At 53.8% G+C, this 57,671-nt stretch carries 49 protein-coding genes (2 of these 49 cut by a window edge); 13 read left to right on the forward strand and 36 right to left on the reverse strand.

The genetic code is table 11. The features are described 5' to 3' along the window. The 11 genes from murG to dinB form a co-directional block, all read right to left on the reverse strand. On the reverse strand, positions 1-762 hold the 5' portion of the coding sequence (gene murG, locus BM477_RS04475; protein ID WP_075361481.1) for an undecaprenyldiphospho-muramoylpentapeptide beta-N-acetylglucosaminyltransferase. Its footprint begins 345 nt before the window's first position; the window shows 762 of its 1,107 coding nt (coding positions 1-762); the start codon lies at positions 760-762; the stop codon falls past the left edge of the window. Further along, positions 759-2,027: an FtsW/RodA/SpoVE family cell cycle protein gene (locus BM477_RS04480; protein WP_075361482.1), complete on the reverse strand. Its 1,269-nt coding sequence runs from the start codon at positions 2,025-2,027 to the stop codon at positions 759-761. Before BM477_RS04480 ends, murG begins: the two co-directional genes overlap by 4 nt. Beyond that, positions 2,024-3,457 (reverse strand): UDP-N-acetylmuramoyl-L-alanine--D-glutamate ligase, encoded by a 1,434-nt coding sequence (murD, locus tag BM477_RS04485; protein ID WP_075361483.1) that lies wholly within the window; start codon positions 3,455-3,457, stop codon positions 2,024-2,026. Before murD ends, BM477_RS04480 begins: the two co-directional genes overlap by 4 nt. Continuing rightward, positions 3,454-4,542 carry a phospho-N-acetylmuramoyl-pentapeptide-transferase gene (gene mraY, locus BM477_RS04490; protein WP_075361484.1) on the reverse strand — a complete coding sequence of 363 codons (1,089 nt, stop codon included), beginning with the start codon at positions 4,540-4,542 and terminating at the stop codon, positions 3,454-3,456. The genes murD and mraY overlap by 4 nt, the downstream gene beginning before the upstream one ends. Then, the gene (locus tag BM477_RS04495) at positions 4,539-5,939 is read right to left on the reverse strand and encodes a UDP-N-acetylmuramoyl-tripeptide--D-alanyl-D-alanine ligase (protein ID WP_075361485.1); all 1,401 of its coding nucleotides are present in this window, start codon (positions 5,937-5,939) and stop codon (positions 4,539-4,541) included. Before BM477_RS04495 ends, mraY begins: the two co-directional genes overlap by 4 nt. 125 nt (positions 5,940-6,064) lie before the next feature. Next, positions 6,065-8,011, reverse strand: coding sequence for a peptidoglycan D,D-transpeptidase FtsI family protein (locus BM477_RS04500; protein ID WP_084543713.1), 1,947 nt, complete (start codon positions 8,009-8,011; stop codon positions 6,065-6,067). Continuing rightward, positions 8,008-8,412 carry a cell division protein FtsL gene (gene ftsL / locus BM477_RS04505; protein WP_075361486.1) on the reverse strand — a complete coding sequence of 135 codons (405 nt, stop codon included), beginning with the start codon at positions 8,410-8,412 and terminating at the stop codon, positions 8,008-8,010. Before ftsL ends, BM477_RS04500 begins: the two co-directional genes overlap by 4 nt. Beyond that, complete coding sequence (gene rsmH, locus BM477_RS04510; protein ID WP_245792869.1) at positions 8,409-9,401, reverse strand: 16S rRNA (cytosine(1402)-N(4))-methyltransferase RsmH; 993 nt, start codon at positions 9,399-9,401, stop codon at positions 8,409-8,411. Before rsmH ends, ftsL begins: the two co-directional genes overlap by 4 nt. Positions 9,402-9,531: 130 nt before the next feature. After that, entirely contained in the window at positions 9,532-9,972 is a 441-nt protein-coding gene (gene mraZ, locus BM477_RS04515) for a division/cell wall cluster transcriptional repressor MraZ (protein WP_075361487.1), read from the reverse strand. A gap of 284 nt (positions 9,973-10,256) precedes the next feature. After that, positions 10,257-10,691, reverse strand: a complete 435-nt coding sequence (locus BM477_RS04520) for a DUF3040 domain-containing protein (RefSeq protein WP_075361488.1) — start codon at positions 10,689-10,691, stop codon at positions 10,257-10,259. Positions 10,692-10,753: 62 nt separating this feature from the next. Further along, positions 10,754-12,019: a DNA polymerase IV gene (dinB, locus tag BM477_RS04525; protein WP_075361489.1), complete on the reverse strand. Its 1,266-nt coding sequence runs from the start codon at positions 12,017-12,019 to the stop codon at positions 10,754-10,756. Positions 12,020-12,089: 70 nt separating this feature from the next. Here dinB and BM477_RS04530 point away from each other — a divergent pair, with 70 nt between their 5' ends. Further along, positions 12,090-12,926, forward strand: coding sequence for a spermidine synthase (locus tag BM477_RS04530; RefSeq protein WP_075361490.1), 837 nt, complete (start codon positions 12,090-12,092; stop codon positions 12,924-12,926). Here BM477_RS04530 and BM477_RS04535 read toward each other — a convergent pair. Continuing rightward, positions 12,923-13,933 carry a PAC2 family protein gene (locus BM477_RS04535; protein ID WP_075361491.1) on the reverse strand — a complete coding sequence of 337 codons (1,011 nt, stop codon included), beginning with the start codon at positions 13,931-13,933 and terminating at the stop codon, positions 12,923-12,925. The two genes, BM477_RS04530 and BM477_RS04535, sit on opposite strands and share 4 nt — an antisense overlap. A 215-nt stretch (positions 13,934-14,148) precedes the next feature. Here BM477_RS04535 and BM477_RS04540 point away from each other — a divergent pair, with 215 nt between their 5' ends. Beyond that, positions 14,149-16,353, forward strand: coding sequence for a HelD family protein (locus BM477_RS04540; RefSeq protein WP_075361492.1), 2,205 nt, complete (start codon positions 14,149-14,151; stop codon positions 16,351-16,353). A gap of 77 nt (positions 16,354-16,430) precedes the next feature. Next, positions 16,431-18,263, forward strand: a complete 1,833-nt coding sequence (locus BM477_RS04545; RefSeq protein WP_075361493.1) for an AMP-binding protein — start codon at positions 16,431-16,433, stop codon at positions 18,261-18,263. Here the strand turns inward: BM477_RS04545 and nrdR are convergent. Further along, positions 18,200-18,709: a transcriptional regulator NrdR gene (nrdR, locus tag BM477_RS04550; RefSeq protein WP_075361494.1), complete on the reverse strand. Its 510-nt coding sequence runs from the start codon at positions 18,707-18,709 to the stop codon at positions 18,200-18,202. The genes BM477_RS04545 and nrdR overlap by 64 nt on opposite strands. Before the next feature lie 76 nt (positions 18,710-18,785). After that, a complete protein-coding gene (locus tag BM477_RS04555; RefSeq protein WP_075361495.1) occupies positions 18,786-19,235 on the reverse strand; it encodes a LysM peptidoglycan-binding domain-containing protein in 450 nt (149 codons plus the stop codon). Positions 19,236-19,424: 189 nt separating this feature from the next. Here BM477_RS04555 and lexA point away from each other — a divergent pair, with 189 nt between their 5' ends. After that, entirely contained in the window at positions 19,425-20,162 is a 738-nt protein-coding gene (gene lexA / locus BM477_RS04560; RefSeq protein WP_075361496.1) for a transcriptional repressor LexA, read from the forward strand. 64 nt (positions 20,163-20,226) lie between these two features. Here lexA and BM477_RS04565 read toward each other — a convergent pair whose 3' ends face one another. From BM477_RS04565 to hflX, 3 genes are read right to left on the reverse strand one after another with little or no spacing between them, the layout of a single operon-like run. Continuing rightward, complete coding sequence (locus BM477_RS04565) at positions 20,227-21,213, reverse strand: L-lactate dehydrogenase (protein ID WP_075361497.1); 987 nt, start codon at positions 21,211-21,213, stop codon at positions 20,227-20,229. Positions 21,214-21,265: 52 nt separating this feature from the next. After that, positions 21,266-23,206: an ATP-dependent DNA helicase gene (locus BM477_RS04570; RefSeq protein WP_075361498.1), complete on the reverse strand. Its 1,941-nt coding sequence runs from the start codon at positions 23,204-23,206 to the stop codon at positions 21,266-21,268. Beyond that, the gene (gene hflX, locus BM477_RS04575; RefSeq protein ID WP_075361499.1) at positions 23,199-24,683 is read right to left on the reverse strand and encodes a GTPase HflX; all 1,485 of its coding nucleotides are present in this window, start codon (positions 24,681-24,683) and stop codon (positions 23,199-23,201) included. The genes BM477_RS04570 and hflX overlap by 8 nt, the downstream gene beginning before the upstream one ends. Before the next feature lie 98 nt (positions 24,684-24,781). On the opposite strand from hflX, the gene BM477_RS04580 reads away from it, so the two are divergent. Next, complete coding sequence (locus tag BM477_RS04580; RefSeq protein ID WP_075361500.1) at positions 24,782-25,429, forward strand: class I SAM-dependent methyltransferase; 648 nt, start codon at positions 24,782-24,784, stop codon at positions 25,427-25,429. On the opposite strand, the gene miaA is transcribed toward BM477_RS04580, so the two are convergent. After that, on the reverse strand, positions 25,426-26,352 hold the full coding sequence (gene miaA, locus BM477_RS04585) for a tRNA (adenosine(37)-N6)-dimethylallyltransferase MiaA (RefSeq protein ID WP_245792870.1): 927 nt from the start codon (positions 26,350-26,352) through the stop codon (positions 25,426-25,428). The two genes, BM477_RS04580 and miaA, sit on opposite strands and share 4 nt — an antisense overlap. Positions 26,353-26,440: 88 nt before the next feature. Here miaA and BM477_RS04590 point away from each other — a divergent pair, with 88 nt between their 5' ends. After that, positions 26,441-26,878: a hypothetical protein gene (locus BM477_RS04590; RefSeq protein WP_143230206.1), complete on the forward strand. Its 438-nt coding sequence runs from the start codon at positions 26,441-26,443 to the stop codon at positions 26,876-26,878. Position 26,879: 1 nt separating this feature from the next. Beyond that, a complete protein-coding gene (locus BM477_RS04595) occupies positions 26,880-27,317 on the forward strand; it encodes a hypothetical protein (protein ID WP_075361502.1) in 438 nt (145 codons plus the stop codon). Here BM477_RS04595 and miaB read toward each other — a convergent pair. The 8 genes from miaB to BM477_RS04635 form a co-directional block, all read right to left on the reverse strand. After that, the gene (gene miaB / locus BM477_RS04600) at positions 27,309-28,817 is read right to left on the reverse strand and encodes a tRNA (N6-isopentenyl adenosine(37)-C2)-methylthiotransferase MiaB (protein ID WP_075361503.1); all 1,509 of its coding nucleotides are present in this window, start codon (positions 28,815-28,817) and stop codon (positions 27,309-27,311) included. The two genes, BM477_RS04595 and miaB, sit on opposite strands and share 9 nt — an antisense overlap. A gap of 28 nt (positions 28,818-28,845) precedes the next feature. Continuing rightward, positions 28,846-29,346: a CinA family protein gene (locus BM477_RS04605; protein ID WP_075361504.1), complete on the reverse strand. Its 501-nt coding sequence runs from the start codon at positions 29,344-29,346 to the stop codon at positions 28,846-28,848. Positions 29,347-29,375: 29 nt separating this feature from the next. Then, entirely contained in the window at positions 29,376-29,945 is a 570-nt protein-coding gene (locus BM477_RS04610; RefSeq protein ID WP_075361505.1) for a regulatory protein RecX, read from the reverse strand. Beyond that, on the reverse strand, positions 29,932-31,032 hold the full coding sequence (gene recA / locus BM477_RS04615; RefSeq protein WP_075361506.1) for a recombinase RecA: 1,101 nt from the start codon (positions 31,030-31,032) through the stop codon (positions 29,932-29,934). The genes BM477_RS04610 and recA overlap by 14 nt, the downstream gene beginning before the upstream one ends. A gap of 325 nt (positions 31,033-31,357) precedes the next feature. Then, entirely contained in the window at positions 31,358-31,567 is a 210-nt protein-coding gene (locus BM477_RS04620) for a DUF3046 domain-containing protein (protein WP_075361507.1), read from the reverse strand. After that, positions 31,564-31,860 (reverse strand): helix-turn-helix domain-containing protein, encoded by a 297-nt coding sequence (locus tag BM477_RS04625; protein ID WP_245792879.1) that lies wholly within the window; start codon positions 31,858-31,860, stop codon positions 31,564-31,566. The genes BM477_RS04620 and BM477_RS04625 overlap by 4 nt, the downstream gene beginning before the upstream one ends. A gap of 258 nt (positions 31,861-32,118) precedes the next feature. Then, a complete protein-coding gene (pgsA, locus tag BM477_RS04630) occupies positions 32,119-32,721 on the reverse strand; it encodes a CDP-diacylglycerol--glycerol-3-phosphate 3-phosphatidyltransferase (protein WP_075361508.1) in 603 nt (200 codons plus the stop codon). Positions 32,722-32,797: 76 nt separating this feature from the next. Continuing rightward, positions 32,798-35,245, reverse strand: a complete 2,448-nt coding sequence (locus BM477_RS04635) for an FtsK/SpoIIIE family DNA translocase (protein WP_245792871.1) — start codon at positions 35,243-35,245, stop codon at positions 32,798-32,800. On the opposite strand from BM477_RS04635, the gene BM477_RS08540 reads away from it, so the two are divergent. After that, complete coding sequence (locus BM477_RS08540) at positions 35,244-35,441, forward strand: hypothetical protein (RefSeq protein ID WP_245792872.1); 198 nt, start codon at positions 35,244-35,246, stop codon at positions 35,439-35,441. The genes BM477_RS04635 and BM477_RS08540 overlap by 2 nt on opposite strands. A 54-nt stretch (positions 35,442-35,495) precedes the next feature. Here BM477_RS08540 and BM477_RS04640 read toward each other — a convergent pair whose 3' ends face one another. The 10 genes from BM477_RS04640 to rbfA all read right to left on the reverse strand — a co-directional run bounded on the left by BM477_RS04640 (position 35,496) and on the right by rbfA (position 49,353). Further along, positions 35,496-36,521, reverse strand: coding sequence for a PfkB family carbohydrate kinase (locus tag BM477_RS04640; RefSeq protein WP_084543717.1), 1,026 nt, complete (start codon positions 36,519-36,521; stop codon positions 35,496-35,498). Positions 36,522-36,566: 45 nt separating this feature from the next. Then, positions 36,567-39,893 carry a bifunctional lysylphosphatidylglycerol synthetase/lysine--tRNA ligase LysX gene (lysX, locus tag BM477_RS04645; protein WP_084543718.1) on the reverse strand — a complete coding sequence of 1,109 codons (3,327 nt, stop codon included), beginning with the start codon at positions 39,891-39,893 and terminating at the stop codon, positions 36,567-36,569. Positions 39,894-39,895: 2 nt separating this feature from the next. Continuing rightward, positions 39,896-41,587, reverse strand: coding sequence for a ribonuclease J (locus tag BM477_RS04650; protein ID WP_075361510.1), 1,692 nt, complete (start codon positions 41,585-41,587; stop codon positions 39,896-39,898). Positions 41,588-41,736: 149 nt separating this feature from the next. Further along, positions 41,737-42,288 carry a GNAT family N-acetyltransferase gene (locus BM477_RS04655; RefSeq protein ID WP_075361511.1) on the reverse strand — a complete coding sequence of 184 codons (552 nt, stop codon included), beginning with the start codon at positions 42,286-42,288 and terminating at the stop codon, positions 41,737-41,739. Between the two features lie 46 nt (positions 42,289-42,334). After that, a complete protein-coding gene (locus BM477_RS04660) occupies positions 42,335-43,666 on the reverse strand; it encodes a M16 family metallopeptidase (protein ID WP_075361512.1) in 1,332 nt (443 codons plus the stop codon). A 140-nt stretch (positions 43,667-43,806) separates the two neighbouring features. Beyond that, positions 43,807-46,188, reverse strand: coding sequence for a polyribonucleotide nucleotidyltransferase (locus tag BM477_RS04665; protein WP_075361513.1), 2,382 nt, complete (start codon positions 46,186-46,188; stop codon positions 43,807-43,809). Between the two features lie 217 nt (positions 46,189-46,405). Continuing rightward, positions 46,406-46,675: a 30S ribosomal protein S15 gene (rpsO, locus tag BM477_RS04670; RefSeq protein ID WP_075361514.1), complete on the reverse strand. Its 270-nt coding sequence runs from the start codon at positions 46,673-46,675 to the stop codon at positions 46,406-46,408. Between the two features lie 186 nt (positions 46,676-46,861). Further along, complete coding sequence (locus BM477_RS04675; protein WP_075361515.1) at positions 46,862-47,854, reverse strand: bifunctional riboflavin kinase/FAD synthetase; 993 nt, start codon at positions 47,852-47,854, stop codon at positions 46,862-46,864. 25 nt (positions 47,855-47,879) lie between these two features. Then, positions 47,880-48,905, reverse strand: coding sequence for a tRNA pseudouridine(55) synthase TruB (truB, locus tag BM477_RS04680; RefSeq protein WP_084543720.1), 1,026 nt, complete (start codon positions 48,903-48,905; stop codon positions 47,880-47,882). Then, positions 48,886-49,353 (reverse strand): 30S ribosome-binding factor RbfA, encoded by a 468-nt coding sequence (rbfA, locus tag BM477_RS04685; RefSeq protein WP_075361516.1) that lies wholly within the window; start codon positions 49,351-49,353, stop codon positions 48,886-48,888. Before rbfA ends, truB begins: the two co-directional genes overlap by 20 nt. A 226-nt stretch (positions 49,354-49,579) precedes the next feature. Here rbfA and BM477_RS04690 point away from each other — a divergent pair, with 226 nt between their 5' ends. The 5 genes from BM477_RS04690 to BM477_RS04710 form a co-directional block, all read left to right on the forward strand. Continuing rightward, positions 49,580-50,266: a TetR/AcrR family transcriptional regulator gene (locus BM477_RS04690; protein WP_075361517.1), complete on the forward strand. Its 687-nt coding sequence runs from the start codon at positions 49,580-49,582 to the stop codon at positions 50,264-50,266. Between the two features lie 169 nt (positions 50,267-50,435). Continuing rightward, the gene (locus BM477_RS04695) at positions 50,436-51,278 is read left to right on the forward strand and encodes a biotin--[acetyl-CoA-carboxylase] ligase (protein WP_075361518.1); all 843 of its coding nucleotides are present in this window, start codon (positions 50,436-50,438) and stop codon (positions 51,276-51,278) included. Next, positions 51,275-53,125: an acetyl/propionyl/methylcrotonyl-CoA carboxylase subunit alpha gene (locus BM477_RS04700; protein WP_075361519.1), complete on the forward strand. Its 1,851-nt coding sequence runs from the start codon at positions 51,275-51,277 to the stop codon at positions 53,123-53,125. Before BM477_RS04695 ends, BM477_RS04700 begins: the two co-directional genes overlap by 4 nt. Continuing rightward, the gene (locus BM477_RS04705) at positions 53,122-54,747 is read left to right on the forward strand and encodes an acyl-CoA carboxylase subunit beta (RefSeq protein ID WP_084543722.1); all 1,626 of its coding nucleotides are present in this window, start codon (positions 53,122-53,124) and stop codon (positions 54,745-54,747) included. Before BM477_RS04700 ends, BM477_RS04705 begins: the two co-directional genes overlap by 4 nt. A 25-nt stretch (positions 54,748-54,772) precedes the next feature. After that, positions 54,773-57,671: the 5' end (the start) of a type I polyketide synthase gene (locus tag BM477_RS04710; RefSeq protein WP_075361520.1), read on the forward strand. Its footprint extends 6,296 nt past the window's final position; 2,899 of the gene's 9,195 nt are visible here — the first part of the coding sequence; the start codon lies at positions 54,773-54,775; its stop codon lies beyond the right edge, outside the window.

The following is a 57,671-nucleotide window of genomic DNA, read 5'->3' on the forward strand; positions in this document are numbered from 1 at the left end:
AAGTACCAGATAGTTATCCCGATTAGCTTTGCTGACCGAGTCCTTGACCAAACCGGATTTACCTTTCCCGGTCAAATGAATGACTTGCAGTTCCGGCGGCAAAGTGGGAACTGCTGCAGCGAAGGCCTCATTGAGATGTAAAGCGCCGAGGGAGCCTCCGGTAACCACCACTGTGGGAAGCTCAGGGTTGACTCCTAATGACTGGGCGGCCTTCTGCCTCAGCTGGTCACTCAAACCAGTGGCACGATTTTGCGCGAGGGCATGGATGGCAGGACGCAAAGGTAAGCCAACTACTTCTGTTCTCCCCTTTTTCGCTTCCAAAGGAGTGCCAGAGAACGTCAATCCTACTAGATCTGCCCAGCGAGCACCGAGACGGTTAGCCAACCCGGGTCGCGCATTTTGCTCGTGGATTGCCAAAGGAATATTGAGTTTCTTAGCCGCGCGATAGAAGGGAGTGGACACGTATCCCCCAAAACCGATAACCACGTCAGCTTCAGTTTTCTCCAACAAAGCAACAGCAGCCTTAGTCGCGGCAGCGAAAGCTGCTGGGAAACGCAACATATAAAGATTCGGGCGACGTGGGAAAGGCACCCGAAGGATAGTTTCCAACTGGTATCCAGCAGCCGGAACTAGTTCAGTCTCAAGCCCTTCTTCAGTCCCGACAATCGTCACGCTATGAGACTTTTTAGACAGTTCAGCCGCCACTGCTAACAGTGGATTGACGTGTCCGGCTGTGCCCCCACCAGCTAAAACGATGTTCATTTCTTTCCCTTCCCAGAAGCTCTTCCCACTAGACTTGTGGAACGCATTGCCCAGCCACGATTTGCCTGCAGTGCGGCCCTAGCTCCCGGCAATGTCCGTGCCTGAGACAGCACGCAGCCCAAGCCTAAAAGTAAGGACATCAGAGACGAATAGCCTTTCGAAATAAAAGGCAAAGGCACACCCAGCACGGGGAACACACCGATTACTACGCCAACGTTAACAATGGTCTGCACCGCAATCCAAGTACCGACACCAACGCAAAGGAGACGGGCCCACTTCTTTTGATGACGCATTGCGACCGCGAAAATATTATAAATCAGGACGATAAAGGTGACTAACACCAATGTAGCACCGACAAAACCATATTCTTCACCAAGGATAGCGAAGATATAGTCAGATTCAGCAGTCGGAAGGTGCCGCCACTTCTCCCTCGACGCCCCCGGTCCCTGACCAGTCAAGCCACCATTGCCAATCGCCCATAAAGCGTGATCGGTTTGTGTCGCCGGACCGCTTTTAGCTGGAGCAGAGGAAGTGAGCGACTCCCAAAAGGTAACCACCCGGTGACGGCGTGAAGGACTGATTGCCACTAGGGTGCTAGCACCAAAAATACCAACCAGAATAAAACCGAACAGATACCGCCAGGAAACCTCTGACACGAAACACATGATTACAAAGATGGCGATAAAAATCGAGGCAGAGCCAAGGTCACGGCTAAGCAGCACCGGACCCACAGTCAGAGCACAGATACCAGTCAGATAGGCTACCGCTCCCACACCTGAGCGAATCTGATGCTGCACATAGGTGAACATGGTCGCCAGAATCATAATGAAGCCCAGCTTCAGCAATTCTGAAGGCTGCACCGTAATGACTCGCAAATCCAGCCAGTTACGGTTACCGCCAATGGTTTTACCAAAGAAAATAGTGATTACCTGCAGGAGCAATGCCACTGCATAGGTGACGTAGCTGAGCACTCTCCACCAAGCCAACGTTAGGCGTGAGGCGACAATCATTCCTCCGACACCGAAAGCGGTAAACACGGTTGGCTTCAAAATCTCAGCCCAAAACCGGCCATCTTCTTCTAGGGCTTTCACAGACAGCGCCGAGTACACCAAGATGAAGCCGACGGCAGTTAGGAATAGCGCAGAAAACAGAATCAGATAGTAAGGCTGAACTGGCCGCTGCGAGGAGCCATCATCCTCACGGCTAATCACCGGCTGAAAACTGCGGTTAAGCTGCGTCGATTTCAGTTGATTGAACCAGCTCATTGGCTCTCCTGCTGCTCAGCTAAACGTTCCACGGCCTCAGCAAAAACGTCACCACGTTGAGCATAAGATTCGAACTGGTCCCATGAGGCGCAGGCTGGGGCAAGCAACACAGTGTCACCCGGCCGCGACAATGCTACGGCTTCATGCACAACTGACATCATAAAATCGTCATGTCCGTCTACTTCTACCCTCGGCACAGATGGAGCATGTCGTTGCAAAGCCTGAAGCATTTGTGACCTGTCTTCACCAATCACGATTACGCCACGCAGACGCGGAGCAACCTCTTTAACTAGGTCATCAAAAGTCTGTCCTTTGGTGTCTCCGCCCGCGATCCAAACAGCGCGGCCCGACGGCACGGAGAAGATAGCTGCTTTAGCGGCATGGGCGTTGGTGGCTTTAGAGTCATCAATCCAGGTGACCTCAGCAACCTCCCCCAAAGAATGAAAACGATGCCCGGCCTGCTGATAGTTTCTAAATCCTTCAGCGACAGGTTCCGGAGAGACTCCGAGTGCCCTGGTCAAAGCTGCCGCAGCTACCGCGTCCAGCAACAGGGTTGGACTGGGAAGGGCATCCTCCTCACCCATCAAATCTGCGAATCTAGCTACCGCGATGGCTTCAGTATGACGGGTATCTAAAAATGCACGGTCCACCACCATGTCTTCAACCACGCCGCACTCCGAGATGGCAGGATGGTCCAGGCTAAAACCAATCGCCCTCGCCCCCTCGACCACATCCGCGTTCTCAACCATGCGCCGGACCTTGTCATCATTCACCGGATAGACACAGGCCACCTGGGTGTTCTCATAAACCTTAGCTTTCGCAGCCTCATACGCCTTTACGCTACCGTGCCAATCGATATGGTCCGCGGCCACATTCAAACAGACACTAGCCACAGGAGACATTTCTTTCACCCCGTAAAGCTGAAAGCTGGATGCCTCTACCACTAAAGCGTCATAGTTATCTGCAGCGACTGTCTCAATGATAGAGATACCAATATTCCCGACCGCATACGCTTTCTTACCGGCTGCCCGAAGAACCGACTCACACAGACCCACTGTGGTGGTTTTGCCGTTGGTGCCCGTAACCACAATCCACGGCTGTTGTCCGCCTTGTAAAGCCTGCAAACGCCATGCCAGCTCAAGTTCCGAAATGACCTCATGCTGCTCGTATACCGGGGCAAGGGCAGGCGCATGTGGAGGGATCCCGGGAGACGCCACATACACGTCCGCTTCGGTAGCCGCGGCTGCCTGTCCCATAGCTTCTTCTGACTCGCTGACAATAGCAGTAACTCCGCTAAGCGAGGCTAGATCTGAACTGATGGCACGCGTATCGAAGACAGTGACTTGATAGCCACGTGATTGCAAAACTCGGGTACAAGCTTGTCCGGTCACCCCAGCTCCCAGGACAACTGCTGAAGGTATTTTACTCATCGAATTTGTTGCACCCACTCCGCATAGAAGAGCACCACACCAAAAATAGCGAAGACACCCGCAATCAGCCAGAAACGAATCACAATCGTGATTTCCTTCCAGCCAGAAAGCTCAAAATGGTGATGGAGCGGAGCCATCTTAAACACACGCTTTCCGGTAAGTTTAAAGGATCCAATCTGAATCACGTCACTAAGCACGATCAAAACGAAGAGCCCGCCGATAATTACCGCTAGGAACTCAGTGCGAGTCAAGATAGACAAACCTGCAACGGCACCACCCAAAGCCAAGGAGCCGGTATCCCCCATGAAAATCTGTGCGGGAGAGGCATTCCACCACAGGAAGCCGAAGCATGCCCCCACAATGGCGGAAGCCACCACTGCAAGACCCAGCGGATTCGAAGTCGTATAGCAGGCCACTATCTCAGCTGGCTCACGCGCACAGTTCTGGTAGTACTGCCAAATGGAGACGAAGGTGTAAGCGCCGAAAACAACCATGGAAGAGCCAGTAGCTAAACCATCCAATCCATCGGTGAGGTTAACCGCGTTAGACCAAGCCGCCACCAGCAAGTTCACCCACAAGAACATGAGGACGGCACCCAAAATGATGCCCCAATGCGCCAGATTAAGGGAAGTATCACGAACGAAAGAGATTGCCATTGAGGCAGGGGTGATACCGTTGCTATCACGCACGAATACAGCTAAGAACGCAAATAGTGTGCCAATAATTAGCTGGCCAATGATCTTCGCTAAGGGGTTCAACCCAAGAGACCGCTGTTTCGAGATCTTAATGAAGTCATCTGCGAAACCAATAATTCCTAGCCCCACAAACAACATGATTAGGAGTGAAGAGGATAATGAGGGCCAAGTCCCCACGAAAATATATGCGACCAGCCAGCCAATCACACTAGCGGAAATAATCACTACGCCACCCATAGTCGGGGTGCCACGTTTGGTGTAGTGGCCGGTGGGGCCATCCTGCCGAATGAACTGGCCGTATTCATGCGCAACTAGGTAACGAATGAAGAGTGGAGTGCCGAACAGGGAAACTAGTAGAGAAACCCCCAGCGCAATTAAGATTGCCATCATCGTGGCATCAACTCCTCTGTCACCTCATCGGCAATAGTCCAAATCTTCGACCCGTACGACCCCTTCAATAGTACCGTGTCACCCGGCTGAATGAGTTTGTAGAGTCTGGTTTTAGCTTCCTCAATGTCGCCGCAGTGAATCGCTTCAATCTGCTGCTGAGCGGCGCCATGGGTAGGAATAGTTTCATCACCGACTGTGAGTAAAAAATCAATCTTCTCCGCTACCGCAATGTGGCCAATATCGGCGTGAAGCTGATCAGAAGCCTCCCCCAGTTCAAGCATTGCCCCTACGACCGCAATAGTCCGCCCACCTACACCGAGGGGTCCCAACTGATGAAGAGCTTTCAACGCCGCCCTGAGAGAATCAGGATTCGCATTATATGAGTCATCGATGTAACGCACCCCGGCCCGTTCGAACGTATTCATCCGGTGTGGGCTATCCGGTTCGGCAGCAGCCACCGCGGATACCGCAGCTTCGACCGAGACATTTAGGCTTGCGGCCGCAGCAATCGCAGCGAGAGCATTGCTCACATGATGTTCGCCCACTAAACCGAGGGCGAGGGGGTACTCCCCCTCGGCACTATGCAAAGTGAAACTCGCCCTTCCCAAGTCATCTACCTGAATGTCAGTGGCATAAAAGTCTGCCGCATGGTTTCCCTGGGCGGAAAAGTAACGTATCTGCCCATTAGCCAGATCAGCCATGGCTCGAACATTGTCATCATCGTAATTAAGAACGGCAATGCCACCAGAACGCAGACCCGAAATCAGCTCAGATTTAGCTTGTGCGACAGCCTCCCGAGAACCAAAGTGCCCAAGGTGTGCCGTACCAACAAAAAGTACCACTGCTACATCTAGAGGAACTAACGAAGTAAGATACTCCAGGTCGCCAATCTTATCCGCACCCATCTCACAGACCAAGAAGCGGGTCTCTTCGTCTGCACGCAGAGCCGTCAACGGCATACCTACTTCATTGTTAAATGAACCCACATTGGCAATAGTCGGTCCTTGTGAGCTAAAGATTCGGGCCATCAGGTCTTTAGTGGTGGTTTTCCCTGCCGAACCAGTCACACCGATTACCTGCATCGAATCCTCAGAGGCCCCTCTAAGTTTTTCCACCCAGAACTTAGCGGTTAAACCTAGCGCCTCGGTGCTATCTTTGACCAGGATCTGAGAAAGTGGCCAATCGCGTTTATACTGCACAAGTGCGGCAATAGCACCCGATTCTGCCGCTGCAGTCACGAAGCGGTGCCCGTCCAAGTTCTCTCCGATGCGGGCGGCATACAAACCACGCGGCGTAGCTTGACGGGAATCAGTTACCACCGTGCCATCAATTAAAACGTCGTCACCATGCAGGGTTCCACCCACATATGCGGCCAGTTCACTAGCCTTGACCTTCATTCGGTTCTTCCCTTCTGCTGTCCAGCTCAATACACAGCTAACGCTGCCACTGGCCGACTCTCATGGCTTCTGCTTAGGTATTCTACCGCTTTGCTCCAAGCTATCTTGGTTGCCACACTCTTTTACTACTTGACCCGAACCGGATAGAGTTCTGGTTTCGCGGTGCTCGGGGGCACGCCCAACACCTGCATGGTGCGCTGTGCCACCTGGTTGAAAGCAGGGACAGCAACTACTGAGCCGTAGGCGGTTGTTTTTGGTCGGTATGTGACCACTAGAATCGCAGCAACCGGGTCTTCAGCCGGAATCAGCCCAGCGAAGGAGCCAACATAACCTTTACGACCGAAAATCTGGGTAGTACCAGTCTTACCTGCGACATTGTAGCCGGGGACATCCACTCGCTTCGCAGTACCGTCCTCGGAGACTACACCCTGCATCATGTTGAGTAGAATCTGGGCCGAGTCAGAGCTGATAACGCGTTGCGGACTACTCAACGGAACTTTTTCATACTGCCCGTCTGGTTTCGTATAACCGTCGAGGATCCGGGATTGGTTGCGCACTCCCCCGTTACCGATGGTCGCCAGCATATTCGTCACCTGCAGAGGGGTAGTCGCTACGCCCTGTCCAAACATGGTGGTGTAGCGTTGGCGTCCATCCCATTTTTCTGGGCTTTCTAGGATTCCGCCACTCTCCGAAGGCAGCTGAATGCCAGACTTCTCGCCCCATCCAAAAGCGCGCATTAAATCGTAGCGCTCCTGATCTTTCACTTTGTCACCTACCTGCACGATGCAGGTATTAGACGATTGCGCAATAATGCCTGCGGCGCTCAGCCTCTCTGTGGGATGCTCATGGGAGTCCCTAAATTCTTGGCCATTTGGCATGGTGATTTTTCCCGGGCAAGAGAAAGGTGTTAAAGGCTGCACGACACCTTTTTCCAATGCAGCTGCCATCGTAATGAGTTTGCCGGTAGAGCCAGGCTCATAGGTATCTTTTACCGCGTGGGAACCGAACTGAACATTGGTGAAATCTTTAACGTCTTTAAAGGCTTTCACTCCAGAATCACCGATGGCTAGGATACGGCCGGTTTTTACTTCCTCGACCACGACCACGACCCATTCGGCCCCGTGCTTTGCCTGCGTCTGGTCCGCAACCTCTTGGCTAAACGCGGTCAAATCTGAATTGAGGGAAAGGTGAATACTGGTTCCGGCCTGGGCGGGAGTCTCCTCACGAACACCGCCGGGAATAACCGCACCGGTGCGACCTGCAACCTCCACAGAGCCCCGACCAGGCGTGGACTTTAGAGTGTCTTCCATGATTAGCTCAATACCCGCAATCCCAACGGTATTGGAGTTATCCTTTGGGTCAGCCGCCATGAAACCGAGGATATTTGCTGCTGTCGCGCCCTTCGGGTAAAGGCGTTCTGAGCGGACATGCGTGCTGATACCCGTAATATTCAAGTCAATGATTTCTCGGCGTACCTCAGGCGTGACCTTAGTAGCAATCACCTTGTATTGCGACTTGTAAGGGTTGCGTTCTGCAGTTTTATTCAGAACTTGCGCCTGTGCGGCTTTACCTTCTACTTCACTGTGTGGGGGTTGTGAGAGCATTCCGCCGAGGATGGCTTCGTCCATGTCGAGGATGGGGGCGAGTTGACGAGCGGCTTCAACTGGACCGACCCCAACAATGTGGTACTTGTTATCTTGCCCTTTTTCGTAGTGCACATATTGGGCGATATTCGTGGGGTCAGCAATAATGTCGTATCTGGTAGAAGATGAAGCCAATACGTTGCCGGCCGCATCGTATATGGTGCCCCGCGGGGCATCCAAGGTGTAGCTAACTGATCTTCCCTTCACACCCTGTGCAGCATATTCTGGTCCGAGCACCACCTGCACACGGAACAAGACTACGACAAGGAAGATAACTAGGGCAGCGAGGAGGATTCGTAGGCCATGGACACGCTTTTGAAAGTGCGTCTTATATTGGGAGAAGCGTTTTGCGAAAAATCCAAGCCGTTTGCGTGGTTTAGTCGCAGACGGTTTGGATTCTTTCACTTTCGCATCTTTGCTCTCAGTCACCGAGCTGGACTCCCGTTTCCGATTTCACCAGTTTCAAGGTTCACATAACCAAAATTGGTGTTTGCGACCATACCGAGCTCCTGTGCGCGCTGGGAAAGTGAGACCGAGGAAGACAACTCATTGAGCTGTTCGGTGTAGGCTTGATTCTGTTCCTGGAGTACCTTTAGCTCACTCTGCAACTCTCCCATTCCGAGAGCGTTATGAGCTAATAGCGTGGAAATGAACAGGGAAATTGCTACCATGGCGATTGCCCCAATCAACATCACAGCGACGGTAATAGCTCCTGATGTGCGAGGCCGCACTGTCGGAATAACCGCTAGCTGCGGGGCCTGCTCCCGCTGTGACCGAGGGCTCGGCTGAGCGCGAAGATTGGTATTACGAGCTGTCGCTACTGCGCTCATTTGTTACTCCTTGACACTTGGCTGATTGGGTTATGATTTCGAATTTTTTCTACGGCTCTTAGCCTTACAGAAGCAGATCTGGGATTGTGTTCCCGTTCCTGTTGATCAGCTTTTTCGGCTCCCTTGGTAAGTGCTTTCAAATAGGGTTGGTACTCTTCAGGGATGATTGGCAGATCTGGTGGGGCACTATTGTTTAGCCCTGCACTGAAGGCGCGTTTGACGATTCTGTCTTCGAGGGAGTGATAAGACTCCACGACCATTCGTCCACCCAAACTCAATGTCTCTAAGGCGGCAGGAACTGTGCTTGCTAAAATATCTAGTTCTGAGTTGACAGCAATCCGCAGGGCTTGGAACGTACGCTTAGCTGGATTCCCGCCAGTTCTCATAGCGGCTGCGGGGAGAGCCTCACGAATCAAGTCAACCAGCTGCTGGGTAGACTCAATCGGAGTGTGCTCGCGACTGTTAAGGATTGCTTTGACGATTCTGCCGGCATTTGGTTCTTCGCCATAGGTGCGAAGAATCCGTGTGAGTTCAGCGGGGGTGGCTTCAGCTATGAGTTCTGCAGCGGAGATTCCTTCGGTCGGATTCATCCGCATGTCCAAGTGTGCGTCACGCGCGTAAGAGAAACCTCGCTCTACCTCATCCAGCTGGAGAGAGGAAACCCCTGCGTCAAGTAAGATGCCATGAATGGCGGTCCCATGAGTTGCGGCTACCGCAGGAATCTGATCATAAGTAGTGTGATAAGGCTGAAACCTATCTCCGAAACGCATCAAGCGTCGCGAAGCCATCTCTATGGCTTGAGGATCGCGATCAATCCCTAGCACAGTGACTTTGGGAAACCTCTCTAGGATTCCTTCAGTGTGTCCACCCATACCTAGGGTGGCATCAATGATTACAGAACCATCGTTTTGAGCCACGGGGGCTAATAGTTCAAGACACCGTTCCAGCAATACCGGCGTGTGCGCAGCGGCTGCGTCTAGTGTTGCCACGGAGTCTCCTTTCGATTTGTCCACCAATGCATATCTTTCGGGTGATGCAACCAAATCCCTGCCCGACCTGATCTGGAATCGGGGAAGTGACCCCAGAGCTTCGGCCAGAGATTTCATTGCATCTGTTTGTTTAGAAGAGGCCGGGAATAATCTCCTCAGCAGTATCTGAGAAGTCATCTACCTCAGCCTCCAAGTAATCGTTCCAAGCCTGTGCGTTCCAGATTTCCACTCTGTGTCCGGCACCGATCACGACCAGGTCACGGTCAAGGTTGGCGTAGGAACGGAGATTAGCGGAAATACTAATCCGGCCTTGCTTGTCAGGATTCTCAGGCTGAGCACCTGACAGCATGACACGGGAAAATGCCCGCGCCTGCTTCGAGGTTAGAGGGGCCTGCTGTAGGGTTTCGTAGAATTTTTCGAATTCTGCGACCGGAAAGACGTACAGGCACCGCTCTTGTCCCCGTGTGATGATTAGCTCTCCACCCAACTGATCACGCAGTTTCGCAGGCAGAATCAAGCGTCCTTTGTCATCCAGCTTAGGTTCATAAGTGCCCACGAATCCGCTTAGCATGTCCCCTCCTCTCTGAAGCTAGGTTTGGCTATTCGTTACTTAATCCACCACTTTACTCCACTTTCACCCACAATGTGTAGCTTTGCCGGTGTTTCTTGACATATATTTCCACTTTTTTAGTGAAATTTCAGCACTTAACACCGGTGGAGGAAAATATTTAACCTTTTCGGATTTTTCAAAGAAGAAGCAAACTACAAGTCATCAGACTCCAGACATACAAAAACCGCCATTGCTTTACGCAATGGCGGTAGAAAGTTATTTTAGGTTCTGCTCAGCAGGCGAAACTAGTTCCTGCGACGCTTATCAAAAGCCTTACGTTGCCGTTCTCCGAAGGAACCTCCACTTGGCTCAGAACCTTTGTCCCTTTTGCCAGCGTGTTCTTTGCCTCCGATGGCAGAATTTATCACCACGTAAATTCCACCGAACATCAGCAGTACCCCAACTACTCCAGTAACAATGCCAAGAACTGAGTACCCGATGGTCACACCGGTCAGTAACACAGCCAGACCTATCAGCACGAGGAGACCACCCAAGGCAGCTTTGCGCGGCGACCAGCTCAACTCAATCTTATTCTGATTCCGAGCAGCTGCCTCGCTGGCGGGTTTAGCGGGCTCAGCATGATCACCGAACTCTCGGAGTCGTTCCGAGAACTCAGCATCATTCAACAAGTCTTGCTCCATTCGGTTCAAGATCTCGTTATCGTCATCTGAGAAAGCCACCGCTTTACCTCTTTCCAATCAAAGAAATTGATGCTTCATTTTCTCATACTGCAGCAAAGCTGTCACTCTTGAGGGAATAAATCATCCTTAGGTAGGTGTCTTTCCTCCCGTTTGCCTCTCTCTGATAGCAAGGTCGCAGCCGAAACTACGTCAGACCCAAACCTCTCTCTGAGCTGATCCGCAGCTGTCTCAACTCTGCGTTGTTTCGGATCTTCATCAATCAGAGCTTGCACGCCTAGCGCCGCACTGAGGAGCCGTTCCGCTTTAACTCCGACCAGACGGATGCCATCAGGAGGAAGAGGGAGTTGGCGAAATAGCCTGCAAGCCGCTTCGTAAATCGTTTTCCCTGTGTCTGTGCCTGTAGGCAGAGATGTAGACCTCGTTAAGGTCTTAAAACTACCCGAGCGAACTTTGATTGAAACGCCCCTCGCGAGTAATCCTTTCCGCCTCAAGCTGCCTGCCACTTGGTGAGATTGTCGTAGCATCACGGCCTCAATCTGCCCGGCCGAGCGCAAGTCAGTTTCAAAAGTCTCTTCATGACTAATGGATTTATCAACCTGTTTGGTTTCAATCTGACGCCGGTCAATGCCCTGCGCCAGCTCTTGCAACTTATGTGCGGATGCGATGCCGAGGGCGCGCACCAGCCTAGACCGATCAGCCTCGGCCAGTTCTTTCACCCAGTCGATACCGATGCGGTGCAAAACCTCTTGAGTTCGTGACCCCACTCCCCAAAGCGCGCCGACTGGAAGCTCATGCAGAAAAGGCACAGTTTGAGGTTGCGGAATCAACAGCAGGCCATCAGGTTTTGCCTGAGTGGAGGCAATCTTTGCAACAAACTTGACGGAGGCAATCCCCACCGTGGCGGTCAACCCCAACTCATTACTGACACGTTCTCTCACCAGGTTGCCGATTTCGACAGCCGAGCCCAAGCGCCGGCGTGCGCCACCTATCCCTAGAAAGGCCTCATCAATACTGACTTGCTCTACTTCTGGCGTAATCTCGCGCAAGATTTCCATCACTGCAGCAGAGGCAGCGCGATATATATAATGACGAGTAGGTAAAACCGTGGCGTGTGGACAAAGACGTAAGGCGGCAGACATAGGCATCCCCGCATGCACGCCATATTCGCGAGCTTCATAGGTTGCGGTAGTGACCACCCCACGAGCTGAAGAACCCCCGACGATGACAGGCTTCCCAACTAACTCTGGATGTTCAAGTAACTCCACCGCAGCGAAGAAAGAATCCATATCAACGTGCATGAAATCACAACCGGAATCATCCTCGCCCCAATTACGGCGAGCTGCCGATACGCGAACTGTACGTGACACGATTTTCCTCCTTCCTCCCCTAAGCTTACGCACATGGACTTCACAATATAAATAGGATAAGTTCTTTGCCATGCCTAAATCACGCTCAAAGAATGCCCCGAATCTCCGTCAGCTACCTGTTGAACCTGTGCAGATTGACAGCGGAAAGGTACAACTGAGGCGCGTTGATAACGGAATCATGGTTGTCATTAACAATGCAGAGTCCTCCATGATTGATCTCACCGACCCCACCTACCTTGAGTTTGAATACATGCAGCATATGACCATTCTGACTCACGTGTGGCGTTCAGAGCCCACCGCTATTACAGCTTTACACCTCGGAGGCGGAGCCTGTTCACTCGCCAGAGCTTGGGCACATCTGCGTCCGGGAAGCAAGAATAAAGTAGTAGAGGTTGACGGTAAACTTGCCACTTTGGTACGTGAATGGTTTGATCTCCCCAGCGCCCCTGCCGTCAGCATCAGGGTGGGAGATGCCCGCGTCGTAGCAGAACAGTTACGAGACGGTAGTTACGACGTGATTGTGCGCGATGTTTTCGCCGGCATAAAAACCCCTCTAACAGTGAGTTCTACGGAGGCAACCGGGCACTATGCGCGGGTCTTGCAAAATGATGGACTCTTTCTAGCCAATATTGCGGCTACCCCCGGTGATGAGACCGCGGCGCGAGAGTTCCGCACGATTGCAGAGCACTTCCCCTATCTAGTGGCGGTGTCTTCACCCAAAGTGGCGCGCGGGCAACGCCGAGGCAATATTGTGGTTGCGGCCAGCCGGGTGCCTTTCGATCTAGATGCGGTAGATGTAGAACTGCGTCGCTGTCCCCTGCCTGTCAGCCGCGTTGATAGCAAGACCTGTAAAAGATGGCTACGCACCGAGCTGCTCCTAGACCCACCCCGCGAAGAATCCTCCTAACTGCTTTCCGAGGGGGTTTCGTCGCCTTCTCCGCTAAGGCGCGGATCGCGCCGAGGACGCCGCGGGAACCGAGACTTTTCAGCGGGCTTTTGCGTCTTCTCCTTGCGATCTTGTTCGAAACGTAGGAAAGACTCCAAGGAATGACCAATCTCATCGGCGGAAGGAATCGCGGTGTCTTCAAAACTGGTAGAAGGTGTCTCGATCGACTCGTCATGAGCCGCAACGATACTGTCGAACCTTTCCTCCAGCATCTTGACTAGCCCAGAAAGTTCTTCATTCTCCTGCAGTCCGGTCTCAATTTCAGTGCGCGCCTGATGTGCCGCCGCCTGTAAATCACCTACCGGCAAGGAAAGTCCACCCATTTGCCCGATCGCCTGAATTAGCTCAGAAGCGGCCGGGAAGTACTCTGTCTCGTGCAGGTAGTATGGTACCGAAGTGACCAAACCAACGGACTCTATTTCACTACAGTGCGCCAGACGCTCCTGCAAGAACATAGAGGTTGAGGTGGCTACACTCATCAAGGAGATTTCTGGAAGCGTATCATCCTCGTCCCTCAAGTCAGTGGAAGTCAGATGCACCCGCGTCGGCCTCGTATGCGGGACCGCAGCCGGAACCGACATCAAGGAAATCGCCTTCTTTACACCCGCTTGCTGAGCGAAAACACGAACCTGCTCCGCAAAAGCCTCCCACCTGAAATCAGGCTCCGGGCCGTGCAGAATCAAGAAGGGATTCCCCTCCAAATCAGACGCTAGCTCCAAGGCAATCTCCGCGGTATCCACCTTGGTCAAAGTCCAGTCCCGAACCGTGGCCACCGGCCGTGAGGAACGATAATCGACCAGTTCATCAGAGTTAAAAGTAGCGACTCTGCCCACGACTGTAGCGTCAAACATTTGCAGCATTGCCAAGCGGCAGGCAGCCCCTGCATCAATTGCTCCATGCAGGTAGTGGATGAGAACCGGAGCCTGAGCGTCAGAGTGCGGGCCCGCTGAAAATAGCGACTCGTTCATGAAGGCACCTCCTGTACGAAAACCGTTCGTACTCAATCTGATGAGCCTATTATTATCCTCTTCTACTGTACTCAAACGCCAGTGGAACATCCTAAAAACAACCAATATTCGCCTTCAGCGTCAAGCTAGCTGATTATCGTCCCTCGCTCTGTTCTGGACAGGATAGTATTATGGCTTAGATTTTAGTGCGTAAGCTCGCTGGAAGGAGGTGGGTAATGTCCGCAGACAAGTTGCAGCGGGAGATCTCGCATGAACAAGCTGCCGTTGACCGAGCCTATCAGGTTCTGGACAGCACTAAAGCCCTCTATCGAGAAAGGCAACGCCAAGTAGCCTCCACTGGAGCTTGGGGCTCGCATCAAGCCCGCACCGAACGCGACGCAATCAGTTCCCACTATGGGGATGAAGCGGCGCGACTAGAGCAAGTCGATGACCGCTTGGTCTTCGGACGAATCACCAAAACAAATCACGATACTCACTATATTGGTCGGGTCGGTTTGGTTGATGAACATGATAATCGTGTTCTGCTTGACTGGCGTGCACCAGCGGCACTCCCCTTCTATCAGGCGACCGCGGTAGAGCCTTTGGGTGTCTCCATGCGTCGGCATATTTCCACGAAGCAGCGCACCGTGGTGGGTTTAGAGGATGAGCTACTGGATGCCTCAGCTGTGGGCGAGATTAATAACCTGCAAGGTGAGGGGGCACTGCTGGCCGCCCTGTCAGATGCGCGTGACAGCTATATGAGCGATATCGTTGCAACCATCCAGGCCGAACAAGACCGCGTCATTCGCTCTGACGATTCCGGGATTGTGGTGGTCCAGGGAGGCCCTGGCACCGGCAAGACCGCGGTGGCGCTGCACCGCGCCGCCTATCTGCTCTACTCACAGCATAAGCGTTTAGCCCGTTCCGGGGTTTTGATTGTCGGACCCAGCCCAGTTTTTCTGCGCTATATTGAAAAGGTTCTCCCCTCTTTAGGTGAGACCGGCGTGGTTTCTTTGACTCCGGGACAGCTGGTTCCCGGGGTCATTGTGGGGGCCGAGGAAGAAATCCCCCTCGCCCGCCTGAAGGGTGACCCGCGTTGGGCCGCCTCACTGCTGAAAGCCGTCAAGCAGCTACAACGAATCCCGAAGCAACCTGTTGAACTTACAGTGACCCATAGGCGACTCACGATTACCCCAGAGATGGTTCGGGAAGCTCAAACGAAGGCGCGCCGGACTTCCCGTCACCACAATGAAGGTTGGTCTACCTTCGCAAGTGAGATAATGTCAGCTTTAGCCGATCAGCTCTTGAGTGACCAGGAGGAATACACGCCTGAGCAAAAGTCGTGGGCGTTGGCGGATATTCGTTCCAGCGATGAGGCTAGGAAGGCGATTAATCTATTGTGGCTACCTGCTACTGAACAACAGTTACTCTCTCGACTTTTTGCTGATTCCCAGCGCCTCGCGAAAGCCGCAAGTTGGTTGACTAGCAGTGAGGTAGAACAGCTGACCAGGCCACTGGGGAGCGCGTGGACTGAAGCTGACGTGGCGCTCTTGGATGAGGCCGCAGAACTTTTGGGGGAGCACCCGATGGTGACGCGGCAGAATGAACGCCGGAAGGCGGGCCGTGAGCAGACATTAGAGCAAGCTGAAGCAGTAATCCAAAGCGGAATTGATCAATCCGGCATTGTGACAGCAGAAGTACTAGCACAGCACTATGACCATGAGGAACGCGCCAGTTTGAACTCTCTGGCGGTAGCGGATCGGACTTGGACATACGGGCACGTAGTGGTGGACGAGGCGCAGGAGCTTTCTCCAATGATGTGGCGCGCTCTGCTCCGACGCTGCCCAGCCCGCTCATTCACAGTTGTTGGAGATTTGGATCAGCAAAGAGTGGACCATCAGCAAAGGACCTGGGCAGAGGTTTTGGGTCCAGCAGCACAGTTCTTGAGCTCTGAGGTGGTTTTGACTACCTCATACCGGACTCCCGCCACTATTACTGAGGCCGCAGAGCGAGTCATGACAGAGTACGGGAGAAGCGTATTGTATCCAGTTTCGGCGGTTCGAGACGTCCCTGATTGCCTCCATTTCTACGAGGTCACTCCCCGCTCTGAACTTGCGAAGAAAACTGCTCAAGTACTTGATGAGTGCAGAGAGAGGCTTAACGCTGAAGTCGGTAGCGACGCGGGCCGCATTGCGGTAATTGTTCCCCGCCCAGAAGACATCAAAATGGTTATCGAAAGCTGGGGCAAAACAGACAGTAGGGTGATTATCACAACCGCTAAAGAAACTAAAGGGTTAGAGTTTGACTCGGTAGTTTTAGTTGACCCAACCAGCATAGCTACCGCCAGCACAGGGGACTTATATGTTTCTATGACACGCCCAACTAGAGAGCTATTTATCATCGAAATTGATAGAGAACTCAAGGGATTACGAGCACTTTAGTTTTGTAGATATACAGGCTCGCACTATCAGTAGATAACAAACTGATATTCTGTACGCAGTGACCCAAGGAGGCCCAAATGGTAAATGCTCTGACTAAGAATCTGCGAAAAGAATACGCTGCTAACGTCCGCTCAGAAATCGTTGTTTCCGATAATACCCTGTGGGATTTACTGGAGACCACCGCACACTACTATCCGGATCGGGTGGCCTGCGATTTTCTTGGCGCGACTTTGACCTATCACCAGCTTGAAGATCAGGCTCGCCGCGCAGCACAGGTGTTTGTTAATGCCGGCGTTAAGCCTGGTGACCGAATCGGCTTCATCATGCCTAACTGCACCCAGCACATTGTCGCCTTCTACGGCGCCGCGCTCGCTGGAGCGGTAGTTGCGGAGCATAATCCGCTGGCTCCAGCTGGAGAGTTGGAAGAGCAAATCATTCGCCACGGCGCTAAGGTCTTGGTGGTCTGGGAAAAGAGCTTTGACCAGATTGTCGAAACTGCAGCTAAGCACAAAATCAAGGTAATGACTGTTAACTTGACCTTGGCCATGAAAACCCTACCCCGTCTGCTTTTGAGCACGCCGTTGCCGGCAACCAAGGCTGCTCGGGCTAAGATTCGCCCAGCTATTCCCGTCCCCGCCTCCGTACCTAGTTTCGAAAAACTTGTGTTGTTCGCAAAACCCCGTGCAGGAAAGGCTCCTACAAAACAAGAGGATACTGCAATCCTTTTACATACGGGCGGCACCACGGGCACGCCGAAAGCAGTTGAACTCACTCACTTCAACTTAGTTGCGAATGTGGAGCAAGCCCAGGCTTGGGTACCAAATCTACATGAGGGCGCAGAAGTATTCGCGGCCGCGCTTCCTTTCTTCCACGCTTTCGGCCTGACACTATCGCTAACTTCGGCAGTTAGTTTGGCCGCAACGATTCTAATCTTCCCAACTTTCGATGAGGACATGGTGCTCAGCGCTCAACAGCGCCGCCCAATTACTTTCTTTCCGGGTGTGGCACCGATGTTCAAGCGCCTGCATGCGAAGGCTAAGGAGCAGCAGATAGACCTGAGCTCCATCCGCTACACTCTCTCCGGAGCTATGGCACTTGATGGCATGATTGCCCGCAACTGGGAAACTTTGACCGGTGGCCTAATTATTGAAGGCTATGGCATGACAGAGGGCGGACCAATTCTGTTGGGGAATCCCCTATCTGAAAAGCGACACGCGGGCGCCTTGGGCCTTCCTTTCCCGTCTACCGAGGTCCGCATTGCCGACCCAGAAGACCTTTCCAAGGATGTACCCTTGGGTGAGCGTGGCGAGATTCTATGTCGCGGCCCCCAGGTATTCAAGGGCTACTTGAACAATCCTGAAGAGACAGCCAATACCAAGTGGAAAGACTGGCTTCGCACTGGAGATATCGGCTATTTCGACCCCGAGCGCAAGACGATTGTGATGGCGGACCGCGCTAAGGAAATGATTATTTCTGGCGGCTTCAATGTCTATCCGTCACAGGTTGAGAATATTGTGCGCATGATGCCAGGAATCGAGGACGTGGCAGTAGTAGGCGTCCCAAACGCAACCTCAGGTGAGAAGATTGTCGCAGCAATTGTCCTTGATGGTACCGCCCGAGTTGACCTGGACGAACTCTACAAGTGGGCAGAAAAGAAACTTTCTCACTATGCCATGCCCCGGCAGCTTGAAATTGTCGAAGAGCTTCCCCGTTCTCAGGTTGGCAAGGTATTACGTAGAGTAGTTCGCGAACAACTGCTGGCAGCACAAGAAGGCGTATCCAAACTCGGCGAGCAGACGGCCGATACGTTTAAGGAATGGGGCGGCCAGGCCAAAGCTGTAGCAGATCAGTTATTCACAGAAGGATCTAAGTCGGAAACTGACGACAAATCATCTTCTGATGGTGAATAGTCTGAGTCTTTCCTCAGTTCACGAATAGCTGCTTCGAAATCATCCAAGTTATCGAAAGATGAGTAGACTGAAGCAAATCTCAGATAAGCAATCACATCAAGCTTCCGCAGGAAAGGCAAGACCGCTTTGCCTACCTCGTCGGTGGGGATAATTGCGAGACCGGAGGCCCGCAGGGACTCTTCAACTTGGGCAGCCAAGATATCTAGGTCATGGTCAGAAACAGGACGCCCCTGACATGCCTTGCGAACACCTGATACGACTTTCTCTCTGCTGAACGGTTCAATTACTCCAGACCGTTTTACCACGCTGAAGGAGAATGATTCTAAGGTTGTGAAACGCCGTTTACAGGAGGGACATTCCCGACGACGGCGAATCAAAGTGCCATCATCAGCAGTGCGTGAATCAACAACTTTTGAGTCCGGATGCTGACAGAACGGACAATGCATCGTACAAACCTTTCGATTAAAGTAGTGCGAGCATTATACCGTTTTACCCTCCCCCATTGCCTTTTGAAATCTAGTTTTAGCCAGCAGGAATCAACAATACTTGACCTGCCACCACGCCAGAGTTAGGAAGTTGATTGAGTTCTTGAATCAGAGCCATCATGTCAGTGACGCTATAAGACCCCCGCACCCTTGAGGCGATGTCCCACAAAGTGTCACCTTGAACTACCTGATACACATCAGATGCTACCGCGGAAGGAGTAAATAGGGAACCGACCAATAGTCCGGCAAAGATCGATAAGCTAATTGCTGCGAGAACGAAAACTGCTTTGACCGACCAGGATTTCACCATAATTAGACGCTCTTCCCTAGCCTGCGCTAGAGCTAGGTCTTGCCGACGTTGCTCTGCACGCTCACGAGCGATCCGGTGTGGGTCAGATTCAGATCCCACCACATACAAAGCCGGACGCGTAGCCACATAGCTCCGCGAACGCTCAGCCGCTAATTCAGCTACTCGTAACGCAGTCATTTTATTTCCTTTCGAACAGCTGTTCGTCGAACACTTGTACTATATATCTTGATGTAAACAATTGCAAGCTTGCAATTTTTACTTATATATCAACACAAACCCATTTGCTCGAACACTTGTTCTATACTTCAAGTTAGGCTATGCTGTTAAACAAGTAGAACAAGGCGGCGGGACATTTAAGGAGTACCGATGACTGCTTCAGAAAATACAATTGTAGATGGCACCAACCTCTCCTCTAGACAAGAAGCTATCTGGCGCGTTCTCCATTCGCATATTAAACAGGCCGGATATCCGCCTTCGATTCGCGAATTAGCCCAGGAAGTTGGTTTGGCCAGTCCATCCTCAGTAAAGCATCAGCTGGACATACTGACGAAGCTCGGATACATCCGGCGCGTTCCTAACCAACCCCGCGCTCTTGAAATACTAATTAGCCCAGACGGTGAAGCGCCTCTTTTGGAGAGCTCCCCTAGCCCGGCAGAGATAGCAGACCTTTCGACAGAACAGAAGGTTGAAGACGTAGCTCTCGACCTTTCTGAAGCCTTCCTTCCGGAAGATATGATCACGGTACCGTTGGTAGGTCGCATTGCAGCTGGCGTCCCTATTACCGCAGAGCAGGCAGTGGAAGATACCTTCCTATTGCCACAGCAACTGACCGGTCAAGGTGATCTATTCATGCTATCGGTTAGCGGTGACTCCATGATCGACGCAGCGATTTGCGATGGTGACTGGGTGGTGGTGCGACGCCAAAATGTCGCTGAACAAGGTGAGATAGTGGCAGCCATGTTAGATGGTGAAGCAACCGTCAAGGTTTGGTCTCAGCGGAACGGACATGCTTGGCTACTCCCCCGAAATTCCAACTATGCGCCGATTCCCGCTGATCACTGCACGATTTTAGGAAAAATCGTCTCCGTTCTCAGGGCTCTATAAAGCTACCAAATACAAGATTCCCCAAGCCAGAACAGCCGGCTTGGGGAATCTCTTTACTGAAATGTTAGAAGCCCAGCTTACGGGCAGCTTCACGCAGACGCTGAGCAGACTCAGTAAGTCCATCACGCTCAGCCAAAGTAAGCGGCGGGGTAAGGACTCGGCCAGCACCATTGCGTCCAACGATAGTAGGAGCAGCCATACAGACATCCGAGATACCTTCCCAGTCTTTCAACAGGGTGGAAATAGTGAGGACACGCTGTTCATCGCGCATGACTGCACCAACAATCTGGCTTACAGCTAGGCCAACCGCATAGTTGGTTGCACCCTTACCTTCAATAATTCGGTAGGCGGACTCTACGACATCCTTACGGATACGTTCGCGCAGCTCCGTGTCAAACTGCTGACCGGAAAGAGTTGGACCCCAGTGACGCAGGGGAACGTTGCCAATCTCAGCTGAGGACCATAGAGGCACCTCCGAGTCACCGTGCTCACCGGCAACATACGCGTGAATATTTTGCACAGCAACACCGGTTTCCAGAGACACGAGGTAGCGCAAACGCGCGGTATCGAGCACAGTACCAGAACCGAACATCTGTTCCGGAGACAGGCCAGAAATCTTCAAGGAAGCATAGGTGACAACATCCACCGGGTTGGTGACCAGGATATAGACCGCGTCGGGAGCGACTTCCTGTACTGCCGGGATGATAGTCTTCATCAATCCAACTGTTGCATCTGCTAGATCTAGGCGGCTCTGTCCTGGCTTCTGTTTTGCGCCGGCAGTGACAATCACGACGTCTGCATCGCGGCAGATTTCTATATCGTCTGAACCAGAGACAGCACTCATTGGGGTGAACTGAATGCCGTGCGCAATGTCTAGTGCTTCAGCCTGAACTTTCTGCTTATTGATGTCATATAGAACCACTTCGGACGCATGACCGGCAATCACACAGGCATATGCCAGAGTGGCGCCTACTGCACCTGCGCCAATAATCGCAATCTTTGAACGGTCGCCACGCTTTGTCGGGTAAAGGGTCTTTGCTTTCTCAGACATTCTTCCTCCAAGTAATTTTGATGCTGTCACATCTTATGAATATCTTAAACGGTCACTGCTGGTTTAGTCTCTCCAATGCGGCCCTTACCACGACCGGATCGACAGTCCTCCACATCTTAGGAAGAGAACTCATGATGAAAGACCCGTATTGCTTGGTGCGTACCCGCGGGTCGAGAATAGCCACCACGCCGCGATCCGTAGCGCGACGGAGCAACCGTCCAGCCCCCTGAGCCATCAACAAGGCAGCCTGAGACAAAGAAATCTGCATAAACGCGTTTCCGCCATTACGGCTCACGGCCTCCGAGCGGGCTTTAACCAAAGGATCGTCCGGGCGGGGGAAAGGAATCCGATCAATCACCACTAGGCGACAAGAATCACCGGGCACATCCACCCCCTGCCAAAGCGATAAGGTGCCCACCAGGCAGGAGTCTTCATCTTCTTTAAACTGATTGATTAGAGTGGGTAGCACGTCATCACCTTGACAGTACACGGTCAAATCCGTGTCAGAGCGGAGCCGTTCTGCTGCCAGCTCTGCACCTTTCCGAGACGAATAGAGGGCTAGCACTCCCCCTCGTGCAGCCTCAGCCAAGTCCACTAGCTCCTGTAAAGCTTGCTCAGTCGGACCCTCGCGACCCGGTGGTGGGAGATGCTCAGCCACGTAGATGATGCCTTGCTTAGGATAGTCGAAAGGTGAGCCCACATCTACGCCACGCCAGAGCTTATCTGACCATTCAATACCGGTTTGCCGTGCCATCACCAAAAAATCACCACCTATATCCAAGGTGGCTGACGTCAAAATAGTGGTATGCTCAGCCCACAGCGACGAAGCCAACATTCTTGAAACCTGCAAAGGCGCGGCAGATAGATGCGGGTTGCTGTCGCGATCACGAGAAACCCAGCGAGCCACGCTCTCATCATGCGCTAACAGGACACTAAGTTCCTCCGCTAATTGTCCGGCCATATTTTTCGCTAGGGTCAGCCCATGACCGGCAGAGTCTGAAGATAATCTTTCAAGGTGCTTCATTACATCTAGGGTTGCAGCCATTGCAATCCGTAGCGCTTCCTCGAAAGCTTCCGGACCGCTCCCTCGAATCAGCCCCTCAGGCATTTTCCGCATTTCTTGGTCGAGGGCACGTCCGGCTGCCACTAAATCATCAGTGCCGGTCTTACCATTACGGCGAATACTTTCAGCGACACTCTTCAAACTATTACCTGAAGTGGAAACCGTGGCCTGGGAACGCGCAATACTTTCCAGCTCATGGGCTTCATCCACAACAATGCAGTCAAACTCAGGTAGCACCGTTGACTTCCCAACCGCGTGTATGCCTAAGAGGGCATGGTTAGTAACCACTATTTGAGCTTTCTGGCAGTTCTCCCTCGCCTGCATTGCGAAACAGTCTTCCACCATGGGGCAGTTCCGCCCTAAACAGTCACGTTTGCTAACGGAAACGGCACGCCAAGCTCGTTCAGAAACACCAGGAACCAGATCATCCCTGTCACCGGTTTCCGTCTCTTCCGCCCAGGCCCGCACCCGCTGCACTTCAGCTCCAAGGGCAGTGAGAGAATCGCTGGAATCCGAATCAGAAAAATCGCTGGGATCAGCAAATAGAGTATCTTGTGGATAGCCGCCGCCTAGTTTGAACTGGCAAACATAGTTGTTCCAACCTTTCAGCAGGGCAACCCGGGGAATAGTCGGCGCTTCCTCGGCCAATACCTGTAACACCTGGGGGACATCCTGCGTGAGTATCTGCCGTTGCAGACCCAAGGTCGCGGTCGACACGATAGCGCGCTCACCGGTAGCTAGGCAATGCGTCATCAAAGGAGTCAGGTAGCCCAAGGATTTACCAGTACCCGTGCCCGCCTGGACCAGCAGGTGGCTTCCCTTATGCAGGGCTTCTTCCACCTCTGCAACCATCTGACGTTGACCTTCCCTGACCACGCCGCCCATCTCGGCGACAACTTGATCAAGTAAGTCTAAAGCGGCACTAGCCATCGGCCGCCTCAGTCAGTTGAGACGCCAAATAGGAATCAACAAAAGCATGCAGCTGGTATCCCTGATCGGTATGATCCAAAGAGATTACCTCTCCCTCTTCATGGGCGCGCGAAACCAAATCGCCGCGAGAGTATGGCACCAAGAGATCAAGTTCTACCTCAGGAACGGGCAGCTGGCGAGCAATCATATCTTTCAGCTGCTCCAGCCCCTGACCAGTATGCGCCGAAACGACCACACTATTGGCGTATTCACTGCGAAGTCGTGCAATCTGTTCAGCCGAGGCCAGGTCGGCTTTATTCAACACAATAATCTGTGGCAAATCTGAAGCGCCCTCGATATCTGCCAAGACTTGACGGACCGCCTGCACCTGCCCTTCCGGGTCAGGGTGGGCGGCATCAACCACATGTAAAATCAGGTCGGCTTCACCTACCTCTTCCAAAGATGAGCGGAAAGCTTCAACTAGCTCGTGCGGCAGGTTACGCACAAAGCCGACGGTATCGGTAAGTGTATAGTCCCGCCCATCCGGGGTGCGCGCCTTACGCACAGTCGGGTCTAAGGTTGCGAAAAGCGCATCTTGAACCATCACTTGCGCATCCGTAAGACGGTTAATCAAGGAGGATTTACCCGCGTTCGTGTAGCCGGCAATGGCAACAGAGGGCACCCCGCCGCGGCGCCGGGTTGCCCGCATAGTGGAGCGAGAAGGAGCCATTGCCGCGATTTCCTTGCGGAGCTTCGCCATGCGCTGATGGATCCGCCTGCGATCGAGCTCAATCTTGGTTTCACCAGGGCCACGGGAGCCAATCCCCGCACCGCCAGCTACCCGGCCACCGGCCTGACGGGACATCGATTCACCCCAGCCACGCAAACGAGGCAACAGGTACTCAAGCTGCGCTAATTCCACCTGAGCTTTACCTTCACGAGACTTCGCGTGCTGCGCAAAAATGTCCAAAATCAAAGCGGTCCGATCCACCACCTTGACTTTCACTACGTCTTCTAAGCCGCGGCGTTGTGAGGGAGCCAAATCAGTGTCAACAATTACCGTGTCAGCGCCTGTGCTTTTTACGATTTCCGCTAGTTCACGGGCTTTACCTTTGCCCAGATAGGTGGCAGGATCAGGAGTCTGCCGTCTTTGCAGCACCCCGTCTAAAACTTCTGATCCGGCTGTTTCAGCCAGTGCCGCTAGTTCCCGTAGAGAGTTCTCCGCATCCTCGGCGCTGCCCTCAGACCAAACTCCAACCAGAACAACTTTCTCCAACCGAATTTTTCGGTATTCCACCTCAGAGACGTCTTCTAGTTCGGTACCGAGGTTGCCCACCCTTTTCATGCGGGCACGAGCTTCACGCTCAATTTCGCCAGCCTCATGCCAATCAGAATGCCCGCCAGTTGACTGCAAGGCCGTTCCGAGACGAGCTAGTACGCGCGCAGCAACGTCTTCGCCTCTTTGTTTTTCATTGGCTGTTTCAGGTGTGACCGTCACTAATTATCCTCTCATTGTTTATCTTCCAGTTTGTCACGTTTTCTCCGCTTTCACCTCAGCACACACGAAGCTGTGTAAAACACGCTAAATTAGTAGCGATGAGTGAACATTATTTTAGTGATACGAATCCGGCTACGGCCACAGAAATCACGCGTAAAGAGATACGGATTCGCGGGCGAAGCTATCAGATTGCCCTCGCCCCGAAGGTTTTTTCGGCTAACCGGTTAGATTTAGCAACCCAGGTACTTTTGGATTTTGTCCCACCCCCCACCGGGCGGGCCCTAGATTTAGGTTGCGGCTGGGGACCGATCACCTTAGCTTTGGCTGCCGAGCTTAACGAAGGCGAGGGAGCGCGGCCACAAACCATTCGTGATGCAAAAGTTCTGGCAGTGGATGTGAACCCGAGGGCGCTACAGCTTACCGAAGAAAACCTGCACGCTAATCAACTGCCCGGAGTAAGGGTCTGTAGGGCTGAAGAGGCTCTCGCAGAGTGTCTCGCGGAGGGCCTAGATTTTGACACTATCTGGTCTAATCCCCCCGTGCGGATTGGTAAAGAAGCACTACATGAGTTGCTTTCCCGTTGGCTTCCTTTGCTTTCTGAAAGCGGAACCGCATATTTGGTGATTGGTAATAACCTGGGCGCTAAGTCTCTTTTACAGTGGCTCCAAGAAACCGGCTGGGACGCGCAGAAAGTTAAGTCAAAGAAAGGTTTCGCTATCTTACAGGTGCGTCACCAGCAGTCTTAGAAGACTGAATCTTTCGCTGCTGCTTGTTCGATAAATTTGAGTGCCTGATGAAGTATGCTTTCCGCGGGCTGCGGGGTGTTAATCCAGTGAATCCGCGGGTCGCGGCGGAACCATTTGATCTGTCTGCGCGCCAGCTGTCGGGTCGCTAGCGCAATCGATTCGATTGCTTCAGCCTCGGTCATCTTCCCGTCTAGAACGGCAAGGGCTTGGGCATACCCGGTTGCCCGGGAAGAGGTTTTCCCCTCTCTGAGTCCTTGCGGAATCAAAGCTGCGGTTTCTTCAATCAGGCCGTCTTTGAACATCTGCTGCGTACGCAACATAATATTGCGGTCAAGGTGCTCTAGGTCTGGACGCAAGCCGATTTGTACCGTTGGTTTCACATAGGTGTAGTCGGGAAGGTTAGCGCTAAAAGGTTTACCGGTGAGGGCAATGACTTCAAGAGCACGAATCACCCGGCGTAGATTAGGTGCTTCAATCCGCTCTGCGGCGATTGGGTCCTGTTCCGCCAGCCTGCGATGCATTACGGCGGGGCCCTGCTTCTCAGCCTCAGCTTCCAACTGGGCCCGCAGCTTTGAATCGGTGCCAGGAAATTCGATTCTATCTAACAGAGCACGCAAGTAGAGCCCTGAACCTCCGGTGACGATAGGGGTAGTGCCATTGTTCTCTAAACTCTGAAGCTGTTCTCGCGCAGCTTTTTGGTAGGCAGCCACCGAAGCCTCATCAGTCACCTCTAGGACATCCAGCTGATAGTGGTCAATCCCTTGACGTTCCGTTAAGGTCGCTTTCGCGGTGCCGATATCCATACCACGATAGAGTTGCATCGCATCCGCGCTAATGATGGCGGCGGGAGAAAGCTGCTGCGCCACAGAGATGGATAGCCCGGTTTTCCCTGAGGCGGTGGGTCCTACTATCGCTATAATCACCAGCCTATTGTATCTGCTCCGCACCGAAGTGGAAGGCTGAGCTAGCGGCGATAGCCCGCACTTTCCCTCAGCGCGCTAAACTGGAAGGGTGAGTAATGAGATTCTTCCCGTCACCTATGAACGGATTATGGCACAACTTCGCGCTGATCGGATTCCGCACGTGCTGACCGCTCAAACCGGCCCAATTCTGGCGGTGCCGCTACCTGCCATTTTGAACTACACGATTAGTGAGGGCGGCGGACTGACGGTGACAGGTCAGTGGAATCGGACGCTTCATACCAGCCATATTTCTGCCGCACGGTCCGCTTGCGCAGAATATAACCGCACCCATGCGGGACCGGCTTTGCACCCGCAAATGGACGACTCTGGTGCCGTCAATATTGTTGGCTCTGCATTGGGCTGGACTGTGGAAGGCGTAGATGATGATCAGCTTCGCGCCTGCATCCACGACACCGCCAATCAGTTCATTGATGCCAGTAATTTCTTGGACGCCCAGTTCCCTGATAACTGGAAAGAAGGAGCTTAACATGGCGCAGGCAACAGTCACAGTAGAGCGTATCGAAGCCAGCTTATTGGAGCAGGGATACAGCACCAGCCGCCTCGATAATGGGGTTCTTTCTGGTATCTGGAATGGGCAGGAGATTAATATTTCTTGCTCACGGGACTGGCTGCGGGTGGAAACCTCATGGGATCCAGCGCGCTGGTCAGACGTGTACTCCACCCTGCCGGAGGACACTCAGTTGGAGTTAGCCACGCTGGCCTGCGAGCAGTGGAATTCGACGCACGTGCAACCGCGCGCCTATCCTCTGCATGAGCCTACCGGCTGGTTCATCAACCTGGATGTGGTGGCTGGTTGCCGCCACGGCTGGAATGACCAGCAGTTGACTGCTTACCTGACTTTCGCGTTGACGGCTGCCGTGATGGGGGCCGAGGACGTATCGGCTTTCCTGCCGCCGCTAGTTTGAACGAATCCGCGGCATTCCAATGCCGATGGCAGTGGATTGCGCCTCTTTCAAGGACTCTTGCTGGGCCTGCCAAGCATCGCCGGCCCGGGTGGCACGCAAACGGTATTCTCCGCCTTCCAAAGCTGAATCAGCCACGAGGTGATGCGGCGCACCATAAGTGACCCGGGCAGTGACCATATCTCCTGGCCGGGGACGGGGAGCATCCTTCGGTAGCGCCACATGCACCAGTCGGTTATCTGCGGCACGTCCGGTCACTCGCAGGCTTTCTTCATCCTTGCGTCCTTCACCCTCGGCAATCAAAACATCGACTAGGCGACCTTCTTGACGTTTGTTTTCTTCGAGGGAGATACGCTCCTGCAAAGCCACCAGCTCCTGGTAGCGTTCTTTCTTAACATGTTCAGGAACTTGATCATCACGGTCAGCGGCAGGGGTTCCCGGTCGCGGAGAGTATAAGAACGTGAAGGCAGAAGCGAATCGGGACTGCTCAACAACCTCCAGAGTTTGCTGGAAATCTGCATCAGTTTCGCCGGGGAAGCCCACAATAATATCAGTGGTGATAGCGGCTTCGGGAATGTACTCACGGACGGTGTCTAGAATCCGGTTGAACTTGGAGCGACGGTAGCTGCGGCGCATCTGCCGCAAAATATCGTCAGAGCCAGACTGTAAGGGCATGTGGAGGCTGGGCATCATGGTCTCGGTTTCCGCCATCGCGTGAATCACGTCATCGGTGAAAGCCGCCGGATGCGGGGAGGTAAAACGAACCCGCTCCAAGCCTTCAACCTCCCCAGTGGCGCGAAGCAACTTCGCGAAGGCACCTCTATCGCCAAAGCTAACGCCATATGAGTTTACGTTCTGCCCCAGCAGAGTAACTTCAATGGCCCCCTTGTCTACTACCGCGGCAACTTCAGCGAGGACATCTCCAGGCCTGCGGTCGCGTTCTTTGCCACGTAGGTGCGGCACAATGCAGAAAGTGCAGGTGTTGTTGCAGCCGACGGAAATCGATACCCAGGCTGCGTAGACGCTTTCACGTTTAGTGGGAAGGGTGGAGGGGAAAGTTTTCAGGGACTCTTCTAGTTCCACGGCGGCTTCCGCGTTATGGCGGGCCCGCTCCAAGAGCACCGGCAGTACGTCAATATTGTGGGTGCCGAAGATGGCGTCGACCCAAGGCGCTTTCTCTAGGATCCTTTCACCCATTTGTTGAGCGAAGCATCCACCCACCGCAATCTGCATTCCGGGGCGTTCGCGTTTCACGGAGGCTAGCTGGCCGAGGTTACCGTACAGTCTGGTGGCAGCATTCTCACGGACAGAACAGGTGTTGAGCACAACTACGTCGGCGCCCCCATCTCCGGCTTCGGTGGCACGGGCGCTTAGTTCAGGAACCGTGGTAACGTCAACTAGACCTGCTTGCTCAAGTAGGCCAGCCATCCGCTCAGAGTCGTGGACGTTCATCTGACAGCCCAGCGTGCGGATCATATAGGTACGTGGAAGTGAAGTAGTCATCTTGTCAATAATAAGCAGGGAACAAAAATTATTCTTCTGAGCTGGAAGCTAAATCCTCTGCGAACTGTCGAAGTTGCTGCAAAGCCAAGGAAATAGCGGCCTTAACCGCATCTTCTCTGACTTCTTGACGCGATCCATCACTAACGCTCTTTTTGGTGACAGTTTTCGTTCCTAATGATACTCCCACATAGAAAGTGCCCGCTGGAACACGACCATCTGGCCCCGGTCCCGCTACCCCCGTAGTAGAGAGGCCAAGATCAGCGCTGAGACGTTGACGGATTCCCTCACTCATTTCCGCAGCAGTGAACGCATTATAAGGACCATGCTGCACTAAGAAGTCGCGATCAACGCCAAGCTCACTGGTTTTTAGGTCCAGCTGGTAGGTGACTATGCCGCCTCGAACCACTGTAGAGGCACCCGGCACTGAGACAAGTCTGCCGCACAGTAATCCCCCGGTGAGGGACTCGGCGCAAGCAATGGAAAGACCATACACTTTCGCCAAAGCAATGAGTTCGTTTTCTTCTGTCATAGCTACAGCCTACTGTGTGAAAGTAGATTCTACCGGTCCAAACCCAATGCAGAAATCGGTTCATCTCCGTTAGTCTCATCGCAACGGGTAATCGCGGACCGCGCACAGTCCATGGCTAGGCCCGGCGGGTAACCCTTCCGAGAAAGCAGCGAAATGATCCTGCGCAGACGCTTCTGATAGTCCAGTCCGACAGTGGTCTTAGCCTTTTTCAAAGCCAGGTTACGCGCTGCTTCTGCTTCCATTTCCTGATCAATCTGTGCGAGCGCAGTTTCAGCAATTTCTCCGCTAATCCCCCGTTTGCTGAGCTCCATCCTCAAGCATCTTAGGGAGAGCCCCTTCATGGCGTATTGGGTACGCACCAGCATTTGCGCATAAGCTGCATCATCTAGCAGACCCACATTGCTCAAGCGCTCCACTACTTCAGCGCAAACCTCTGGTTGATAGCCGCGCACCCGCAGTTTTTGCTCAATCTGGGCGCAAGGGTAGGCACGTTGATCAAGGAGCCGCAGAGCGTATTCGCGAGCCCCCTCTAGTGCTTCATCATGAGGTAGAGAGTTATTGCGCTCACGAAGCCGTTGTCCTCTCTCAGAAACCGGCATCAGCAGACTCATCCACCTGGTGTTTACTGCCCTTAGCACCCTTTGCGGAAGCAGCAGTATCTGCAACTTCAACACCCTCGGTGTCAGGTCTAATCCCAAGCTTTACCAGAATCTTGTGTTCAATCTCGTCAGCTAATTCAGGATTGTCAATCAGGAAACGGCGCACATTTTCTTTACCCTGGCCAAGCTGATCTGCCCCGTAAGTAAACCAAGAACCGGATTTCTTAATAATTCCAGCCTCTACGCCCACATCAATCAGGCCGCCCTCACGAGAAATACCTTTCCCATACATAATGTCAAATTCGGCTTGTTTGAAGGGGGGCGCCATCTTGTTCTTAACAATCTTTGCGCGAGTACGGTTACCGACTGGGTTACCGCCTTCTTTCAAAGTCTCAATCCTGCGCACGTCAATACGGACCGATGCGTAAAACTTTAGCGCCTTGCCACCAGTGGTGGTTTCTGGAGAACCAAAAAAGACGCCGATCTTCTCACGAAGCTGGTTAATGAAGATAGCCGTGGTTCCGGTAGCGGAAAGCGCACCGGTAATCTTGCGCAAGGCTTGACTCATCAAACGAGCTTGGAGACCTACATGTGAGTCGCCCATCTCACCTTCAATTTCTGCCTTCGGTACCAAAGCCGCGACCGAGTCAACCACGATTAGGTCAACACCACCGGAGCGAATCAGCATATCGGTGATCTCAAGGGCCTGCTCACCGGTATCAGGCTGAGAAACTAGTAGATTATCAGTATCAACACCAAGTTTCTTCGCATACTCGGGATCCAAGGCGTGCTCCGCGTCAATGAAGGCTGCGTTACCACCTTGTGCCTGCACAGAAGCTACCGCATGCAAAGCGACAGTCGTTTTGCCGGAAGATTCAGGGCCGTAAATCTCAACAACCCTCCCCCGGGGAAGACCGCCTACGCCAAGCGCGACATCCAGTGCAACGGAGCCGGTTGGAATGACTGAGACAGCCGGGCGACTGTCATCGCCCAAGCGCATTACTGCACCTTTACCAAACTGCTTATCAATCTGTGAGATCGCTAGTTCTAGTGCTTTTGCGCGATCGGTTTTGGGTTTCGCAGCCATTGAGACTCCTTCGTGTTGAGATGTCGACTCTCCGCCGTATCGGTTATTCAGGTCATTAATCAAGAACCCCTCTCCGAGGCTCTGAGACGAGCATATGCACGACCCGGTACATTTTCCTTCGTCCCGACCCCAGGTTGGGGATAAGTTTTCTGTGGAAAACTTTTCGATTCAAAGTCGCCGCCACTAACAATACCTATCGAACAGGCGTTCGACAACTCTTAAGTTGGCGTGTCGCCCCCGTATTCCTATCAGAGCAACAATTAAAACGAGGGGCCCACCAATCGGCAGGCCCCTCATTGAGAGAAATGTAGTAAAGAAAACTGTTTTAGAGTCTTCGATATGTCCAGAGTGCTTCCTCCCCTGATCCGGTTTCTGCAATCAATGCAGACCAGATAGTGAAAGGATCATACTCTTTCTCTAAGGCGTCAGTTGCAGTCATTCCAAGTTCCGGAAGGACCAAGTCAGAAACTAGTGAACGCCCTAGGGTCGAACCAAAAACTACGTCTAGGCTCAACCAGAATTCGCTAACAGTCACCGCACCATTGTGGAGCGACGCAGCATGTCATCTGGAACAGTATCCGGAATGACAACACCCTCGGCTAGAGCGATACGCTCCGAAACCTCACGCATCACTACCCACAGCGGGACATCAAGTGCTTCGCAGATAGACGCTAATAGTTCAGAGGAAGCTTCCTTCTGTCCACGCTCCACCTCGGAAAGGTAACCGAGAGAGACACGCGCACGGGCGGAAACCTCACGTAGGGTGCGGTTCTGAGACTGACGGAGGGAGCGAAGCACCTCTCCGATTTCACGACGCAGCAACGGCACCTGAGCAGGAGTTTCGGTGGTTTTCTTTGACGCAACCGGAACTACTTGGCGATACACAGGATTGTATTCGCGGACGGACTTGACGGCCATTCCCGGCTTGCGGGCTCCGAAGTTAACATTGTCCACTTAAATCACTCTTCCTTTTCTTGCCTCCACCAGAAATACATATAACTGGTTTATAACATTTTCGCATACCTACCGGCGATTTGGCTATTGCTACCAAGAAACTGCCAAGTTTCTCACCAATCTCTGAGCGAATCAGCGGGCAAAAACATAATCCTTTGCCGAGGCCAAAGCCAGATATGTGGCGATCACCAAAAGTGCTACCAATATGTATTCGATAACTATTACAACACCGGAGGACAGGAAAGTATTCCAAGGAATTAGCGAGAAGCCGATAAAGGCCATCTGGGTGACAGTTTTCACTTTGCCACCGGGTGAAGCCGGCACGACCTTGCCACGGCGCACCAGCACCATCCGCCAAACTGAGATCCCCAGCTCTCGTAGCACAATCAGCAACACACAGACGAAACTGAGAATCACAATGAAGGTGTTAAGTCTCCCCCACATATTCCAGACGATAATCACGAGGGCGGGCAAGACCAGCGCCTTATCCGCAATCGGATCAGCAATCTTACCAAAATTGGAGACAATATTGTATTTGCGGGCAATATCCCCGTCAAACTTGTCCGTGAAAGCAGCCGCTGTGAAGAGAACAAAAGCACCCCACATTTGCGGCATAGTGCGATCAGGATAGGCCAACATTAACCAGACCAAGAAAGGCACCATCACCAGACGAATTACCGTCAGAGCATTTGGAACCTGCTCAATCCATTTCGGGGTTTTCTTCACGTTACTCATCAGTTCTAGCCTACCGTGATTTAGGGAGAAAATGCGCGAGTTAGACAACTCGAACTACAAATACTCCAACTATGACTCAGAAATCTACTCTTCGACCGGTTTCCGACCAAGCATCTTCATCACTGGGAGCCTCTACAACCTCCAAACCCGCATACTGCTGCTCAAGCAGATCTGTCGAGTCCGGATAACTGGGAGCGAGAACTTCAGATTCACTTTCTTGGGCTTGGATTTCCGAGGCAGTTAGGGCTTCCGTTTCACCGCGGAGCATGGCGAGGACGCCCTCGAGCTCCTCAGGCTGCACTAGTACTTCACGGGGTTTAGGGCCGAGGGAGGGGCCGACAATCTCACGAGACTCCAGCAAATCCATCAGACGCCCCGCCCGCGCAAAGCCCACTCTGAGCTTACGTTGCAAGCTGGAAGTCGAGCCCAGCTGGGTCGCAATCACCAACTCTGCGGCCGCTAAAAGATCGTCTAGGTCATCACCAATATCAGCAGCAACCTTCTTAGCCTTAGGATTCTCCGTCACATCCGGACGATAATCCGGTTTCGCCTGAGAGCGCACCGCTTCAGTGACTGCATGGATCTCAGATTCGTTAATCCAAGCTCCCTGTACACGTAAAGGCTTTGACTCCCCTGACGGCAGGTAAAGCGCGTCACCTTGGCCGATGAGTTTCTCAGCTCCTGGCTGGTCCAAAATCACTCGAGAGTCAGCCAAAGAGGAAGTCGCAAAGGCCAGACGCGAAGGAATATTAGACTTAATCAAGCCAGTTACCACATCCACGGAGGGACGCTGAGTAGCCAGCACTAGGTGGATACCAGCCGCGCGCGCCAACTGCGTGATTCGTTGAATAGAGGCTTCCACGTCACGCGGGGCAATCATCATCAGGTCCGCTAACTCGTCAACTACCACCAGCAGGTACGGATAAGGCGCCAGCTTACGCTTCGAATCCGGCGGCAACTTGACCTGTCCGGCCCGCACTGCTTGATTGAAATCGTCAACATGTTTGAATCCGAAATGAGCCAGATCATCGTAGCGATGATCCATTTCTTTAACCACCCATTCCAATGCCTCCGCGGCTTTCTTCGGGTCAGTAATGATTGGGGTAATCAGGTGAGGAATTCCTTCATAAATCGTCAGTTCCACACGCTTAGGATCAACCAGAATCATGCGTACCTCTTGCGGGGTGGCACGCATCATAATGGAGGTAATCATGGAGTTCACGAAGGAAGACTTACCAGATCCGGTTGCACCAGCAACTAGCAAGTGCGGGGTCTTCGCCAAATTGGTGACCACATAGCCACCCTCGACGTCCTTACCTACGCCCACGGTCAATGGGTGCTTGGAGGCCAAAGCCTTACCAGAGCGGAGTACGTCACCTAAGGCCACAGTCTCCCGGTCAGCGTTCGGGATTTCCACACCAATCGCCGATTTGCCAGGAATTGGCGACAAAATCCGAACATCTGCACTAGCGACAGCATAGGCAATATTCTTGGACAGCTGGGTGATTCTCTCCACCTTCACGCCAGAGCCGAGCTTTAGCTCATAGCGCGTAACCGTCGGTCCCCGGGAGAATCCCGCAACCGTCGCATCCACGTTAAAGTCGTTGAGGACTTTCTCGAGAGCAGTCACAACCTGATCATTAACGGCTGACCGTTTCTTGTGGGGAGCTCCCCGCACCAGCAAATCAGGGCTCGGCAAATGGTAGTCCTCGGGAGCTGATTCCAGTACCGCAAAATCAGTTTTACTGGCGTCCTTTTCCGCTTCGGCAGCAGCTTCGACTAAGTCGTTGTGACCCGCCACATTGATTACTTCGGTGGGCTGGTTCGCGGTCTCGATTGGGGCCGAGGGCGCCTCCGGCTCTCTTAGCGCACGGGTGGAATCAATCTGAGGAGATTCATCCCAGAAGGAGTCTTCATCTTCATCAAGCTCAACTTGGGGAGAATCGAAAGGCGTGTCCCCAGCGTATTCATCGAGGATAAGGTTTCCTTCCTCGTCGTACTGTAGGTCTTGCGTTCTTTCTTGCCCGTTATCCTTCCGATTCCGGAGAGACCCAGTCCGCTGCTTCCAGTAGTTAATCCAAGCGGAAACCAGCTCCGGCACGCTTGAGAGCGGAGTATCTGTAGCTACCAACACGGAGTAGACGGCGAATAACACAAAGAGCGGAACCGTACCCCAGGCGGAAAGTAGGACGTAAATCGGGTGGGCAAAAAGCCAGCCCACTACCCCGCCAGCAGCTTCAACAGCGGAAAAGGAGGTGATCCAGGGCGCACCTTGGGTGGTATGCGTAATCGCAGTTAAAGAGATTAGGACACCACTCATTCCTACTATCCAGCGTCCCAAAAGCCGAGGGCGCTTCGTGTTTCGATACATCGCAGTTACGATGGCGATACCAACTGCCGGAAGAAAAACAGAGTAAAGGCCAATCAGTCCGGCGGCAATATGGTGGATTACGCTACCCGCGCTGCCAGAGATTTGAAACCATTCACGCAAAGCCACCACAAAGGAGAATGCAATAATAAGCATGGCGATGCCATCGCGTCTCAGTCCGGGACTTAGCCAAGCTGGCTTAGGCTCAGCTCCTGCAGACTTTCCAGCGGTTTTAGCTGAGTTCTTTTGCTTCGCCTTCCTTGAATTTGAGTACGAGGACGAAGCAGACCCGGAAGACGGTCTTCTACCTGAGGATACATTTTTGCGCGGTGACATAATAGTTTCACGTTAGCGAAACTAGCTATATTTTAGCGAGTTGCCGCGCCGTTAAGCCCTGAACTGTAATCTAGAGCGTACCCGTATAACTCTCTGTCAGATTCTCCAAGCTGAGTCCCTTCTGCGCTATCAGCTGGTCGATTTCAATCGCTGTGGGACACACTGCGGCACCAAATTTTGAGACCGCCACGGAAGCGGCAATATTTGCCCGCATAATGGCTTCTGGGAGCTCTCTTCCCTGCATGAGACCCGCAATCATGACGCCGGTGTGGGTGTCACCAACACCGGTGGTATCTACCCGTGATTGTTTAAGGGAGTGAATGCGCACAGGATTTTGGTCTGCTTGACTTTGGAAAACTGAACCATGTTTACCGTAGCGTGCCACAATCACAGCGTCGTTACGGATGATTTGTCCGCGGGCAGCCCAGATTGATTCAATCATCATACGTGACTTGAAGACCTCAGCTTGTGCCATATTCATGGTGACTATATCGGCAACTTTGATTACAGCAGTTAGGAGAGATAGCGGGATCACATCTACTGCTCCACCGAGGGAGAATACGATGGTCACATGATGCGGCAGCTCTTTCAGCCAAGTAATGAGGACACTGCTGGTGGTTTTACTGACCAAATCAAGACCGGAAACGTAAACTACGTCTCCTGGCTTGAGAGGAATCTGACGTAGGTCTGATAGTTGCGGATCTGCTTCGACTCCCGGTGATCTAACTGTTGTCATCAGGCCATCAGACTGTATTAGCGAAATGGACATACCGGTGTCCCCTACCATGTCCGGCATTGCGAGGGAGATACCTTCTTCGATTAGCGCAGCACGCACCGCATGCGAGTTCGCACCGGTTCCGAGTGGGGAGGCAAGACTGGCATGTACCCCTTGACGGGCCGCGGCAGACAATACCACGAAACCGTCGCCCACTAAAGCATAGGAAGAAGAAGCCGTCACCGAAGTTCCTTCAGCAGGCAAATGGGGAACCCTCATTGGTAATGTGAGCGTGACCGAGGCAGTGGAAATAAGCCTTGGCGCAGCTACTTCATTTGTGCCGAGGCTCTCCCCCTCAGGCATCACATCATCGACGAACATAGGAGTATTCTATCGCCTTCATCTAAAAGGATTCTTTATAAGAGGTTACTCTGAGCGGGGGCGCACGAAAGGAAAAGCCAATGTCTGTCGGATATTAGTGCCAGTCAAAAGCATAATCATGCGGTCAATCCCTAGCCCGAGGCCACCGGTAGGAGGCATTCCCAATTCCAAAGCTGAGAGGAATCCCTCATCAACACTCATTGCTTCCGGGTCACCCGCTGCTGCTACCAGAGACTGCTGCACAAATCGTTCACGCTGATCGCGTGGATCCGTGAGCTCGGTGTAGGCAGTGCCTAGCTCCATCCCGAATGCTACTAAATCCCACCGTTCAGCCAAAGCTGGGTCGCGGCGTGAACGCCTCGTGAGCGGCGAAGTGCTAACCGGGAAATCGGTGTAGAAGGTGGGTGCTACCGTCCGAGCTTCCACCAGCTCATCATAAAGGGCGGTAATTAGTTCACCAGGCTCGGCCACAGCGGGAACCTCAATCTGGTATTCGCGACAAATCTCCACCAGTCGTTCAGCACTTATCTCAGTGGTGATTTCGTACCCGCATGCGGCAGACACCGCTGAGAGAACCGGGACCACTGGCCAGTCACCGGAAATATCGAAAGCCACCATCTCTACGCCCTCGACCGTGCGCGCTACCGGTAGCTTCCCGAAATCGCTTTCGGAGCGTGGACGCAAACAGATCTCTTGACCGTGCACAGCGCGGGCGGCCGCCTGGAATAGCCGCTGCGTAAGTAGCCGCATATCATGATAGTCAGCTCCAGCCCGGTAGGCTTCAAGAGAAGTGAACTCGGGATTGTGGGTGGCGTCCGCGCCTTCGTTGCGGAATGAACGTCCAAGCTCAAAGATTGCTCCCATACCGGCAACAGCCAGTTGCTTTAGATAAAGCTCAGGTGCGATCCGTAAAAACACGTCGGACCCATATGCCCGAAGATAAGTGACGAAAGGTCTTGCGTTTGCTCCACCTTTAACCGACTGCAGTATGGGGGTTTCAACCTCCAGAAAACCTTCCGCATCAAGTTCGGTGCGAACGGCTCGCACCGCCCGCGAGCGCATTTTAATCAGCTCCAAAGCATCTGGAGTGTGGGCTAAGTGGAGGGCTCGCTCACGCATTCGCGTAGCCGCGTCTAGCACCTGATGGGTAGCAGGCCAAGGCCGTAAAGACTTAGCGAGCAGCTGCCAACTCTTTACCTGCACTGAGGGTTCACCTCGCCGAGACCGTGCAGGTACACCAGTGATGCGTACCATATCACCCAAATCGAGACAAGAAAAATCTTGAAAATCGGCTTCCGGAAGCTGGTCTCGCTCAATCATTAATTGCAGCTTCTCACCGTCAGAATAGATTTCTGTAAAGATTATCCCGCCCAGATTACGGATTACCCGAATGCGTCCGGAGGTAACTACCTGAGCGGAGGAAACCTGTCCCGTCGTACACCGAATAGCAAGCTCTCGGACCACCGACAGAGGCTCTCCAGCTTCCACTCCGGCTGGATAAATCTCCCGGCCTTTCCGCTCTAAACGTCGAGCCTTACTGCGACGCACCCGCTCCTGCTCAGACAAGCGCAAAGAATCCGCCACTACGGACGGGTCAGGCTGTTCAATCTGACGAACCTCCGTCAAATACTCTTCGTCGACCTGCCACAGTCTCCCCTCGGCTTGCGCAAAACCGAAACGAGGTAAGAAGCCTTCCAGACGGCCACAAGCTAACAGTACTGAAAGAGTCTGGGAACTATGCCGCACACCCATATACCGAGGAAACCATTCCGGTTGATAACGGGCGTTAGATTCATATAAAGACTCCAACTGCCAGAACCGTGAACCAAAGCGCATGAGGGTGAGCACCAAGCGATGAAAAAGATTTGCAGTGACCGACTCTCCCGCCACAAAAGCGTGCCTAAACATCGCAAAATTCAAGGAAATCCGGGTAATTGAGATATCTTTTGCAGACTCAATCAAGTGCACTACCATAGCTTCGATGACACCATTAACCGAACGGGGGTTACGTCTCATCAGGCTCAAAGAAAGACCATTTGCACCCCAAGGCACAAAAGTTAACAAAGCGTGGAGGGTGTCCCCCTCCCGGGCTGTCACCACCATGGTGCGCCCATCCTCAATATCGAGAATCCGGTCCAGACTCATAGTGAAACCACGCTCATCGCCGTTACGATAGAGCTCCGCAGCCTGACGCAACTCCCGCAACTCGGGGGCGGGAATCTGATTCATCCGGCGCACCTCAATCCGAATTCCATGACGGCGAACCCTGCGAACCGACTTGCTCAAGCCGCGCATCTGCTGGGCTGAAAAGTTAAATCGGTCAGGGTAAACAATCGCCTCATCACCCATCGCGTGGAAATGAAAGCCCGCCTGCTGGTAAGCACGCGCGCCCGACTCAGAAGCTGACAACACGCCTAGAGCCCAGCCACTTCGGTAACAAAGTTTTACCCATTCCCGAATTGCTTCATGCCAATACTGGGGATCGCCAATCGGATCTGCTGCCGCAATCGCAGCCCCCGAGCTCAAAGCATATGAAACCGCGGCACGACCATTGGGCGAAAACACGACAGACCGTTCGGCCCGAGTCGCATAATACGACAAAGAATCTTCCGGAAACTCATTAATTAACCGCCGCACCCGCAAATCTTCTTCGCGAGTTGTACCGACAGCCCGGTAACTGCGGAAAAAATAAAGCAAAGCGGATACCAAGACGACTACGCCGGCCAAAGAAATGCCCAAACCCAGAGGATTAGGCGAATGCGGGACAGGACCCTCCCAAAGGCTAAAGTACTCGGCACCAAAAAGCCGATAAGTCACCCAAAGCACAATCCGTTCATATGGAATTTCAGGGCGTAGTAATCGCGCAATCAAAAAACCAATCTGGAATACTATCAGCAATCCTCCCACGAAAATTGCTAACGCTCCAAAAATGGAGCCTTTCCCAATCTTTCCTGGAAAAGCTCGCCGCCCCACAACTAACAGCAGCAGAACTATAAGATTGGTGAAGGCAGACCAAAGATTAAAGCTGTCCTGATATCCATCATCAATATAAATGACCACATTGGCCAGCAAAATCAAAGATTGGTAGGTGAAAAATCCCCACCACACAACCCGCTTACGTCTCACAGCCATCGTGGCCGCCAAGCCAGTTACCGCAATATTGAGCAAGGAAGAAGCTACCGGCAGGCCCAGAAAAGAGAGAGCAAACACTACCGTGTTAATAGTCTCCCCCAGCCAACCCCGAGTAGAACTTGCAAACAACAAGAGAAATGAAAAGAATGCGGACAAATAAAGTGCCCCACCCAACACGGAAGGCAGGTAATCTTCTACAGTTTTAGTCCAGGAGTGCCGCAATCTCTGCGTAGAAGCCAACTTTACACCTCAGTAACAATCGGGACGATTACCGGACGACGACGCAGCCGGCGCCCCACCCAACGGCCGATCACGCGGCGCATGGCCTGCTGCAGCTGATGGGCTGGCACGTTACCGGGGCGGGCAGCCTCTGCCAGTGCTTCAGCGACCTCGGATTCGATTTCTTCGAAGACTGAAGCGTCCTCGGCCACTCCCCTGATGGTAATAGTCGGGCCGGCCAGCACCATGCCGGTTGATTTCTCAACCACAGCGTGAACGGCAACGAAGCCTTCTGAGCCCAGCGTCATGCGGTCCTTCAGCTCTTCATCACTAATTTCACCGACGGAGCGGCCATCCACGTAAACATAGTCGCAGGGGACCTGTCCTACCACTTGGGCGTGACCGTCATAGAGGTCTACCACCACGCCATCTTCTGCTAACGGGACATTATCTTCGGGTACGCCGGTGAGCACAGCAAGCCTGCCGTTCGCAACCAGGTGGCGGATTTCGCCGTGAATCGGAAGCACATTCTTGGGGCGGACAATGTTATAGCAATACAGCAACTCGCCGGCGGAAGCGTGACCGGAGACGTGCACAAGAGACTTGCCTTGGTGAACCACATTGGCACCTAAACGCATCAGACCATTAATCACTCTAAAGACGGAGTTCTCATTGCCGGGAATCAAAGAGGAAGCGAAGATGACAGTGTCGCCAGGCTCAAGCTCCACGAAACGGTGAGAGCCGTCCGCAATCCTCGCCAATGCTGCCATGGGTTCTCCCTGTGAACCGGTCGCCATGAAACAGCGCCGCTCGGGAGGCAGATCCATAACTTCACGGCTGTCAATGAGGACGCCCTCGGGAATATTCAAGAAACCTAGCTCCGCGGCAATCTTCATGTTCCGCTCCATGGAACGACCAATCAGGCAGACGCGGCGATTATGCTTCGCGGCAGCGTCAATCACCTGCTGCACGCGATGCACATGTGAGGCGAAGGAAGCCACAATGACTTGGCTTTCTGCCTGCGCAAAAACCTGATCTAGGACAGGACCGATTTCCCGCTCATGGGTAGTGAATCCGGGAACCTCCGCGTTCGTGGAGTCCACTAAGAACAAGTCCACGCCTTCTTCACCAAAACGAGCAAAAGAACGCAGATCAGTAATGCGACGGTCCAGCGGCAACTGATCCATCTTGAAGTCACCGGTAATCAGGGCATTCCCGGCACTGGTACGAATCATCACGGCCAGAGCATCCGGAATGGAGTGGGTGACCGGAACATATTCAAGGCTGAAGGGCCCGAGGTCTGTAGTGTCACCCTCAGCCACCTGATGTAGTTCGGTGTCTTGCAGGCGATGTTCTTTCAGCTTCGGCTCCAGGAAAGCCAAGGTCAGCTCAGAACCGTAGACGGGGATATCTTCTCTGAGCCGCAGCAAGTATGGGACCGCCCCAATGTGGTCCTCATGGCCGTGCGTCAAGACGAGCGCTTGCACGTCCTCCAGACGGTCAGCAATCGCCGAAAAATCAGGCAAAATTAAATCAACACCAGGCTGGTTTTCTTCCGGGAAAAGCACGCCACAGTCAACGATGAGTAGTTTCCCATCGATTTCAAAGACCGTCATATTGCGGCCGACTTCTCCAAGGCCACCTAGGGGGATGACCCGGAGGGTATCTGCTGGAACGGGACCGGGAACTTGCAAGTTTTCATATAAAGGCTTCACAGTTCCTATTGTGCACTATCTTGGGGTGCTTCACTATGCGCTGGCAGGCGATTGCCAATATTCTCATCTTTTGCCTTGGTAGTGAGATTCTTCCCCAGCCACCCCACACGAATCGACAAACCCGCGAAGAAGCAGCCCATCTTAGATTCTTAGTCTTCCCCGTCCGCCTTGATGCGGGTAACCCAGAGGTTCTCTGGATCTTTCACTGGACCAAGATTGAGCGTGCGCTTCGCCGGGGTCGCCCCGAAACCAGCTGAATCGTAGAAGCGGACACGGGCTTCATCATTCGGGGAAATCCAGACCCGCAGTTCATCACTGCCCAGCTTCGCGTGGTCGACTACGGCCTGCAATAAGCGTGAGCCGTGCCCCTGGCGACGGTGATTTTCCGCAATCGTAAAGGAAAGGATTTCAGCGGTCTTACCCCCATCTTCACCCGTTTCAGGCACCTGCATGTAGGCGGCAAAACCGACGATTTCGTTATCTGCGGTAGCAACCAGTACGGTTTCTCCATCGCGGGAGGTAATGGCTTCAAGCCAGCTCTCAGCCAATAGTTTTTCATCAATCATGGGAACTAACTGCTTGGCGTAGTCGGGTGCGGCTAAAGTGATGCGAGTGCGCATATCTGCAGCGAGTAGCTGTCCAATAATGCCGGCGTCTTCTGCTTTGGCAAGCCTAGCGGCGTCCTTGTGTGAGTGCGTCATTTTGTATCTTTCTGAGTGGGTGGGCGAGGGCGCCGGGCGGATAAATTTAGAGGAGTTCAGGTGCAACGGTTGCCACCATGCGAGGACCGTCCAAAAGCTCGGTAGCGAGGGTGGCAACATCAGCAGCCGTGACTGCTTCAATATCGTTAAGTTGATCTGAGAGTAGTTCGATGTGTCCCATGGAGACTTCCGAACGACCAAGGCGATGCATGCGAGCATAGTTTGATTCCATGCCGAGGGCGACTGATCCTCTGGTTTGGCCTGTAATGCGGCGAAGTTCCTCAGCGGTGGGCCCGTGAGCAGCTAGTTTCTCCCATTCGCCGACCATGACGCGTTCAATCTCTGCGAGATTGCTGGGCTTACAGCCGGCGTACATGCCGAAGGAGCCTGCCTCAGTGTAGGTCTGGTTGAAAGCGAAAGTAGTGTAGGCCAGACCACGGCGTTCACGAACCTCTTGGAAAAGCCTAGAGGACATGCCTGAGCCAAGGACCGAAGCGAGCACCATCATGTGTGAGCGGCGCTCGTCACCCATGGGGAGTGAGCGTGTACCCACTGCGATATGTCCTTGTTCAACGCTCTTGCGGGAAAGGTGTCTACCTGGCCGCGGATCTGGGATTGCATCCGCGGGACGCACTGGGGAGGGAGCACTATCGCTGGTAGTGTCCCAGTGCCCTCTAGCGACAGCGGTTAGCACCATTTCGCAGACTTGCTCATGGTTTAGATTACCGGCGGCAGCAACCACTAGGTTCTGTGAAGAATAAGTACGCTGGTAGTGTTCCCAGATGGCTTCACGTGTCACTGCACTAACTGTTTCACGAGTACCGCCAACCGGACGGGCCAGCGCGGAGCCAGCGTAAACCAGTGCAGCATAGTCGTCGAACAGGACATCCGTCGGGTCATCTGCCGCTGCCGCTAGTTCTTCTAGAATGACACCCCGTTCCATGTCCATTTCGGCTTTATCTAACAAGGATGAGGTCACCATGTCGAGAAGCACTTCAATGGCCATAGGCAAATCCTCTGCCAGGATCTGCGCATGATAGTTGGTGTAGTCCTTCGAGGTGGAAGCATTTGACTGTCCCCCGACCTCATCGAAAGCAGAGGCAATCTGCAAGGCTGTGCGGGTCTTAGTACCCTTGAATAGGAGGTGTTCAAGGAAGTGCGTTGAGCCGTAATGCCCGTCGTGTTCATCACGGGAGCCGACCGGTAGCCATGCCCCAACGGCAACTGAGCGAGTCGCGGGAACCCGCTGCGTGATAACGCGAATACCGCCAGGGAGGACGCTTCGTTTTACGGTTGCGCCATCTTCATCAAAGCTGACGAAGGCATTCGGATTGGAGGCGGGCAGGCTGGGTAGTTCAATTCGGTTCTGTTTACTCATCACTGAGTCATCATAGCGTTTGTGGCCAGGTATTTCTTGGCACCTATTCTACTGGCTGAAAGCACTGGTGGCCCTGAGAGAGACTCTCAGGGCCACCAGTTAAGATGCTCTACTCAGCTCAATGGAGCCGGTTTAGGCAATCAGTCGTTTTCGCTGTGACGGCGAGTGCGGTTACGGGGACGACGCTCACGGCGGCCACGGCCACCCTTACGGTCTCCACGCTCTTCACCATCATTATCGCGGCGGTTACGGCGGCGATCGTCATGACGATCATCTTCATTACCTTCAGCGGCCTCAGTTTCGGCCTCTTCAACTGCTTCGGCTTCTTCGCCCTCAACCACGGCATGCAAGCTGAGCTTGCCGCGCTGATCGATTTCAGCGATTTCAACCTGGAGCTGCTGACCGACCTGGACCACGTCATCCACGTTTTCCACGCGCTGGCCACCCACTAGGCGACGCAGCTGAGAAATATGCAAGAGGCCATCCTTACCGGGGGTCAATGAAACGAAAGCACCGAAGGTAGTGGTCTTTACAACCGTCCCAACGAAACGCTCTCCAACCTCAGGCATCTGCGGATTCGCGATGGCGTTGACCATATTGCGGGCCGCTTCAGCAGACGGACCATCAGTGGCACCGATGTAAACAGTGCCGTCATCTTCGATGGTCAAGTCGGCGCCGGTATCTTCCTGAATCTGGTTAATCATCTTGCCCTTCGGGCCAATGACTTCACCAATCTTGTCAACCGGAACCTGTACCGTCAGCACGCGAGGAGCGGTCGGAGCCATCTCGTCGGGGCTGTCGATTGCCTGGCTCATCACGTCAAGGATAGTCAAGCGAGCATCGCGGGCCTGTCCCAGAGCACTCTTGAGCACATCCGAGGGAATCCCGTCAAGTTTGGTGTCCAACTGGATTGCAGTAATGAACTCAGAGGTACCAGCAACCTTGAAGTCCATGTCGCCGAAACCATCCTCGGCACCCAAAATGTCGGTCAGGGCGACGTAACGAGTCTCCCCGTCAACCTGGTCCGACATGAGACCCATGGCGATACCGGCAACGGGAGCACGCAAAGGCACGCCAGCGTTGAACAGAGCCAAAGTGGAGGCGCAGACAGAACCCATTGAGGTGGAGCCATTTGAGCCCAAGGCTTCAGAGACTTGGCGGATAGCGTACGGGAACTCTTCACGGGTCGGTAGAACCGGAACCAGAGCCCGCTCAGCCAGCGCACCGTGGCCGATTTCGCGACGCTTCGGGGAACCTACCCGACCGGTTTCACCAGTTGAGTAGGGCGGGAAGTTGTAGTGGTGCATGTAACGCTTGGAGTCAATCGGGCTCAAGCCGTCAAGCTGCTGCTCAAGACGCAGCATGTTCAAGGTAGTGATACCCATAATCTGGGTTTCACCGCGCTGGAACAGTGCGGAGCCGTGGACACGAGGAACAACCTCAACCTCAGCCGAAAGAGAGCGGATATCGCGTACGCCACGGCCGTCCATCCGGACGCCTTCGGTGAGCACGCGCTGACGCACGGTTTCCTTGGTCAGTGAACGGAAAGCAGCCTTGAGCTCCTTCTCGCCCTCGGGGAACTCTGCGGCCAGAGCCTCAAGTGCCTCGTCGCGGACCTCGTCCAGCTTCTCTTCACGCGGTAGCTTTTCCACGATGGTAAGCGCTTCAGCTAGCTTGTCGCCAACCTGCGTCTTCATCGCTTCGAAATGCTCTGGAGCGTAATCGGGGAACAAGGGGAACTCTGACGTGGGCTTAGAAGCATGATCAGCGACTTCCTGCTGTGCATCAATGAGCACGCGAATGAAGGGCTTAGCTGCTTCCAAACCTTCAGCAACGGTGTCCTCAGTGGGCTTACCAGCGCCGGCTTCGATGAGTTCCCAAGCATGCTCGGTAGCTTCGGCTTCCACCATCATAATGGCGATGTCGTCGCTGCCGTCTGCACGCTTGACTGCACGTCCAGCTACCACCATGGTGAAAACTGCACGCTCAAGCTCTGAGTAACGCGGGAAAGCAACCCATTGGCCATCAATCAAGGCCAGGCGGGTGCCGCCAATCGGGCCGGAGAACGGCAGACCAGCAATCTGGGTGGACATGGAGGCAGCGTTAATAGCCAACACGTCATAAGCATCATCGGGGTTGATGGACAGAATCGTAGCGACGACCTGTACCTCGTTACGCAGACCCTTCACGAAGGAAGGACGCAACGGACGGTCCATCAGACGGCAAGCCAAAATAGCTTCCGTGGTGGGGCGACCTTCACGGCGGAAGAATGAGGCCGGAATCTTACCGGCAGCATACTGGCGCTCTTCAACATCAACCGTCAACGGGAAGAAATCGAACTGGTCTTTGGGGTGCTTACCTACGGTGGTGGCAGACAAAATCATTGTCTCATCATCTAGGAAAGCGACAGCCGAACCGGCTGCTTGACGGGCCAACTGGCCAGTCTCAAAACGCACTACGCGCTGGCCGAAACGGCCATTATCAATTACGGCCTCTGCGGCCACAATTTCGGGAACCGACATGGTCCTCCTTTTCATCTTTCAATCTTAGGAACCGCGGCTCTCGATTGAGGCCCACGGACATTTGTGGAGCTACTGCTCAACACTTATTCCGTAAGCCACTACCGAAAACCGGCAAGTTCCTACCTCTGTGTTTAACCTGCTACGATGCGATGCATCCCCGCGCAGATTTGCGGGTCCGGCCCAGTCCGAATCATACGAACTGGGCCGGAAAGCTTAACTAGCCGCGAATGCCAAGACGGGCAATCAGCGCACGGTAGCGCTCAATGTCAATGTCTTTCAGGTAACCAAGCAGACGCTTACGGTGACCAACCAGAAGCAACAAACCACGACGTGAGTGGTGATCATGCTTATGGGTCTTGAAGTGTTCAGTCAGGTCGCTGATGCGCTGGCTGAGCAGTGCAATCTGCACCTCAGGTGAACCCGTGTCGCCCGGATGAGTCGCGTATTCAGCAATAATCTTGTCTTTAACTTCCTTGCTCAAGGGCATAGGATTCTCCTTTTAAATAAATCGTTGCACGGAGCGGCAGAGCATGTTCTTCTGCGCATGACACATCCGTGGCCGGCTTGACGGCTTTATTCATCCTATCATGTTTGGCTTCTACAACTTCAGGCTAAGCCCACTATTCAGCGGTGAGACAGGCCACGCTGAGCGCCACAGCAGATTCCGTGAAGACTAACGGGCGGTGACCGCTGCCGGATTGACCCGTCCGGCGGCCGGGACGCTCAGCAGTTCTGCAGCGGCTCGCAGATCCTCATCCATCTGATTCAATAAGTCATCTAGACAGTCGAAGCTTTGCATTCCGCGGAGCTTTTTGATGAACTCTATACCCACGTTTTCGCCGTACAGGTTCAAGTCGCTCCGCCCCAGCACATGGGCTTCAATGGTTCGCTTTTCCCCGTCAAAATGCGGGTTGGTCCCCACCGAGATAGCCGCGGCTAGCCTCTCATAGGCATGCTGAGAGTTCGGCACAGAGCGGACCAGCCAGCCCGCATAAACGCCATCACCAGGGATTTCCCCAACTGTCTCGGCATCCAGGTTTGCAGTCGGGAAGCCAAGCTCACGGCCACGCTTGAAACCGTGTACGACTTGGCCGCGCACGCGATGAGGAGAGCCCAAAATCTCTTTCACCTGCGCCACATCACCGGCTTTGAGGGCTTCCCTCACCCAGGTGGAAGAATACCGCCGGCCACTCTTCGCAGTCTGTTCAGATACCACGGTCACGGTAAAACCAAACTCTTCCCCAAGGGAAAATAGCGTGTGGATATCACCGCAGTTATCGTGACCAAAACGAACGTCTTGCCCGACAATCACTTCCTTCACGCCCAGCCCTTTCACAAAGTAACGCTCAACGAATTGACGCGGGCTTAAACTGGAAAGTTCCCGGGTGTAAGGCTCTACCAATACGCCATCTAGACCGAGGGCGGAAAGTGTCGCCAAACGATCAGAAAGGGACATAATCAAACGTACGCCCCGCTCTGGTTGATGCAAAGTAGCTGGATGCGGGTCGAAAGTGATTGCCCAAGCCTGCACATTTCGCGCCTTGGCGCGCTCCACAACGGCTTTGACAAGGCGGCGATGCCCTAAGTGAACACCATCAAAAATCCCAATCGTAGCTACGCTGTCAGTATCTTCTGGCACCTGCGCGAGGGCTTTACATACCTGCATCTATCTTCCTTCGATTTGCTTTTCATTAGGCCGGGTCAATTACGTACACGGGACGAGCATACTTGCCGCGGTCTTCGATTAGAGCCACCGTATGCCCGGAGTCATCTTGAGCAGCTACTACCCCACTAAGATTACTGCGGCTGATTGGCCGCCCGTAGCGAAGATCTTTTAGTTCTTCACCCACCGGGCGGGTTGGGAAGTAGCGGCCGCAAGCCTCATCTAGGCTCAGAGTCTGCAACCCCTGTGGCGCTTCAGCTTCATTGTCTTCAGATACCGCTTGGGCAAGCTCCGGCAGGGTCTTCGCGTCTGCTAATGTGAACGGCCCAACTTGAGTGCGCCGCAACTGGGTCAGATGACCGCCGCATCCTAGGGCTTCACCTAAATCCCGGGCGAGGGCGCGAATATAGGTGCCTGAAGAGCACTCCACCAGCACCTTCAGGTCTTGCACCGTTACCCCATCTTCCAACTGTTGTGTTTCGATATCTGAGAGAATCTCAAAACGATGAATGGTGACCGGTCGGGCGGCCAATTCGACCGTCTCCCCAGCTCTGACCCGCGCATAGGAGCGTTTCCCGTTGATTTTAATGGCAGAAACAGCTGAGGGGACCTGCATGATTTCACCCCGAAGCTGAGCGATTCCAGCCTCGATTTGGGCGAGGCTAAGGTTCTCAGCGCCAGCAGCCGCCGTCACTTCCCCCTCGGCGTCATCCGTGATGGTGCTAGCCCCTAACCGGATAGTCGCCTCATAGGTTTTATCTGCCCCCACAACATAGGTGAGGAGCTTGGTAGCCTGCCCGATTCCCAGTACCAGCACGCCGGTTGCCAGAGGGTCGAGGGTGCCTGCATGCCCCACCTTTTTCGTGGCAGCTAAGCGTCGAACTGCGGCAACCAGATCGTGACTGGTTCGTCCCTGCGGTTTATCCAGGACGAGGAGTCCGGCCTGGGCGGTAACGCTACCGCGAGGTAAAGCGATCTCTCCCTCTCGTAGCCCGCGTTTGGGTGAGGGAACAGTCACGAGAGTCAGATCCTGCTCAGAAGCCCTGGAAGCCATCAATCACATCATCTTCTGCTTCGTCGTCTTCATCCTTCGTCCGGTACGCGTCAGGTCCAGCGGCATAAGTGGCGTTCTCTGCCAGCTTCGCCAACTCAGCGTCACGGTGCCGGGCCTCAATCAGTGCGTCCTCAATACTGGCAGCGGTTTCCGGTAAAGCATCCGCCACAAACTCCAAAGCAGGAGTGAGACGAATCTTCAAAGCCTTACCGACCTCTGAGCGAATCAGACCCTTCGCAGAATTCAACGCGGCCGCAGTCCCGGCCCGCTCCTCATCGGTCCCGTAGACGGTGTAAAAAATCGTGGCATGCTGCAAATCGCCCGTCACCCTAACGTCAGTAATCGTCACGAAACCGAGACGCGGATCCTTAATACGACGCTCCAATAACTGGGCAACCACCTGTTGAATTCGATCAGCTACCTTGCGCACGCGGGGACTATCCGACATGATTTCTTCTCCATTTCCGGGATGCCCTCAGCATTCCCTCAGATCCGCAGTTTTAACTGCCTGTATTAATCTCTAGTCTAGGCGAGAGGTGAAACATCTGCCCTCTGATTTACGCAAAGGGCAAAGCCAAAGACTGTCTTCAGCTAGCATGCAGTTTTCAGTTTTTTACTTCAGAGCTAAACTAGGCCCGAGAGAGCCACTTCTCACACCAGCTTCTGGAGGCCTCATGAGCGACCGGTTTGAAACCCAAGAACGGCTGATTGCCGCCACTCGCGCCGTCATGGTCTCGCACGGAATCGAAGGCTGCACACTGGAAAGAATCTGCTCCGTAGCCGGGTACAGTCGAGGCGCATTCTACTCCAATTTCGGCAATAAAGAGGACTTATTCACCCTGGTAGCTCAAGATGAATATGACACCACCATTAGAAGACTTAATCGGGTTGCTGAACGTTGGGAATCTGAACTTTTAGCTGAGCATAATCAGCTTGAACGAGGAGAAAACTACCTCGATAAAATGACCGACCTGCTGAGCAAAGTACTTGCCGAGCTGAAACTCGATCGGGAGTATTTTATTATCCACAATGAAATGCTAGTGCGGGCCGCCCGCGTCCCCGCTTGGGGAATCCAGTTTCGCCACATCAACCAGGAATTCGTAGATTCGATGGCCCATGTGCTCCAACAAATCCTGCACGTAGTCGACAGAAAGATGGTTCAACGCCCCGAAGCTGTCGCTCAAGCAGTCATTGGTGTCGTCCTCCGAGCTACCGGATATGACGTCTGGAGACAACAAGGGGAAGATAGACCGAGTGCTGAAAACCGCCCTGATCTGCCCACCAGCGAAGAAATTAACCAGATGATTGTGATGCTCCTGGCAGCCTGCTCCGCCCCGTTAAACCCAAACCAAAACGTGTGACTCAATCCATATTTTAAGTTGCTGGCAGGTAATTTTCCGCAAAACTTAGGTCTTTTTGCGCTCCTTGATGCCATTCCTACGCGCCCATATACATTAATGTATTTCATTCTCTCGTTCTCTGTTTCTATCGTGAAAACAGTTCCTTTTTCACGAGTCAGAAAGCGACAGGATGACTTCCGAGACCCCTCGCTCCTATCACTACCAACTCATCGACAGCACCCAATCTGAGGCTGGCAGACTACTCGGGGAGTACACTGAGCACCGCGCCGGCCCACTCTTCACTGTGACCGCTCACGCCCAAACCAAAGGCCGAGGGCGCTTCAATCGCACATGGAATGCGGCGCCAGGAACCTGCTCATTGAGCACCATTGTGGTCCGTATTCCCGGCCCGTTCGCAGCCTCTGCCCCTTGGCTGACTGCCTTAGGGGCAATTGCGGCGGCACAGATTGTGCGGGAAGCTTTTCCTGCCTTAGCTGGCGAAGTCACTTTGAAATGGCCGAATGATTTACAGCTCTCCGGGAAAAAATTCGGAGGCGTGATAGCGACCGCACTAAATCAGATAACAGCGGATACTCCGTGGGTGGATGTGGCTTGCGGGATTGGGGTGAACACGACGATGACGGCGGCACAGTTACCGGTCAGTGCAGCAACCTCCCTGCAAGTCGAACTGGAGAAACGAGGGTTTACTGCCGAGCTCTCTACTGAGCAGCTGAGAGGACAGATTATCGAACGAGTGTTAGTCCTCGTGACGCGCTGGCAAGAGAAGCAATGGGATGCACATGCTAGTGGCCTAGCCGCACAATATCGGCAATCCCTTGACACCCTAGGAAAAACCGTGATCGCGACCGTACTGACCGAAGCCCAGCCGCGCCAGATTACTGGAATCTTGACAGATTTAACTGATTGCGGCCATGCCCTCATTGCCACCACTGCGGGCGAGGAACTGGTTTCCGCGGGTGACGTGACTTTGCGAACCCCACAAAAATTCGTGACTTTTCAGGAGGCGCTGTGAACTATCCGACTTCCGTACTAGTAGCTAATCGGGGAGAAATCGCGGCCCGGATTTTTCGTACCGCCCGCGAACTAGGGGTACGTTCAATCGCGGTCTACGCGGACCCTGACAGGGGCGCTACTTGGACAAAATTGGCTGACGAAGCATACTCGCTTCCCGGCACAACTGCCGCACAAACCTATCTCAACGCGGAGGCAATCTTAGCGCTGGCGCACACGGCTGAAGCCGCTGCCGTTCATCCTGGATACGGTTTCCTCTCCGAGGAACCAGACTTCGCCGATGCTATCCAAGCCGCCGGCATGATCTGGCTAGGCCCCTCTGCGGAAGCAATACGAGCACTTGGAAATAAAAGTGCTGCCCGTGCATTAGCGGAGCAGTTGGGGGTCGGCGTCATTCCCGGCACCACCCAACCCGTGCGAACCCAGGCGGAGCTGATCGAATTCGGAGAAGACGCAGGTTTTCCAATTCTGTTGAAGAACCCCGCCGGCGGGGGCGGCAGAGGAATCCTCGAACTAGCTGACGCTGCAGCGGTTGGCACACTTTGGCGCGACCACGGTTTAGATCCAGACGCCCAGATTCCTCCCACACATCCTTTGAGACAATATTTCGCTGAGAAACGACTAGTCGGTGCGCGACATTTGGAAACCCAATGCTTGCGCGACCAGCACGGCAACTTCTGGTTAGCATCCACCAGAGATTGCTCGGTGCAAAGACGGAATCAAAAACTGATTGAAGAAGCCCCTGCGCCAGCTTTAACCGCTGAAACGGAAGCTACCTTGGCGGAGTGGTCCGAGGCGTTATTCACCGCGGTTAACTACCAGGGGGCTGGGACCTGCGAATTCTTAATAGACGCAGACAACCGACCATACTTTCTAGAGGTGAACCCTCGTCTCCAAGTGGAGCACACGGTGACAGAAGAAGTCACCGGAACTGATCTGGTAGCTTTACAGCTAGCAATTGCCGGCGGTGGTGATCTTACTCAGCTGGCACCCCTTGCCGACACCCCACGGGGACACTCCTTGCAGATGCGAATCACCAGTGAAGACCCAGCCCGGCAGCTTCTGCCCACGGCCGGAACTCTGACTGAGATTGAATGGCCCAAAGGCCCCGGAATCCGTATCGATGCCGCCCTGGCCCCAAACGAGGAAATCCCGGTGGCTTTTGATTCAATGATTGCGAAAATTATTGTCACCGCACCGACCCGAGAGCAACTGATCGCGCGGGCCCGCAGAGCCCTCGGAGAGCTCCGAATTGGAGGTGTTCCCAGTTGTGCGCCCCTCTATGAGCAGGTCCTCAACAGCCCCGAGTTCACGGACCCGGAAGGCGGCAAAGTCCACACGCGCTGGTTGGAAGAACAACACCTCGTCCGCCTCGAGAGCCAAACTGTGGCAACTGCGCCAGTGCCGCCCTCAACCGGCTCCGGAGGTACCGGCGGCGCCCACCCAGAATGGGCAGCCGAGTTCGAAATAGAACTAGATGGCCAGCGACGACGGCTCCGCCTTCCCCAAGAATTACTCACACAGTTAGGTAATGGCAGCACAGAGCGCGCAGCCCCAGCGCAGCTACGAAGACGCCCCCGACGGGAAGGAGTAGCCGCAGCCACTACAAACAGTAACCAGGTGATGTCACCGATGCAGGCGACAGTGGTCCGGGTTGCCGTCACAGAAGGCGACCATGTATCCGCCGGAGAGCTAGTCATCGTGGTGGAAGCCATGAAAATGGAGCAACCCCTAGCTGCTCCCGTGAACGGCACCGTCACCACCATCACAGTAGGGGTGGGGGATTCCGTCTCACCCTATCAGCTCCTGGTCACAATCAACCCCGACACTGAAAAGGACCCCTCATGAGTCCCAAGATTCCAAATCTTTTAGACTTCGCTAAAGATACCGCGAAACGTCTGACTACGGGATTCTCTACCCGCCCCGCACAAACGCGGAGCACATATCTCAGTCATGTGGAAAGCCTCCACCGCAAAGCTGAAGAACGCGCCCAAGCTACTCAGCACAAAAAAGGCAAAAAAACCGCGCGCGAGCGCATCCATGCCCTAGTAGACGAGGGCTCCTTCCAAGAGATTCAGCGCTTCGCGGGTGGAAACATTGATGAAGATTACCTCGGCTCCGGCGTCATCACTGGGTTCGCAGAGATTTCCGGCCGAGCCGTCGCCATCATCGCGCAAGATTTTTCCGTGCAGGGAGGCACCCTCGGCGAGGTAGAAGGCAGCAAAATGCTTCACCTCATGGACCAGGCCATAGACTTACGGATCCCCATCATTTCCCTCCTCGATTCTGGGGGTGCCCGCATCCAAGAAGGAGTCGCAGCCTTAGCACAATATGGTCAAATCTTTAAGAAAACCAGCGAAGCCTCAGGTCTAATCCCCCAGATTTCCATCATCGTGGGCCCTTGCGCGGGAGGCGCCGTATACGGGCCCGCTCTCACCGACTTCGTGATTATGACCAAAGACTCCTCTTTCATGTTCGTTACCGGACCAGAAGTAGTCAAAGCTGTCACCGGTGAGCAAGTCACCTCCGCAGACCTCGGCGGGGCAGTATTACATTCTGCCACTACCGGAGTTGCCCACTATCTGGCAGAAGATGAAGAAGACGCCCTCGATTACGCGCGCAGCTTGCTCTCCTACCTGCCCAGTTCAGCGGAAGAAGATGCTCCTACCTTCGCCTATCAAACCAATCCCGAAGATGATTCGCGTGCCGCCCAAGTCGCTGACCTCGTCCCGGTCAATAGCAAACAGCCCTACGATATGGTTGAAGTGATTGAACACCTAGTTGACCACGGGGAATTCCTCCAAATTCAAGAACTTTTCGCGGCCAATGTGATTACCGGATTCGCCGCCTTTCAAGGACGAAGCGTGGGAATCGTCGCGAACCAATCTTTGGTTGACGCCGGCACCCTAGACGTGAATGCTTCCGAAAAAGCCTCCCGTTTCGTCCAATTTTGCAATGCTTTCAACATCCCCGTCGTAACCCTCGTGGATGTTCCCGGCTACCGTCCCGGCACTGAACAAGAACGTGCCGGGATTATCCGACGTGGTGCCAAAATGATTACCGCCTACGCGACCGCCACCGTGCCCCTAGTCACCATTATTGTACGCAAAGCCTACGGGGGAGCCTACATCGTGATGGGCTCCAAAGCTATGGGAGCTGACTTCAACTTTGCTTGGCCCGGCGCCGAAATCGCCGTAATGGGTTCCGAGGGGGCAGTAAATATCGTCTACCGGAAAGAGCTCAAACAACTCCAAGCAGACGGAGATGACGTCACTGCCGCCCGGCAAAGACTAGAAGAAATCTACTCCACACAGGCAGTTAACCCAAACCTTTCCCTACAGATTGGGGCTCTCGATGGACTCATCTCTCCAGAGCAAACCCGCCCCACCATTATCTCTGCCTTGAAACTTACCCAAGCGAAACGGCGGCCGCAAAAAATCTATCGACATAGCACCAACCCGCCGCTCTAAACAAAACCGATTTAAAAGGATTACCATGACTTCAGCTTTAACCTCCGCGCCCGTCACCCTCGTCTTCTCAGGTCAAGCTTCAGACTGGAAAGAAGAACTCCGCGAAAGCATCACAGACGGCACCAACCTACGTCTCAAAGCCTTACTACAGCAGGCAAAAGCACGAATAGCGGCAGTCGCCGCTCCAGTCACGATGGCAGTCCCAGCCGCCCCTGAACGGCTCCTTGCTCTGTTGTCTGAAGAGCCTGCCCCCAGCTCCGAATTGGATCGTACCGGGGCCGTGTCAGTGCCAGCTATCCTGCTCAGCCAGATTGCCGCCCTCTGGCAGTTAGAAGCAGCCGGATTACCAGTCTCCCTGCCGCCCACCCTCGGGCATTCACAGGGCCTGCTCGGGGCGCGGGCCGCCAGTCTGATAGATGATGAAGAAAAACTCGTGGACCTGCTGGCTTTTGCGCTCCTGCTCGGAGCAGCCGCCAGCGTCCAAGTTAGAGAACTGGGAGGTTCTCCCTTTGCTTCCCGCCTACTGTCAGTACGTGGACTATGTGACGACGCGATTAACGCCGCTTTGGAAAAGCTTCCTTCGGACAGCCAAGGAGTCGCACAGGTAGCACTAAAGAATGGCCCACAGGCCTTCGTTTTCTCCGGGCAGCCCCAATCACTCGCATTGCTGCGACAGCAGCTCACCCTCGGCGTGCAAGAACACAACGCGGCAATCGAAGCCAAATTGACAGGCGGGACGACCATTAACCCACGTTGGGATGAGCTTCCCGTAGCGGTTCCCTTCCATCATCCCGTTTTACAACCGGCAGTGGAGCTAACCATGGCTTGGGCGAAAGTTTGTGGGCTGACTGGAGTTAAGCTCAAAGAACTAGCAACCCAGATTCTAGTGACCCCTCAAGACTGGCCACAGGCTGTTCAGACCGCAACAAAGAAACACCCACATCTCCTCATGGTAGGGCCGGGCAGCAGTCTAGCGCGACTGACTCAGAAGCTGGTAGCCGGCACCCCAGCAGTCGTGATCGATGCCGGTAGCGTCAGGAAGCGCGATGAACTCGCAAGAATCGGCGCTAAGTTCCCCAAGGCTACCGACTGGTCACGGCACGTCCCCAAGCTGTTAACTCTTCCCAGCGGGGAAACCGTGGTGGAAACCGCTTTCACCCGGCTCACCGGCAACTCCCCCATCCTCTTAGCAGGGATGACACCCACAACCGTTGATCCTCAGATAGTGGCAGCGGCAGCCAACGCCGGATTCTGGGCAGAAATGGCAGGAGGCGGACAATACTCCGCAGAAGTATTTACCGCACACAAGAACGGTCTAGTAGAACAGTTGGAACCGGGTCGCGCAGCACAATTTAACTCCATGTATTTTGACCGTTTCATGTGGAACCTTCAGTTTGGAGTACAAAAAATTGTTTCAAAAGCTCGCTCCGCAGGCGCTCCCATCAACGGCGTGACCATCTCAGCAGGCATCCCCGAAGTTGCAGAAGCTAGCGACCTCATTGCCTCCTTAAAGGCAGAGGGATTCCCCTATATCTGCTTTAAACCAGGCACGGTCGAGCAGATCCGCTCGGTTCTACAAATCGCCGACGCGAATCCCCACACCCCCCTCGTCATGCAGGTAGAAGACGGGCACGCCGGCGGACACCATTCATGGGTGGACCTTGATGATCTTCTCAGCGACACCTATGCGGATATTCGCACCCGAGAAAACGTTATCCTCTGCGTGGGTGGTGGTATTGGCACGCCCGAGCGTGCCGCCGACTATATTTCCGGACAATGGTCGCTTCGGCACGGTCTACCGCTCATGCCAGTAGATGGAATCCTCGTCGGAACCGCTGCGATGACGGTAAAAGAAGCAAAAACTTCTCCGCAAGTCAAGCAGCTGCTCAAAGCTACTCCGGGCGTAAAACTCAACGATCAGGGAGGCTGGGTCGGACGTGGCAAATCGCGGGGAGGGGTCACCTCTGGACTCTCCCACCTGCACGCGGACATGTACGAGGTCGATAACGCTTCCGCAGCCTGTTCTCGGTTGCTCGCCGAAGTCGGCTCCGAGATGAGCACAATCAACGCCCGGAGAACAGAAATTATTGCCGCTCTAAACCGCACCGCTAAGCCCTTCTTCGGGGAAGTCAAAGAAATGACTTACCAGCAGTGGGCACAAAGAGTCCTCACCCTCTCCTTCCCCTGGGGCGACCCCACTTGGCAGGACCGATTCTGGGATCTACTACAACGAATTGAAGCGCGGCTCCATGAAGTCGACCACGGCCCGATCTCCACCCTTTTCCCCACCTTGGAAGCGGTAAGTGACGGTCCCGCCGCCTTGGCACTACTACTGGAAAATTATCCGCAGGCAGCCACTACCCCTGTCACTGCAACCGACGCTGCCTGGTTCGTAGGCTGGTGCCGTAAACACCACAAACCCATGCCTTTCGTTCCCGTGATTGACGCTGATCTCTCCCGGTGGTGGGGTTTAGACACACTTTGGCAGTCACAGGATGAACGCTACGATGCCGACACCGTCCGGGTTATTCCAGGACCGGTTTCGGTTGGCGGAATTGACCGCGTAGATGAGCCAGTCGCAGAACTCTTAGGCCGTTTTGAAGCGGCGTGCGTGGCGCGTCTAAAAGCCGAAGGAATAACCCCACAAAAGCGCTTCGCAAGGCTGGGTTCCACCACCGAAATTAGCGAATATTTGCGTACGGTACCACATTTAGTCTGGAATGGGCATCTCATCGATAATCCGGCCCGTACTCTTTCCGCAGAGGCCTGTCGACTTCGTGAGACCGAAGCTGGGTGGGAGCTGGCTATCATTGCCGACACCTACTGGGATGATCTGCCTGAACCACAGCCTTACACGGTTCGTGAAGTCACTATCCCACTCGACCTGCCTGCTTCAGTCTCCACCGGCGCGGTCCCCACTGTCA

This window comes from Boudabousia marimammalium, assembly GCF_001936115.1.
GTDB classification, from domain to species: domain Bacteria; phylum Actinomycetota; class Actinomycetes; order Actinomycetales; family Actinomycetaceae; genus Boudabousia; species Boudabousia marimammalium.

Coding starts and splice junctions, on each gene's coding strand:
- mraZ (WP_075361487.1), bottom strand. CDS start 9,972: ATGCTAAGCGGATTCGTGGGCACTTATGAACCTAAGCTGGATGACAAA.
- BM477_RS04665 (WP_075361513.1), bottom strand. CDS start 46,188: ATGTCGGTTCCCGAAATTGTGGCCGCAGAGGCCGTAATTGATAATGGC.
- murD (WP_075361483.1), bottom strand. CDS start 3,457: ATGAGTAAAATACCTTCAGCAGTTGTCCTGGGAGCTGGGGTGACCGGA.
- BM477_RS04605 (WP_075361504.1), bottom strand. CDS start 29,346: ATGACAGAAGAAAACGAACTCATTGCTTTGGCGAAAGTGTATGGTCTT.
- BM477_RS04555 (WP_075361495.1), bottom strand. CDS start 19,235: ATGACTGCGTTACGAGTAGCTGAATTAGCGGCTGAGCGTTCGCGGAGC.
- BM477_RS04695 (WP_075361518.1), top strand. CDS start 50,436: ATGACTTCCGAGACCCCTCGCTCCTATCACTACCAACTCATCGACAGC.
- BM477_RS04660 (WP_075361512.1), bottom strand. CDS start 43,666: ATGAGTAAACAGAACCGAATTGAACTACCCAGCCTGCCCGCCTCCAAT.
- rpsO (WP_075361514.1), bottom strand. CDS start 46,675: ATGCCCTTGAGCAAGGAAGTTAAAGACAAGATTATTGCTGAATACGCG.
- BM477_RS04580 (WP_075361500.1), top strand. CDS start 24,782: ATGAGTGAACATTATTTTAGTGATACGAATCCGGCTACGGCCACAGAA.
- BM477_RS04565 (WP_075361497.1), bottom strand. CDS start 21,213: ATGTCTGAGAAAGCAAAGACCCTTTACCCGACAAAGCGTGGCGACCGT.
- ftsL (WP_075361486.1), bottom strand. CDS start 8,412: ATGAGCGCAGTAGCGACAGCTCGTAATACCAATCTTCGCGCTCAGCCG.
- BM477_RS08540 (WP_245792872.1), top strand. CDS start 35,244: ATGGCGATGCCATCGCGTCTCAGTCCGGGACTTAGCCAAGCTGGCTTA.
- BM477_RS04595 (WP_075361502.1), top strand. CDS start 26,880: ATGGCGCAGGCAACAGTCACAGTAGAGCGTATCGAAGCCAGCTTATTG.
- BM477_RS04690 (WP_075361517.1), top strand. CDS start 49,580: ATGAGCGACCGGTTTGAAACCCAAGAACGGCTGATTGCCGCCACTCGC.
- BM477_RS04640 (WP_084543717.1), bottom strand. CDS start 36,521: ATGTTCGTCGATGATGTGATGCCTGAGGGGGAGAGCCTCGGCACAAAT.
- nrdR (WP_075361494.1), bottom strand. CDS start 18,709: ATGCATTGTCCGTTCTGTCAGCATCCGGACTCAAAAGTTGTTGATTCA.
- BM477_RS04635 (WP_245792871.1), bottom strand. CDS start 35,245: ATGCTTATTATTGCATTCTCCTTTGTGGTGGCTTTGCGTGAATGGTTT.
- pgsA (WP_075361508.1), bottom strand. CDS start 32,721: ATGAGTAACGTGAAGAAAACCCCGAAATGGATTGAGCAGGTTCCAAAT.
- recA (WP_075361506.1), bottom strand. CDS start 31,032: ATGGCTGCGAAACCCAAAACCGATCGCGCAAAAGCACTAGAACTAGCG.
- miaB (WP_075361503.1), bottom strand. CDS start 28,817: ATGACTACTTCACTTCCACGTACCTATATGATCCGCACGCTGGGCTGT.
- lexA (WP_075361496.1), top strand. CDS start 19,425: ATGACTGCTTCAGAAAATACAATTGTAGATGGCACCAACCTCTCCTCT.
- BM477_RS04545 (WP_075361493.1), top strand. CDS start 16,431: ATGGTAAATGCTCTGACTAAGAATCTGCGAAAAGAATACGCTGCTAAC.
- BM477_RS04570 (WP_075361498.1), bottom strand. CDS start 23,206: ATGGCTAGTGCCGCTTTAGACTTACTTGATCAAGTTGTCGCCGAGATG.
- BM477_RS04705 (WP_084543722.1), top strand. CDS start 53,122: ATGAGTCCCAAGATTCCAAATCTTTTAGACTTCGCTAAAGATACCGCG.
- BM477_RS04675 (WP_075361515.1), bottom strand. CDS start 47,854: ATGCAGGTATGTAAAGCCCTCGCGCAGGTGCCAGAAGATACTGACAGC.
- BM477_RS04530 (WP_075361490.1), top strand. CDS start 12,090: ATGCCTAAATCACGCTCAAAGAATGCCCCGAATCTCCGTCAGCTACCT.
- BM477_RS04655 (WP_075361511.1), bottom strand. CDS start 42,288: ATGACGCACTCACACAAGGACGCCGCTAGGCTTGCCAAAGCAGAAGAC.
- BM477_RS04535 (WP_075361491.1), bottom strand. CDS start 13,933: ATGAACGAGTCGCTATTTTCAGCGGGCCCGCACTCTGACGCTCAGGCT.
- mraY (WP_075361484.1), bottom strand. CDS start 4,542: ATGATGGCAATCTTAATTGCGCTGGGGGTTTCTCTACTAGTTTCCCTG.
- BM477_RS04610 (WP_075361505.1), bottom strand. CDS start 29,945: ATGCCGGTTTCTGAGAGAGGACAACGGCTTCGTGAGCGCAATAACTCT.
- BM477_RS04495 (WP_075361485.1), bottom strand. CDS start 5,939: ATGAAGGTCAAGGCTAGTGAACTGGCCGCATATGTGGGTGGAACCCTG.
- BM477_RS04540 (WP_075361492.1), top strand. CDS start 14,149: ATGTCCGCAGACAAGTTGCAGCGGGAGATCTCGCATGAACAAGCTGCC.
- rbfA (WP_075361516.1), bottom strand. CDS start 49,353: ATGTCGGATAGTCCCCGCGTGCGCAAGGTAGCTGATCGAATTCAACAG.
- BM477_RS04480 (WP_075361482.1), bottom strand. CDS start 2,027: ATGAGCTGGTTCAATCAACTGAAATCGACGCAGCTTAACCGCAGTTTT.
- truB (WP_084543720.1), bottom strand. CDS start 48,905: ATGGCTTCCAGGGCTTCTGAGCAGGATCTGACTCTCGTGACTGTTCCC.